The sequence below is a fragment of the Rhodococcus indonesiensis genome (assembly GCF_047782815.1).
In the GTDB taxonomy this organism is placed as follows: domain Bacteria; phylum Actinomycetota; class Actinomycetes; order Mycobacteriales; family Mycobacteriaceae; genus Rhodococcus; species Rhodococcus indonesiensis.
Map to the genome: position 1 here is coordinate 2,097,280 of NZ_CP180630.1, position 55,967 is coordinate 2,153,246.

General features: G+C 69.7%; 53 protein-coding genes, 2 tRNA genes and 2 pseudogenes (2 of these 57 only partly in view). 35 read left to right on the forward strand and 22 right to left on the reverse strand.

The annotated features are described in order from the left end of the window. The 5 genes from ettA to ACM26Y_RS09830 all read left to right on the forward strand — a co-directional run. On the forward strand, window positions 1-889 hold the 3' portion of the coding sequence (gene ettA, locus ACM26Y_RS09810) for an energy-dependent translational throttle protein EttA (protein ID WP_003937117.1). 785 nt of this gene lie to the left of the window's left edge; 889 of the gene's 1,674 nt are visible here — the last part of the coding sequence; its start codon lies off the left edge, out of view; it ends in the stop codon at window positions 887-889. Continuing rightward, window positions 882-1,292, forward strand: a complete 411-nt coding sequence (locus ACM26Y_RS09815; protein ID WP_003937118.1) for an acyl-CoA thioesterase — start codon at window positions 882-884, stop codon at window positions 1,290-1,292. The genes ettA and ACM26Y_RS09815 overlap by 8 nt, the downstream gene beginning before the upstream one ends. Before the next feature lie 108 nt (window positions 1,293-1,400). Beyond that, window positions 1,401-6,218: an NAD-glutamate dehydrogenase gene (locus ACM26Y_RS09820; protein ID WP_371383340.1), complete on the forward strand. Its 4,818-nt coding sequence runs from the start codon at window positions 1,401-1,403 to the stop codon at window positions 6,216-6,218. Between the two features lie 51 nt (window positions 6,219-6,269). Then, window positions 6,270-6,704 (forward strand): acyl-CoA thioesterase, encoded by a 435-nt coding sequence (locus tag ACM26Y_RS09825; RefSeq protein ID WP_003937120.1) that lies wholly within the window; start codon window positions 6,270-6,272, stop codon window positions 6,702-6,704. Continuing rightward, window positions 6,697-7,401: a hypothetical protein gene (locus ACM26Y_RS09830; RefSeq protein ID WP_371383339.1), complete on the forward strand. Its 705-nt coding sequence runs from the start codon at window positions 6,697-6,699 to the stop codon at window positions 7,399-7,401. Before ACM26Y_RS09825 ends, ACM26Y_RS09830 begins: the two co-directional genes overlap by 8 nt. On the opposite strand, the gene ACM26Y_RS09835 is transcribed toward ACM26Y_RS09830, so the two are convergent. The 3 genes from ACM26Y_RS09835 to ACM26Y_RS09845 all read right to left on the reverse strand — a co-directional run bounded on the left by ACM26Y_RS09835 (window position 7,388) and on the right by ACM26Y_RS09845 (window position 10,342). Beyond that, complete coding sequence (locus ACM26Y_RS09835) at window positions 7,388-8,308, reverse strand: EamA family transporter (protein WP_371383338.1); 921 nt, start codon at window positions 8,306-8,308, stop codon at window positions 7,388-7,390. The genes ACM26Y_RS09830 and ACM26Y_RS09835 overlap by 14 nt on opposite strands. Next, window positions 8,296-9,885: a glycoside hydrolase family 13 protein gene (locus ACM26Y_RS09840; RefSeq protein WP_416063336.1), complete on the reverse strand. Its 1,590-nt coding sequence runs from the start codon at window positions 9,883-9,885 to the stop codon at window positions 8,296-8,298. The genes ACM26Y_RS09835 and ACM26Y_RS09840 overlap by 13 nt, the downstream gene beginning before the upstream one ends. A gap of 64 nt (window positions 9,886-9,949) precedes the next feature. Then, window positions 9,950-10,342 (reverse strand): globin, encoded by a 393-nt coding sequence (locus ACM26Y_RS09845; protein WP_003937124.1) that lies wholly within the window; start codon window positions 10,340-10,342, stop codon window positions 9,950-9,952. Between the two features lie 174 nt (window positions 10,343-10,516). Between ACM26Y_RS09845 and ACM26Y_RS09850 the strand changes: the two genes are divergently transcribed. The 3 genes from ACM26Y_RS09850 to ACM26Y_RS09860 all read left to right on the forward strand — a co-directional run bounded on the left by ACM26Y_RS09850 (window position 10,517) and on the right by ACM26Y_RS09860 (window position 11,931). After that, on the forward strand, window positions 10,517-11,140 hold the full coding sequence (locus ACM26Y_RS09850) for an HNH endonuclease (RefSeq protein ID WP_003937125.1): 624 nt from the start codon (window positions 10,517-10,519) through the stop codon (window positions 11,138-11,140). 64 nt (window positions 11,141-11,204) lie between these two features. Further along, complete coding sequence (locus tag ACM26Y_RS09855) at window positions 11,205-11,468, forward strand: hypothetical protein (protein WP_003937126.1); 264 nt, start codon at window positions 11,205-11,207, stop codon at window positions 11,466-11,468. Then, a complete protein-coding gene (locus ACM26Y_RS09860) occupies window positions 11,455-11,931 on the forward strand; it encodes a DUF5130 family protein (RefSeq protein WP_371383336.1) in 477 nt (158 codons plus the stop codon). The genes ACM26Y_RS09855 and ACM26Y_RS09860 overlap by 14 nt, the downstream gene beginning before the upstream one ends. Before the next feature lie 82 nt (window positions 11,932-12,013). On the opposite strand, the gene pepN is transcribed toward ACM26Y_RS09860, so the two are convergent. Then, window positions 12,014-14,596 carry an aminopeptidase N gene (gene pepN, locus ACM26Y_RS09865; RefSeq protein WP_371383335.1) on the reverse strand — a complete coding sequence of 861 codons (2,583 nt, stop codon included), beginning with the start codon at window positions 14,594-14,596 and terminating at the stop codon, window positions 12,014-12,016. 62 nt (window positions 14,597-14,658) lie between these two features. Continuing rightward, window positions 14,659-15,903, reverse strand: coding sequence for an NAD(P)/FAD-dependent oxidoreductase (locus ACM26Y_RS09870; protein ID WP_054375165.1), 1,245 nt, complete (start codon window positions 15,901-15,903; stop codon window positions 14,659-14,661). Window positions 15,904-16,042: 139 nt separating this feature from the next. Between ACM26Y_RS09870 and ACM26Y_RS09875 the strand changes: the two genes are divergently transcribed. Genes ACM26Y_RS09875 through ACM26Y_RS09885 form a run of 3 tightly spaced genes read left to right on the forward strand, consistent with a single transcriptional unit; the run spans window position 16,043 to window position 17,988 of the window. After that, on the forward strand, window positions 16,043-16,663 hold the full coding sequence (locus ACM26Y_RS09875; protein WP_289377761.1) for a DsbA family protein: 621 nt from the start codon (window positions 16,043-16,045) through the stop codon (window positions 16,661-16,663). A gap of 27 nt (window positions 16,664-16,690) precedes the next feature. Continuing rightward, window positions 16,691-17,170: a ribose-5-phosphate isomerase gene (locus ACM26Y_RS09880; RefSeq protein WP_003937131.1), complete on the forward strand. Its 480-nt coding sequence runs from the start codon at window positions 16,691-16,693 to the stop codon at window positions 17,168-17,170. Window positions 17,171-17,190: 20 nt separating this feature from the next. Next, window positions 17,191-17,988, forward strand: a complete 798-nt coding sequence (locus tag ACM26Y_RS09885) for an Fpg/Nei family DNA glycosylase (RefSeq protein ID WP_416063337.1) — start codon at window positions 17,191-17,193, stop codon at window positions 17,986-17,988. On the opposite strand, the gene ACM26Y_RS09890 is transcribed toward ACM26Y_RS09885, so the two are convergent. The 4 genes from ACM26Y_RS09890 to ACM26Y_RS09905 all read right to left on the reverse strand — a co-directional run bounded on the left by ACM26Y_RS09890 (window position 17,985) and on the right by ACM26Y_RS09905 (window position 21,848). Beyond that, window positions 17,985-18,776: a hypothetical protein gene (locus ACM26Y_RS09890; RefSeq protein ID WP_054375160.1), complete on the reverse strand. Its 792-nt coding sequence runs from the start codon at window positions 18,774-18,776 to the stop codon at window positions 17,985-17,987. The genes ACM26Y_RS09885 and ACM26Y_RS09890 overlap by 4 nt on opposite strands. A gap of 51 nt (window positions 18,777-18,827) precedes the next feature. Then, window positions 18,828-20,201, reverse strand: a complete 1,374-nt coding sequence (locus tag ACM26Y_RS09895; protein WP_371383333.1) for a wax ester/triacylglycerol synthase domain-containing protein — start codon at window positions 20,199-20,201, stop codon at window positions 18,828-18,830. 166 nt (window positions 20,202-20,367) lie between these two features. Next, window positions 20,368-21,246: a sulfite exporter TauE/SafE family protein gene (locus ACM26Y_RS09900; RefSeq protein ID WP_289377763.1), complete on the reverse strand. Its 879-nt coding sequence runs from the start codon at window positions 21,244-21,246 to the stop codon at window positions 20,368-20,370. Between the two features lie 2 nt (window positions 21,247-21,248). Continuing rightward, window positions 21,249-21,848 (reverse strand): rhodanese-like domain-containing protein, encoded by a 600-nt coding sequence (locus ACM26Y_RS09905; RefSeq protein ID WP_416063338.1) that lies wholly within the window; start codon window positions 21,846-21,848, stop codon window positions 21,249-21,251. Between the two features lie 255 nt (window positions 21,849-22,103). Here ACM26Y_RS09905 and ACM26Y_RS09910 point away from each other — a divergent pair, with 255 nt between their 5' ends. The 5 genes from ACM26Y_RS09910 to ACM26Y_RS09930 all read left to right on the forward strand — a co-directional run bounded on the left by ACM26Y_RS09910 (window position 22,104) and on the right by ACM26Y_RS09930 (window position 26,071). Then, window positions 22,104-23,483 carry an MBL fold metallo-hydrolase gene (locus ACM26Y_RS09910; protein WP_416063339.1) on the forward strand — a complete coding sequence of 460 codons (1,380 nt, stop codon included), beginning with the start codon at window positions 22,104-22,106 and terminating at the stop codon, window positions 23,481-23,483. 32 nt (window positions 23,484-23,515) lie between these two features. Then, on the forward strand, window positions 23,516-23,890 hold the full coding sequence (gene trxA, locus ACM26Y_RS09915; RefSeq protein WP_003938122.1) for a thioredoxin: 375 nt from the start codon (window positions 23,516-23,518) through the stop codon (window positions 23,888-23,890). Between the two features lie 31 nt (window positions 23,891-23,921). Further along, window positions 23,922-24,092, forward strand: a complete 171-nt coding sequence (locus ACM26Y_RS09920; protein ID WP_371383173.1) for a hypothetical protein — start codon at window positions 23,922-23,924, stop codon at window positions 24,090-24,092. A 159-nt stretch (window positions 24,093-24,251) separates the two neighbouring features. Then, the gene (locus tag ACM26Y_RS09925) at window positions 24,252-25,643 is read left to right on the forward strand and encodes a wax ester/triacylglycerol synthase family O-acyltransferase (protein ID WP_371383159.1); all 1,392 of its coding nucleotides are present in this window, start codon (window positions 24,252-24,254) and stop codon (window positions 25,641-25,643) included. 59 nt (window positions 25,644-25,702) lie between these two features. Beyond that, window positions 25,703-26,071, forward strand: a complete 369-nt coding sequence (locus tag ACM26Y_RS09930) for a carboxymuconolactone decarboxylase family protein (RefSeq protein ID WP_416063340.1) — start codon at window positions 25,703-25,705, stop codon at window positions 26,069-26,071. 8 nt (window positions 26,072-26,079) lie between these two features. Here the strand turns inward: ACM26Y_RS09930 and ACM26Y_RS09935 are convergent. After that, window positions 26,080-26,153: transfer RNA gene (locus tag ACM26Y_RS09935), tRNA-Gly, on the reverse strand. A 137-nt stretch (window positions 26,154-26,290) separates the two neighbouring features. On the opposite strand from ACM26Y_RS09935, the gene ACM26Y_RS09940 reads away from it, so the two are divergent. From ACM26Y_RS09940 to clpX, 5 genes are all read left to right on the forward strand, one after another. Beyond that, a tRNA-Pro gene (locus ACM26Y_RS09940) sits at window positions 26,291-26,367 on the forward strand. 99 nt (window positions 26,368-26,466) lie between these two features. After that, entirely contained in the window at window positions 26,467-27,843 is a 1,377-nt protein-coding gene (gene tig / locus ACM26Y_RS09945; protein WP_416063341.1) for a trigger factor, read from the forward strand. A gap of 181 nt (window positions 27,844-28,024) precedes the next feature. Next, on the forward strand, window positions 28,025-28,651 hold the full coding sequence (locus ACM26Y_RS09950; RefSeq protein ID WP_003938127.1) for an ATP-dependent Clp protease proteolytic subunit: 627 nt from the start codon (window positions 28,025-28,027) through the stop codon (window positions 28,649-28,651). 49 nt (window positions 28,652-28,700) lie between these two features. Continuing rightward, on the forward strand, window positions 28,701-29,387 hold the full coding sequence (locus ACM26Y_RS09955) for an ATP-dependent Clp protease proteolytic subunit (RefSeq protein WP_003938128.1): 687 nt from the start codon (window positions 28,701-28,703) through the stop codon (window positions 29,385-29,387). A gap of 228 nt (window positions 29,388-29,615) precedes the next feature. After that, the gene (clpX, locus tag ACM26Y_RS09960) at window positions 29,616-30,893 is read left to right on the forward strand and encodes an ATP-dependent Clp protease ATP-binding subunit ClpX (RefSeq protein WP_416063342.1); all 1,278 of its coding nucleotides are present in this window, start codon (window positions 29,616-29,618) and stop codon (window positions 30,891-30,893) included. A 128-nt stretch (window positions 30,894-31,021) separates the two neighbouring features. On the opposite strand, the gene ACM26Y_RS09965 is transcribed toward clpX, so the two are convergent. Together ACM26Y_RS09965 and ACM26Y_RS09970 are read right to left on the reverse strand one after the other, a co-directional pair. After that, entirely contained in the window at window positions 31,022-32,365 is a 1,344-nt protein-coding gene (locus tag ACM26Y_RS09965) for an MFS transporter (RefSeq protein ID WP_003938130.1), read from the reverse strand. Between the two features lie 166 nt (window positions 32,366-32,531). Next, window positions 32,532-33,182, reverse strand: a complete 651-nt coding sequence (locus ACM26Y_RS09970) for a TetR family transcriptional regulator (protein WP_416063343.1) — start codon at window positions 33,180-33,182, stop codon at window positions 32,532-32,534. Window positions 33,183-33,282: 100 nt separating this feature from the next. Between ACM26Y_RS09970 and ACM26Y_RS09975 the strand changes: the two genes are divergently transcribed. Beyond that, window positions 33,283-34,155 carry a shikimate dehydrogenase gene (locus ACM26Y_RS09975; protein ID WP_003938132.1) on the forward strand — a complete coding sequence of 291 codons (873 nt, stop codon included), beginning with the start codon at window positions 33,283-33,285 and terminating at the stop codon, window positions 34,153-34,155. A 25-nt stretch (window positions 34,156-34,180) separates the two neighbouring features. On the opposite strand, the gene ACM26Y_RS09980 is transcribed toward ACM26Y_RS09975, so the two are convergent. Beyond that, complete coding sequence (locus ACM26Y_RS09980) at window positions 34,181-34,822, reverse strand: helix-turn-helix domain-containing protein (RefSeq protein WP_235157486.1); 642 nt, start codon at window positions 34,820-34,822, stop codon at window positions 34,181-34,183. Window positions 34,823-34,885: 63 nt separating this feature from the next. Here ACM26Y_RS09980 and ACM26Y_RS09985 point away from each other — a divergent pair, with 63 nt between their 5' ends. Next, window positions 34,886-36,061, forward strand: coding sequence for an alpha/beta hydrolase family protein (locus tag ACM26Y_RS09985; RefSeq protein WP_003938134.1), 1,176 nt, complete (start codon window positions 34,886-34,888; stop codon window positions 36,059-36,061). 16 nt (window positions 36,062-36,077) lie between these two features. Here the strand turns inward: ACM26Y_RS09985 and fdhD are convergent, their stop codons facing one another. Continuing rightward, window positions 36,078-36,890, reverse strand: coding sequence for a formate dehydrogenase accessory sulfurtransferase FdhD (gene fdhD, locus ACM26Y_RS09990; RefSeq protein ID WP_371383153.1), 813 nt, complete (start codon window positions 36,888-36,890; stop codon window positions 36,078-36,080). Between the two features lie 65 nt (window positions 36,891-36,955). Beyond that, window positions 36,956-37,306, reverse strand: a pseudogene (locus ACM26Y_RS09995) (hypothetical protein); the annotation flags it as partial. A 239-nt stretch (window positions 37,307-37,545) separates the two neighbouring features. Between ACM26Y_RS09995 and ACM26Y_RS10000 the strand changes: the two are divergent. Further along, on the forward strand, window positions 37,546-38,898 hold the full coding sequence (locus ACM26Y_RS10000; protein ID WP_003938137.1) for an ammonium transporter: 1,353 nt from the start codon (window positions 37,546-37,548) through the stop codon (window positions 38,896-38,898). A 173-nt stretch (window positions 38,899-39,071) separates the two neighbouring features. On the opposite strand, the gene ACM26Y_RS10005 is transcribed toward ACM26Y_RS10000, so the two are convergent. The 5 genes from ACM26Y_RS10005 to glnT all read right to left on the reverse strand — a co-directional run bounded on the left by ACM26Y_RS10005 (window position 39,072) and on the right by glnT (window position 44,256). Further along, a complete protein-coding gene (locus ACM26Y_RS10005; protein WP_416063344.1) occupies window positions 39,072-39,719 on the reverse strand; it encodes a helix-turn-helix domain-containing protein in 648 nt (215 codons plus the stop codon). A gap of 133 nt (window positions 39,720-39,852) precedes the next feature. Beyond that, window positions 39,853-41,178, reverse strand: coding sequence for an FMN-binding glutamate synthase family protein (locus ACM26Y_RS10010; protein WP_416063345.1), 1,326 nt, complete (start codon window positions 41,176-41,178; stop codon window positions 39,853-39,855). Window positions 41,179-41,202: 24 nt separating this feature from the next. Then, window positions 41,203-41,916, reverse strand: coding sequence for a protein glxC (locus tag ACM26Y_RS10015; RefSeq protein WP_052034015.1), 714 nt, complete (start codon window positions 41,914-41,916; stop codon window positions 41,203-41,205). Window positions 41,917-41,960: 44 nt separating this feature from the next. Beyond that, entirely contained in the window at window positions 41,961-42,848 is an 888-nt protein-coding gene (locus ACM26Y_RS10020; protein WP_416063346.1) for a glutamine amidotransferase, read from the reverse strand. A 46-nt stretch (window positions 42,849-42,894) separates the two neighbouring features. Then, window positions 42,895-44,256, reverse strand: a complete 1,362-nt coding sequence (gene glnT, locus ACM26Y_RS10025) for a type III glutamate--ammonia ligase (protein ID WP_416063347.1) — start codon at window positions 44,254-44,256, stop codon at window positions 42,895-42,897. A gap of 297 nt (window positions 44,257-44,553) precedes the next feature. Here glnT and ACM26Y_RS10030 point away from each other — a divergent pair, with 297 nt between their 5' ends. From ACM26Y_RS10030 to ACM26Y_RS10065, 8 genes are all read left to right on the forward strand, one after another. Then, complete coding sequence (locus ACM26Y_RS10030; protein ID WP_003938143.1) at window positions 44,554-44,931, forward strand: cupin domain-containing protein; 378 nt, start codon at window positions 44,554-44,556, stop codon at window positions 44,929-44,931. A 10-nt stretch (window positions 44,932-44,941) separates the two neighbouring features. After that, on the forward strand, window positions 44,942-45,454 hold the full coding sequence (locus ACM26Y_RS10035) for a dimethylamine monooxygenase subunit DmmA family protein (RefSeq protein ID WP_003938144.1): 513 nt from the start codon (window positions 44,942-44,944) through the stop codon (window positions 45,452-45,454). Next, complete coding sequence (locus tag ACM26Y_RS10040; protein WP_416063348.1) at window positions 45,454-46,449, forward strand: PDR/VanB family oxidoreductase; 996 nt, start codon at window positions 45,454-45,456, stop codon at window positions 46,447-46,449. Before ACM26Y_RS10035 ends, ACM26Y_RS10040 begins: the two co-directional genes overlap by 1 nt. Further along, the gene (locus tag ACM26Y_RS10045) at window positions 46,446-47,453 is read left to right on the forward strand and encodes a heme-dependent oxidative N-demethylase family protein (RefSeq protein WP_416063349.1); all 1,008 of its coding nucleotides are present in this window, start codon (window positions 46,446-46,448) and stop codon (window positions 47,451-47,453) included. Before ACM26Y_RS10040 ends, ACM26Y_RS10045 begins: the two co-directional genes overlap by 4 nt. Beyond that, the gene (locus tag ACM26Y_RS10050) at window positions 47,450-47,926 is read left to right on the forward strand and encodes a dimethylamine monooxygenase subunit DmmA family protein (RefSeq protein ID WP_416063350.1); all 477 of its coding nucleotides are present in this window, start codon (window positions 47,450-47,452) and stop codon (window positions 47,924-47,926) included. Before ACM26Y_RS10045 ends, ACM26Y_RS10050 begins: the two co-directional genes overlap by 4 nt. Before the next feature lie 24 nt (window positions 47,927-47,950). Continuing rightward, on the forward strand, window positions 47,951-48,958 hold the full coding sequence (locus tag ACM26Y_RS10055; protein WP_416063351.1) for a heme-dependent oxidative N-demethylase family protein: 1,008 nt from the start codon (window positions 47,951-47,953) through the stop codon (window positions 48,956-48,958). 71 nt (window positions 48,959-49,029) lie between these two features. Continuing rightward, window positions 49,030-50,196 carry a lycopene cyclase family protein gene (locus ACM26Y_RS10060; RefSeq protein WP_416063352.1) on the forward strand — a complete coding sequence of 389 codons (1,167 nt, stop codon included), beginning with the start codon at window positions 49,030-49,032 and terminating at the stop codon, window positions 50,194-50,196. A 333-nt stretch (window positions 50,197-50,529) separates the two neighbouring features. Further along, window positions 50,530-50,769 (forward strand): WhiB family transcriptional regulator, encoded by a 240-nt coding sequence (locus ACM26Y_RS10065; RefSeq protein WP_017680511.1) that lies wholly within the window; start codon window positions 50,530-50,532, stop codon window positions 50,767-50,769. 41 nt (window positions 50,770-50,810) lie between these two features. Here ACM26Y_RS10065 and ACM26Y_RS10070 read toward each other — a convergent pair. After that, window positions 50,811-52,824: pseudogene (locus tag ACM26Y_RS10070) on the reverse strand (SpoIIE family protein phosphatase). Between the two features lie 97 nt (window positions 52,825-52,921). Beyond that, entirely contained in the window at window positions 52,922-54,112 is a 1,191-nt protein-coding gene (locus ACM26Y_RS10075) for an NAD(P)/FAD-dependent oxidoreductase (protein WP_416063353.1), read from the reverse strand. A gap of 149 nt (window positions 54,113-54,261) precedes the next feature. Between ACM26Y_RS10075 and ACM26Y_RS10080 the strand changes: the two genes are divergently transcribed. The 3 genes from ACM26Y_RS10080 to ACM26Y_RS10090 all read left to right on the forward strand — a co-directional run. Further along, the gene (locus ACM26Y_RS10080) at window positions 54,262-54,876 is read left to right on the forward strand and encodes a GNAT family N-acetyltransferase (protein ID WP_416063354.1); all 615 of its coding nucleotides are present in this window, start codon (window positions 54,262-54,264) and stop codon (window positions 54,874-54,876) included. A 125-nt stretch (window positions 54,877-55,001) separates the two neighbouring features. Then, on the forward strand, window positions 55,002-55,418 hold the full coding sequence (locus ACM26Y_RS10085; RefSeq protein WP_416063355.1) for a toxin-antitoxin system YwqK family antitoxin: 417 nt from the start codon (window positions 55,002-55,004) through the stop codon (window positions 55,416-55,418). Between the two features lie 185 nt (window positions 55,419-55,603). Beyond that, on the forward strand, window positions 55,604-55,967 hold the 5' end (the start) of the coding sequence (locus ACM26Y_RS10090) for a S9 family peptidase (RefSeq protein WP_416063356.1). The gene runs 1,640 nt beyond the window's last position; only the first 364 of its 2,004 coding nucleotides appear in the window; the start codon lies at window positions 55,604-55,606; its stop codon lies off the right edge, out of view.

Sequence of the window (55,967 nt, forward strand, 5' to 3'; positions counted from 1 at the left end):
GCAGAAGCGCCTGCGCGAGGAGCTCGAGTGGGTCCGGTCCGGCGCCAAGGCCCGCCAGACCAAGAACAAGGCCCGCCTGGCCCGCTACGAGGAGATGGCCGCCGAGGCCGAGAAGTTCCGCAAGCTCGACTTCGAGGAGATCCAGATCCCGACGCCGCCGCGCCTGGGCGACGTCGTGGTCGAGGTCGACCACCTCGACAAGGGGTTCGAAGGCCGCGTGCTGATCAAGGACCTGTCCTTCACGCTGCCGCGCAACGGCATCGTCGGCGTGATCGGCCCCAACGGCGTCGGCAAGACCACCCTGTTCAAGACCATCGTCGGCCTCGAGAAGCCGGACTCCGGCACCGTGAGGGTCGGCGAGACCGTCAAGCTGAGCTACGTCGACCAGTCCCGGGCGAACATCGACCCGAACAAGACGGTGTGGCAGGTCGTGTCCGACGGGCTCGACTACATCGAGGTCGGCCAGAACGAGATGCCCTCACGCGCGTACGTCAGCGCATTCGGCTTCAAGGGCCCGGATCAGCAGAAGAAGGCCGAGGTGCTCTCCGGTGGCGAGCGCAACCGCCTGAACCTGGCACTGACCCTCAAGGAGGGCGGCAACCTGATCCTGCTCGACGAGCCGACCAACGACCTCGACGTCGAAACCCTGAGCTCGCTCGAGAACGCGCTGCAGAAGTTCCCCGGCTGTGCCGTCGTGATCTCCCACGACCGCTGGTTCCTCGACCGCACCTGCACCCACATCCTCGCGTGGGAAGGCAACGTCGAGGAGGGCAAGTGGTTCTGGTTCGAGGGCAACTTCGAGTCGTACGAGGCCAACAAGGTCGAGCGGCTCGGGGCGGAGGCGGCGCGTCCGCACCGCGTCACCCACCGGAAGCTCACTCGTGACTGAGCGGAAGACCTTCACCTGCACGCTGGAGGTGCGCTGGGCCGACTCCGATCGCCTCGGGCACGTCAACAACACGAAGTTCGTGGAGTACATGCAGGAAGCCCGGATCAAGTTCCTGCAGAGCGGCCCGTTCGCGCGCGGCGCCGTGGTGGTGCGGAAGATGGACGTGGAGTTCCTGCGTCCGCTCAAGGACGACTCCGGTCCGATCACCGTCGCCATCTCGGTACTGCACGTAGGCAACAGCTCGTACACCCTGCGGCACGTGATCACCGACGTGCAGGGCAATCCCTGCGGCTCCGGGGACGCGGTGCTCGTCGGGTTCGACCCGCACACCGAGACCGCCCGGCCGCTGTCCGCCGACGAGCGGGCGGTTCTCGAGGAGTACGTCGCCGCGCCGGTCGCCTGACCACCCGGCGCGGGATTCCCCCCTCACACCCGGCGCCGCGGATAGGCTCGCACCAGAGCCTGTCCGCGGCGCTGCCGGTTTCCGGCAGCGAATGAGGGAGTGAGCACCATGGCCGAGTCCGCCCCACCCCACGGGGTTTCGTCGAACCGGCAGCTCGCGGCCTCCGCTCTCGAGGACAGCTACCGGCGTTACGCGGACACCGTCGACGCCCCGGAGCGGGCTCTGGCCGCCCACCTGGACCTCGGCAGGGAGCGACGTGACGCCGCGGTCCTGACCCGCGTCTACCGGCCCGGCGACCGATGGGACATCGGCGCCGCCCTGCAGATCGTCACCGACGACATGCCGCTGCTCGTCGAATCCGTCATCGCGCTGCTGACCCGGCTCGGCGTCGCCATCCGCGAACTGGTCCATCCCGTGGTGTCCGTACGGCGCGACGCGGGCGGCGGCCTGCGCGAGATGGTGGCCGACACCACGCCCCCGTCCGGCTTCGTCACCGAGTCGTGGATACACGTCCAGCTGCATCCGGCCACCGCCGAGGCCACCCTCGATGCCGTGGGCACCGAGATCGGGGGTGTGCTCGCCGACGTCCGGCAGGTCGGTGCCGACACCGCCGAGATGCTCGCCCGGGAACGCGATCTCGCCACCGAACTCGACGCGCTCGCCGAGAACCCGCCGCCGCGGCACGCCGCGGAGGATCTTCGGGAGACGTCGGCGCTGCTGCGCTGGCTCGCGCGGGGCAACTACACCGTCCTCGGCTATCGGCGCTACGACGTCGTCGCCGACGCCTCGGGGACGCGCCGTGCCCGCGCCGTGCCGGGCAGCGGACTCGGGGTGCTGCGCTCCGACCTGGCCGCCGACGACGTGATCGACATGTCGGCAACGGTCGAGGCCGCCGACCGTCCGCTGCTGGTGCTCACCCAGGCCTCCCTGCCTGCCACGGTGCACCGCTCGGTGTACCCGTACTTCGTGGGCGTCGCCGTGCTCGACTCCGACGGCCGGGTCGTCGGCGAGCACCGGTTCCTCGGTGTGCTCGCCGTGACCGCGCTGCACGAGAACGTACTCGACATCCCGGTGCTGGCCCGCCGGGTACGGGAGGTGGTGGCCCTCGCCGGCGTGGAACTGTCGTCGTTCACCGGCCAGGCCATGCTCGAGGTGCTGCAGGCACTACCCCGGGTGGAACTGTTCTCCGCCGACACCGAGACCCTCTACGAGACCGTCACCGCCGTGGTCGCGATGCGCCGGCAACTCCGGCTGTTCGTGCGGGTGGACCCCTACGGCCGCTTCGTCTCGTGCCTGATCTACCTGCCCCGCGACCGCTACAACACCCGCGTGCGGGTCGCGATGCAGCAGATCCTGCTGCGCGAGTACGGCGGCGGTGCCATCCACTACACCGCCCGGGTCACCGAGGGCGACCTGGCGTTGCTGCACGTGACCATCCGGACTCCACCGGGGCAGGCACTGCCGCGGATCGACACCTCCGAGGACAATCGGCTGCGCATCCAGGCCCTGCTCGCCGAGGCCAGCCGCAGCTGGGACGACCACCTCGCCGACCTGGCCGCCACCGACCACACCGTCGATCCCGTGCTCGTACAGCGCTACGCGGAGGTGCTGCCCGACGGCTACAAGGAGGACTTCGACGCGAGCCGGGCGCTGGCCGACATCGCCCGTCTCGAGGCGCTGCGGGACGGCAGCATCGACCTGCTCCTGTACCGGCAACCCGGCGCCGATCCGCGCCGGTGGCGTTTCACGCTCTACATCGGCAGCGAGGGCATCACCCTCAGCCAGGTGCTGCCGGTGCTGCAGAGCCTCGGCGTCGAGGTGCTCGACGAGCGCCCGTACCAGATCATCCGCGCCGACCGGATGAGCTGCTGGATCTACGATTTCGGGCTGGTCCTGCCCGTCGACGTCGAACCCGACCCGGGCGTGACCACCCGTTTCACCGCGGCGTTCGCCGCCATGTGGCACGGACTGTCGGAACCGGACCGGTTCAACGAACTCGTCCTGCGGGCCGGAATGGGCTGGCGGCAGGCCATGATGCTGCGCGCCTACGCCAAGTACCTGCGGCAGGCCGGCTTCCCCTACAGCCAGTACCGCATCGAAGGAGTCCTGCTCGCGGACCCGGACACCACCGCGCTGTTCGCCGAACTGTTCGAGGCGATGTTCGACCCGGACGAGGCATCTGCCGACCGCGAGCAGGACGCCGCCGCCGAACTGGTCGGCCGGATCGACGCCGTCGTCGGTCTCGACGCCGACCGGATCCTGCGCGGCCTCTTCGGCCTGATCCGGGCGACGTTGCGCACCAACTACTTCGTATCGAGCGACGACGGGGCCGTCCCGCTCTCGCGCCCCGACGCCGCACCCGCCCGGGCCCTGTCGTTCAAACTCGACCCGACCCGCATCGACGAGTTGCCCCAGCCGCGACCGAAGTTCGAGGTGTTCGTCTACGCCCCCGACGTCGAGGGTGTGCACATGCGTTTCGGCGCGGTCGCCCGCGGTGGCCTGCGCTGGTCGGACCGGCGGGAGGACTTCCGCACCGAGATCCTCGGTCTCGCGAAAGCGCAGGCCGTGAAGAACGCCGTCATCGTTCCCGTCGGCGCCAAGGGCGGCTTCGTCGTCAAACGCCCGGTCGCGCCGACCGGCGATGCGGCCGCCGACCGGCAGGCCGTGCGCGCGCAGGGGGAGGCCTGCTACCGGCGGTTCATCGCCGGTCTGCTCGACGTCACCGACAACCTCGACCGAGCGAGAGGCGTGGCCGTGCCGCCGCCGCGGGTCGTCCGCCGCGACGGCGACGACACGTACCTCGTGGTCGCCGCCGACAAGGGCACCGCGACCTTTTCCGACCTCGCCAACGAGGTCGCCCGCGAGTACGGGTTCTGGCTCGGCGACGCCTTCGCCTCCGGCGGATCCGCCGGCTACGACCACAAGGCCATGGGCATCACCGCCCGCGGAGCCTGGGAGAGCGTCAAGCGGCACTTCCGTGAACTGGGCGTCGACACCCAGAGCGAGGACTTCACCGTCGCCGGCATCGGCGACATGAGCGGCGACGTGTTCGGCAACGGAATGCTCCTGAGCACCCACATCCGGTTGGTGGCCGCGTTCGATCATCGGCACATCTTCCTCGACCCCGACCCGGAGCCCGCCGCCTCGTACGCCGAGCGGCGCCGCCTGTACGAGCTGCCCCGCTCGTCGTGGGCCGACTACGACACGGAGCTGATCAGCACCGGTGGCGGGGTGTGGGAGCGTTCCCTGAAATCCGTTTCCCTCAGCGCCGAGGTGCGGAGCGTGCTCGGACTCGACGACGACGTCACCGAGCTCTCACCCCCCGAACTGATCCGCGCGATCCTGCGGGCCCCGGTGGACCTGCTGTGGAACGGGGGCATCGGCACCTACGTCAAGGCCGTCCCCGAAACCGATGCCGACGTGGGCGACAAGAGCAACGACGCGGTCCGCGTCAACGGCGGCACCCTCCGCGCCCGGGTGGTGGGGGAGGGCGGCAACCTCGGCGTCACCCAGCGCGGCCGCATCGAATACGCCCGCGCCGGCGGCAAGATCAACACCGATGCGATCGACAACTCCGCCGGGGTCGACTGCTCCGACCACGAGGTCAACATCAAGATCCTGCTCGACTCGATGGTCACCGCCGGTGCCCTCGACACCGCCGACCGCAACCCGCTGCTCGAATCCATGACCGACGAGGTCGGTCGAATCGTCCTCGAGGACAACATTTCCCAGAACAACCTGCTCGGCTACTCCCGCACCGGCGCCCCCACCATGCTCGCGGTGCACCAGCGGCTGATCGCCGACCTCGTCGCCGAACGCGGAATCGACCGGTCCCTCGAGGCGCTGCCCGGCGACGCCGAGATCGAGCGGCGTCGCCTCGAAGGAGAGGGACTGACCTCGCCCGAGCTGTCCACCCTGCTCGCCCACGTCAAACTCGCCCTCGCCGACGACCTGCTCGACACCGACCTGCCCGACAGCGAGACCTTCGCCGGACGGCTACCCGGCTACTTCCCGCGGCAACTGCGCGAACCCTTCCGCGCCGGCATCCGCTCCCACCCACTGCGGCGGCAGATCGTAGCGACGATCCTCGCCAACGAAACCGTCGACAACGGCGGGATCAGCTACGTCTACCGGCTCTCCGAGGAGGCCGGAGCATCGAGCACCGACGCCATCCGCGCCTACGCCGCCGTCACCGAGATCTTCGATCTGCCCGGCGTGTGGGCCCGCATCCGCTCTGCCGACACGACCACGGCCGTCGCCGACGACCTGCTGCTCGAATCGCACCGCGTCCTCGACCGGGCGTCGCGGTGGCTGCTGTCGAACCGGCCGCAACCTCTGGCCGTCGGCGCCGAGATCAGCCGGTACCGGGCCATGTTCGCGCGGCTCGCCCCCCGGGTGGGGGAGTGGATGCAGGGTCACCACGTGCAGGACCTGAAGGAACGCGCCGAGCCGCTGCTCGCGCGCGGCGCCCCCGAGGAGCTGACGTGGGACGTGTTCCGTCTCCTCGACCAGTTCCCGCTGCTGGACGTGATCGACATCGCCGACATCGCCGAACGGGACGAGGCCGAGGTCGCCGAGCTGTACTACGCGATGGACGCCCACATGGGAATCGACTGGCTCCTCTCGGCGGTGACGGCCCTCGAACGCGGCGACCGCTGGCACTCGCTGGCGCGGCTCGCCCTGCGCGACGAGCTGTACGGGTCGCTGCGCACGCTCACCCTCGACGTGCTCGCCACGTCCGAACCCGGCGAGAGCACCCGCGAGATGATCGAGGACTGGGAGCTGACCAACGGTTCGCGGCTCGGCCGCGCGAGGTCGGCGCTCGAGGAGATCTTCCTGTCTGGAAACCTGGACCTCGCGACGCTGTCCGTGGCGGCGCGTCAGGTCAGGAGCATGGTGCGCGCCGGCGCACCCGACAGGAGGTAGACCGTTGAAGCACGCCGGGGCCGACCACCGTGGAGCCGTGGGGACCGCGCAGTGAGCGACGCGACCGAGCAGTTCGGGTTCCACACCGCGGTGGAGGTGCGCTGGTCCGACATGGACGCGTTCCAGCACATCAACCACGCGCGCATGGTCACCCTCCTCGAAGAGGCCCGCATCCCGTGGTTGTTCGCCGACGGCCGGCCCACCGTGAACCTGCGGGAAGGCGCCGTGATCGCCGACCTGCACGTGCGGTACCGCGGCCAGTTGCGGCACGAGGACAGCCCCCTGGACGTGCTGATGTGGATCGAGCGGGTGCGGGCGGTCGACTTCACCATCGGCTACGAGGTCCGGCCCGGCGGCGCGCCGGCCGATGCCACGCCCTCCGTCGTCGCCTCGACCCAGATCGCGGCGTTCGACATCGGAACCCAGCGGCTGCGCCGGCTCACCGATCCCGAGCGCGAATACCTGCAACGGTGGCGTCGTGACTGACGCCGTCGGAGCGACCGGGACGACACCCGAACGCTGGTTGCAGATCCCGGACCCGGCCGATCGTGCCGACCTCGTCGCGTTCCTCACCCGTGCGGTCCGCCTCGACGAGGCCGCCGTGGTGCGGCTGCGGCAACGGCGCGACGGCCTCCTCTCGGCATGGGTGAACACCGGGTTCGACGCCCTCGCCGTCCGGGTGCTGCGCGGCACGGTCGCCCCGCCGGACACGACCGTCGCCGCGGACGGGCTGCGCTCCGGCCTGCTCGCCGCCGGCGGCGACGGGGTGGATCCCGGGTGGGCGATGGACTCGGTGTGGCGCGGCGCGCTGCCCCCGGAAACCGGATACGTCCACCTCGACGACGTTCCCGCCCGCATCCTCGTGGACCTCGCGCAGCGCGGCGTCGCGCTCAGTCGCGAGCAGGGACAGGGACCGCCGTCGTCGCTGCTGGCGCAGGAGGTGCTCGAAGTCGCCGGTGGGGGCGAGCGGGCCGGGGTGCCGATGCGGCTGGTGTTCGCGCTCAACGCGATGGGGTTCGTGCCCACGGGCGGTGTCCGCGCGACGGCGGAGATCGACCTGGACCGGATCGATCCGGCCGAGGTGGTGCGCGTGCGGGCGACGGCGACGTGGCTGCGGCTCGACGCCCGCTACGGATCGGTCTACCTCCGTCGCGGGGGTGGTCTCGGCCTCAGCGTGCGCTGACGCCGCCGAGGTTCCGGCCCAGCAGCATCAGCGCCGTGACCACGACCACCGTCCCCGCGAAGGCCACCGGCTCCAGTCGCTCGCCGAGCACCAGCACGCCGAGCACGGCCGCGACCACCGGCTCCGCGAGCGTGAGCGTTGCCGCCGCCGCCGGCGTCAGCCGGCGCAGGCCCCGTGCGAACAGCAGGTAGGCGAGGACCGTGGGGACGAGGGCGAGATAGACGACGGTCGTCGCACCGGCCACGCTGTCGAGCCCGCCCGGCCACCGGGCCGACAGGATCGCCGCCATCGGCACCGCCGCCACCCCGAACATCGCACCCATGGATCCGGCCGGGGTGGCGCCGCGGGCGAGCAGGGCCGCACCCGCGACGGTGTACGTCGCGAAGCCCAGGCCGGCCGCGAGCGCGGGCGGGGCCCCGGCCGCGACGGATCCGGCGCTCCCCGAGGCGCCGTCGCCCGATCCGGCGACGATGAGGACGAGCCCGACGACCGCGATCGCCGTCGACACCGCCCACACGCGGCCGGGGTGGCGCCGGGACACCAGCCACTGCAGCAGCCCGGCGAACGCCGGCCCGGACCCGAGCGCGATCATGGTGCCTGCGGCGACGCCCGCGGTCTGTACCGCGGTGAAGAATCCCAGTTGATACATCACCACGCCGCTGGCGCCGAGCAGCGTCGGCAGCCGACGTCCCGGCGGGAACAGCGGGCCGCGCGGCCACGCGAACAAGGCGAGCACCGTGCCGGCCAGCACGATGCGGCCCGCCCCGACCGCGACGGCGTCCAGCGGGGCGCCGAGCGCACGCGAACCCAGGGCCTGCGCGGTCCCCGTCGTCCCGAACAGCGCGGACGCCGCCAGCACCAGGGCGACTGCGCCCGCCGGCGTGCGGTGGGCCGTCAGATCAGCCACGCCGCGCAGTTGCCGCGCAGCTGTCCGTCCACGAGCGGCGCGCTGGACAGGATCACCGTGCCCGGCGGCATCTCCACCGGATGCTCGGTGGTGTTCAGGGCGCAGATCAGCCCACCGGGCCGGCGGAAGGCCAGGCATCCGGGAGGGCTGCCGTACCACTCCACGTCGGGGCCGTCGAACTCCGGCCGTTGCCGCCGCGCCTCGAGCGCCGCCCGATACAGCGACAGAGTGGACGAGACGTCCTCGAGCTGCGCCTCGACGGTCAGCTCGGACCACGCGTCCGGCTGCGGCAGCCACGTCTGCGCTGCGGTGGTGAAGCCGAACGGCGGCCGGGTGCCCTCCCACGGCATGGGCACCCGGCACCCGTCCCGGCCGCGGTCGGTGTGCCCCGACCGCTCCCACACCGGGTCCTGCAGCACTTCCTCCGGCAGGTCGTCGACGTTGGGCAGACCGAGCTCGGCTCCGTTGTAGAGGAAGGCCGCCCCGGGCAGTGCCAGCTCGACGAGGATCATCGCCCGCGCGCGGTCGCGCCCGAGCGGGCCGCCGCCGTAGCGCGTCACCTCGCGCTCGATGTCGTGATTGGACAGCGTCCACGTCGCAACCCCGCCGATGGGTGCGACCGCGGCGAGCGACGTGTCGATCGCCTCCCGGATCCGGGCGGCGTCCCAGCTCGCGAGCGCCAGATGGAAGTTGAACGCCAGGTGCAGTTCGTCGGGCCGCAGGTACTCGGAGAACAGCACATGGTCGTGCACCCAGATCTCGCCGACGGCCACCGCGTCCGGGTACTCGTCGAGCACCGAGCGGATCCGGCGGTGGATGTCGTGGACCTCCGTGTTGTTGAACCGGGGATCGTCGTCGAAGTGCCGCAGCAGCCGGTTCTGTTCCCAGTGGTCGAAGTCGGGGAGCCCGCCGGGTTTGGCCATGCCGTGGGCGACGTCGATGCGGAAGCCGTCGACGCCGCGGTCGAGCCAGAAGCGCAGGGTCTTCTCCAGGTCCTCGAACACCTCGTCGTTGTGCCAGTTCAGGTCCGGCTGCTCCGGCGCGAACAGGTGCAGGTACCACTGGCCGGGGGTGCCGTCGGGCTCGGTCACGCGGGACCACGCGGGGCCGCCGAACACACTCGGCCAGTTGTTCGGCGGCAGGTCCCCGTTCGGACCGCGTCCGTCCCGGAAGTGATATCGGGCCCGCGCGGGGCTGCCGGACGCGGCGGCCAGGGCCTCCCGGAACCAGGGATGTTCGGAGCTCGTGTGGTTGGGCACCAGATCCATCACGACCCGGATCCGGCGTGCGTGGGCGGCCTCGATCAGGGCGTCGAGGGCGGCCAGGTCGCCGAACAGGGGGTCGACGTCGCGTGGATCGGACACGTCGTAGCCGTGGTCGGCCATCGGTGAGCGCATCACCGGGTTCAGCCAGAGCGCGTCGACTCCCAGCAGCTCCAGGTATCCGAGCTTGTCGCGGATCCCGTCGAGGTCGCCGACGCCGTCTCCGTCGGAGTCGGCGAACGAGCGGGGGTACACCTGGTAGAAGACGGCGTCCGCCCACCAGCGTTGTTCGGGGGTGCCGGAGGGAGTGCTCACAGCCACCCATAGTGCCAAACCGACAGGTGGGCCACGACTCGAACGTCGCCGCCCCGGTCCGTCGTCAGATCGGCGAGTTCATCATCGAGTCCGCCGCCATCTCCATGTACGCGATCAACTGGCGGCGGTGCGCGTCGTCGAGCGTCTGCGAATCGATCGAGGCGATGGCGGTATGCATGCAGCGCAACCAGGCGTCGCGTTCGAGCGGACCGATCCGGAACGGGTGGTGACGCATCCGCAGCCGCGGGTGCCCGCGCTCGTCCGAGTAGGTGCGTGGTCCGCCCCAGTACTGCTCGAGGAACATCCGCATGCGACGTTCCGCCGGGCCGAGGTCCTCCTCGGGGTACAGCGGGCGGACGATCTCGTCCTTGGCCACTTCCTCGTAGAACCGCGCCGTGAGCTTGTGGAAGGTCTCGGCGCCGCCGACCGCGTCGTAGAAGGTCTGCTCGTCACTCATAGGTTCTGCTCACCGTTCCTCTCGCTCGTCCATTGTGCCGGTTCGGTGGGGACGCGCCGGAACCGCACGTCGCCGGTACCGGATGTTCACCTCCGCGACCCGGAAAGTCCGCAGAATCGGGGTGCGACGTGCGTAGATCCGTGGTCCACTTGTGAGCAGTCTTCCGGAGGTCGTATGAAGCACCGACGCAGCGCACATCGACAACTCCCGCCCGCCGACGCCCTTGTCGGGGCGCCGGGGGCCAACTCCCTGTGTGTCGTACGCGACGACGCCGTCCCCGATTGGGTCAAACGCCGCGTACTTCTGCTCAATGCCACCTACGAACCGCTCACCGCGTTGCCCGCCCGTCGTGCGGTGGTGCTCATGGCCGGCGGTAAGGCCGACACCGTGCACGACGATCCGCTCGGCCCGCTGGTGCGGTCCGCGGAGTGGGCCGTGCAGATCCCGTGGGTGATCCGCCTGCGAACCTTCGTGCACGTGCCGTACCACGCGCGGGTACCGATGACGCGTGCCGCGCTCATGCACCGCGACCGGAATCGGTGCGCCTACTGCGGCGCCAAGGCCGAGACGATCGACCATGTGGTGCCGCGCAGCCGCGGAGGGGACCACTCGTGGGAGAACTGCGTCGCGTGCTGCGCGTCGTGCAACCACCGCAAGGCCGACAAGCTGCTCAGCGAACTCGGCTGGACGCTGCGGGCTGCGCTCGTGCCCCCCAAGGGCCGGCACTGGCGGCTGCTGGCGACGCTGCCGGAGCTGCATCCGACCTGGTTGCCGTACCTCGGTGAGGGCGCGGCCTGACGGACGTCGCCGCAAGTCGGGGCAAGCGCGCCGGGATCGGACATGCTGGGCTACCGTTTGCGGTGTGAGCATTCTCGAGACAACCCTCATATTCGTTGCCATCCCGGTGGCGATCATCGTGATATTCGGGGTCTTCTCCGTCTTCACGAAGCCGATCCCGGGCACGCGGCCCGCCGAGTACAAGCTCGGGGAGAAGTGGGACCACGAGCCGATGCTGTGGAGCGCGGTCGACGAGGTCACCACGCACGGCCACCACGGTGGGCATCATGAACTCGTCGCCGGCGCGCCGGTCGACCCGATCGGAGGTAGGGCAAGTGGCAAGTGGTGACGTGATGCACAGCCAGACGGCTGTCGCTCCCGCGGAGCTGCCGTACGGTGCGGCCCTGACGTCGAGTGGCCGGATCTCCCGGACCCGCGTCCTCGACGGCCTGTTCGAGGGTCCGCCGTTCAGCGACCGCGACATGATCGATCTCGACGATGCGCTCACCGAGGCCACCCGGGCGACCAAGGTGCGCTTCAACGTGTACGTCGCGGACGCCGCAGATCCGGCGGTCACGACCGACGCGGTGTTCCCGACCACGCCGGAATCGTCGAACTCGGTGCTCGTCGCCGTGTACCCGAACCAGCGCGCCATCGAGATCCGCAGCGGACGCGGCGTCGCGGACCGCGTCGACAACCGGATCGCGCAGCTCGGCGTGACCGCGGCGATCTCGTCCTTCGGGCAGGGCGACCTGATCGACGGCATCATCAGCGCGATCCGCGTCATGGCGAACGCGATCACCGCGCCGTAGAGCCCTCCCTCGCTGTGGCCGAATGTCACACCGGATCGATTCCATCGACCGAATGTGACATTCGGCCACACGCGTACGGCGGCTAGGACGCGTCGAACGCCCGGGCCTTCAGCGACCGGACGATCCCCGCGCGACCCTCGCTGATCAGCCGGCGCAGGGCCGGCGGGTGATCACCGGCGAGGAACTCGTCGGCCGCCGCCACCGACGACTCGCTGATCGACCACGACGGGTACAGCCCCACGACGACGGTCTGCGCGACCTCGCTGGAGCGACGCTCCCACACGCCCGGCACGTCGGCGAAGTACCGCGCGACGTATCGTTCGAGCAGCTCACCCTGCCCGGCCGGCGCGAAGCCGCCGATGATCGCGCGGGCGGTGATGTTCGGGATCGAATCGTCGCCCACCACCGCGTCCCACACCTGCTCCTTGACGGCCTCCTGCGGCCGCGCCGCCCGCGCGGTGGCAGCCTGGCGCGCACCGGCCGCCGTCGGATCGCGCTCGGCCTCGGCATCGATGAACGGCGACTCGACCCCCTCGGCGTCGATCTCCCCGGCCGCGGCCAGCGCCTGCACGATCCGCCACCGCAGATCCGTGTCGACGACCAGCCCGCCCAGCCCGACGTTCGCCGGATCGGCACCGAGCAGCTCGCCGAGCACTTCGGTGTGCCACGGCGCGAGCCGGGCCGTGGTCAGCGCGTTGACGAACGCGAGCTGATGGTCCGAGCCGGGCTGCGCCTCGCGGGCCAGTTCCAGCAGCCGGTTCGCGTAGTCGTTCCAGCCCCGCTCGGTCGCCCAGCCCGGGTCGGCGTAGCTGCCGAGCGCGGTGTGCGCCTGCATCAACAGGCGCTGCACCACGCCGACCTCCGTCTCGGTCGCGATACCGCGCTGCACCAGCGCCACGAAGTCGCGGGCCTTCATCTCCGCCTGCCGGGTCATCTCCCATGCGGCGGACCATGCCAGGGTGCGCGGCAGCGGCTCGGCGATGTCGCCGATCCGGTCCGTCAGCACCTCGAGCGACCGGGGATCGAGGCGCACCGAGCAGTAGGTGAGGTCGTCGTCGTTGACGAGCACGAGCCGGCCGCGGTCCACTCCGACGAGCTCCGGCACCTCGGTGCGCTCGGTGGCGTCGAGATCGATCTCGACGCGGTGCGTGCGGAGCAGCTTGCCCGAGCCGTCGTCGTCGTAGACCCCGATCGCGAGCCGGTGCACCCGGTGTTCCCCGGCGCCCGGCTCGGCCCCCTCCTGGATCACCGCGAAGCGGGTGAACCGCCCGTCGTCGTCGACGTCGAAGTCGGGGCGCAGGATGTTCAGGCCGGTGGTCTTGAGCCACTGGGCACCCCATCCCGACAGGTCCCGGCCGGACGACTTCTCCAGCGCCGCCAGCAGGTCGTCGAACGTGGCATTGGCGAACGCGTGCTCACGGAAGTACTCCCGCAGGCCCGCCAGGAACGGTTCCTCGCCGACGTAGGCGACGAGCTGCTTGAGCACGGACGCGCCCTTGGCGTAGGTGATGCCGTCGAAGTTGACCTCCACCGCCGCGAGGTCGGGGATGTCCGCGGCGATCGGATGGGTCGAGGGCAGCTGGTCCTGGCGGTAGGCCCACGACTTCTCGACGTTCGCGAACGTGGTCCACGCGTTCGTGTACTCGGTGGCCCGCGACTGGCACAGCACCGACGCGAAGGTCGCGAACGACTCGTTGAGCCACAGGTCGTCCCACCAGCGCATGGTCACCAGGTCGCCGAACCACATGTGCGCCATCTCGTGCAGCACCGTCTCGGCGCGGCGTTCGTACGAGTAGCGGGTGACCTTGGAACGGAAGACGTAGTCCTCGAGGAACGTCACCGCGCCGGCGTTCTCCATCGCGCCGGCGTTGAACTCGGGGACGAACAGCTGGTCGTACTTGCCGAACGCGTAGGGCAGGCCGAAGTTCTCGTGGTAGAACGCGAAGCCCTGCTTGGTTTCGGTGAACAGCCGGTCGGCGTCCATGAACTCCGCCAGCGAGGCGCGGCAGTAGATGCCGAGGGGGATGGTGCCGTGTTCGTCGGTGTAGATGTCGGTCCACTGCGCGTACGGCCCGGCGATCAGCGCGACGAGGTAGGTGCTCATCCGCGGGGTGGTACGGAAGACGTGCCGGCCCGGCTCCGCGGCGACGTTGTGCACGGTCTCGGAATTGGAGATCACCGACCAGTCCGCAGGGGCCGTGACCGCGATGTCGAACGTGGCTTTGAGGTCCGGCTGGTCGAAGCACGCGAACATCCGCTTGGCGTCGGCCGTCTCGAACTGCGAGTACAGGTAGACCGCGCCGTCGGTGGGGTCGACGAACCGGTGCAGGCCCTCGCCGGTGTTCGTGTAGAGGCAATCCGCCTCGACGACGAGCTCGTTGCGCGCGGCCAGTCCGCTCAGCGCGATCCCGTTCTCCTCGGTGTATCCGGAGACGTCGACGGGCGTGCCGTTGAGGGTGGCCGAGTGCACGGACTGCGCGATCAGGTCGACGAAGGTCGACGCGCCGTCCGTGGCGTCGAATGTGACGGTGGTGGTCGAACGGAACGTGGTCGTTCCCGGAGCGCCCGCGCCGTCGGTCAGGTCCAGCTCGATGCGGTAGTTGTCGACGGTCAGGACCGCGGACCGCTCGGCCGCCTGCTCGCGGGTCAGATTCGGTGGTGCCACGGAAAACTCCTTCTCACGACGGGATGCGACTCGGGTGCCATCCCATCATGTGAGGGACCGGTTCACCCGGCGACCTCCGCGAGCGGCACCTGCGGATCGGAGAGCCGGTGCGGGTCGACGGATTCGCCGGAGGAGATCAGCGCGCGGATGTCGTCGCCCGCGTCCCAGATGTTGACGTTCATCCCGGCGCAGACCCGGCCCGCCGCGTCGAGCCAGAACGCGAGGAACTGCCGGGAGCCGACGTCGCCGCGGGTGATCACCCGCGCCTCGGCGGGTGCGTGTCCGACGTACTCCATGCCGAGGTCGTACTGGTCGGTGAAGAAGTAGGGCAGGCGGTCGTAGGAGGCGGGCCGGCCCAGCATGGTGGCGGCCGCGACGTCGGGCTGGTTGAGCGCGTTGGCCCAGTGTTCGACCCGGATCCGGGTCCGCAGCAGCGGATGCTCGGCGGCGGCGATGTCGCCGACCGCGACGATGTCGGGATCGCTCGTCGCAAGGGATGCATCGACCGCCACGCCGTCGTTCGCCACGGTCAGTCCCGCATCGCGGGCGAGTTCGACGTTGGGCTGCGCCCCCACGGCGACGAGGACCGCGTCGGCCCGGATGTCGGTGCCGTCGCCGAGGCGCAGCCCGGTGGCGCGGCCGTCGACGGTGAGAATCTCCGACACCGTCGTCGAGAGACGCAGGTCCACCCCGTGGCTCCGGTGCAGGTCCGCGAACACCGCGCCCATCTGCTCGCCGAGTGCGCCGGACAGCGGCTGGGCGGCACTCTCGACGACGGTCACGTCGGCGCCGTGTCCGCGCGCCCCGGCCGCGATCTCGAGTCCGATCCAGCCGGCGCCGACGATCGCCAGGTGCGGCGCCGGACCCGCGTCGCGACGGATCGCGGCGAGCAGCGCGTCGGACTGCTCGACGGTGCGCAACAGGTGCACGCCCGCGGCGTCGATGCCCGGCAGCGGGATATGCCGCGGGCGCGAGCCGGTCGCGAGGGCGAGCTTGTCGTAGCGCACGGTGGAACCGTCGGGCAGGGTGACGGTGTGGGCGCCCGGGTCGAGGGCGGTGACGGTCACACCGAGTTCGACCTCGACCCGGTGGTCGCGATACCAGTCACCGTGCTGCACGGTGAACTCCTCGAGCCGCTTCGTGCCGGCGAAGTACTCCTTCGACAGCGGAGGCCGCTCGTAGGGGAGGTGCTCCTCCTCACCCAGGAGAAGGATCCGGCCGGGGAAGTCGCGGGCGCGCAGCTGCTCGGCCGTCTTGGCTCCGGCGAGCCCGCCTCCGACGATGACGAAGAGCTTCTCGTTGGACATCGCGCATCCCCGTTCCGTGCGGCACCGGTCCTTCGACGGTACGTCGGTGGGGGCGCGGGAACCGGCGGTTCGGGAAGAATTCGGCAAGGGCCGGTGTTGAATCGGACCGTAGTCCGAATTTCTGCAGCGAGGAGACCCCGTGAGCGACCCGATCTCGAAGGACACCGCCGACTTCTGGTTCGACCCGTTGTGCCCGTGGTGCTGGATCACCTCGCGCTGGATCCTCGAGGTGGCGCAGGTCCGCGACATCGAGGCGAAGTTCCACGTCATGAGTCTGGCCGTGCTCAACGAGGGCAAGGACGACCTGCCTGAGAACTACCGCGAGCTGATGACGCGGGCCTGGGGTCCGGTGCGCGTGGCGATCGCCGCGGCGCAGAAGTACGGCGACGCGGTCCTCGAACCGCTGTACACCGCGATGGGCACGCAGATCCACAACGAGGGCAACAAGGATCTCCCGGCGGTGATCGCCAAGTCCCTCGCCGACCTGGGCCTGGATCCGGACCTCGCGCGCGCGGCCGACACCGACGCCTACGACGAGGCGCTGCGCGCCAGCCACGCCGCCGGCATGGACGCGGTCGGTCCGGATGTCGGCACGCCGACCATCCATGTCAACGGCGTGGCGTTCTTCGGCCCGGTCCTCTCGCGGATCCCGCGCGGCGAGGAGGCCGGCCGGATGTGGGACGGGGTGGTGGCCATGGCGTCGTACCCGCACTTCTTCGAACTCAAGCGCACTCGCACCGAGGACCCGAGCTTCGAATAGGCGCCTCCGCCGCCTATTCTCGACGCCATGCGCGTTTACCTGGGTGCCGACCACGCCGGCTTCGAACGTAAGAACCAGATCATGGAACACCTCACCGCCAACGGCCACGAGGCCGTCGACTGCGGCGCGTACGAGTACGACGCCGTCGACGACTACCCGGCGTTCTGCATCGAAGCCGCCCGCCGCGTCGTCGCCGACGAAGGCAGCCTCGGCATCGTCCTCGGCGGCAGCGGCAACGGCGAGCAGATCGCGGCGAACAAGGTGCCGGGAGCCCGCTGTGCCCTCGCGTGGAGCGTGGAGACCGCCCAGTTGGCCCGCGAGCACAACAACGCGCAGCTCATCGGCATCGGTGGGCGCATGCACAGCCTCGAGGAGGCGCTGGCCATCGTCGACGCGTTCGTCGCCACCCCGTGGTCGGGGGAGGAACGGCACCAGCGGCGCATCGACATCCTGAGCGAGTACGAGAAGACCGGGCAGGCCCCCGAAGTTCCCGGGGCGCCGTCCTGACGAACGGAGCCTGATCGACCGTGCCGGAGGGACCATCCCTGCACCGGCTCGCCCGGTTGCACCAGCGGCGTTTCGCGGGTGCGCCCCTGCGGGTGTCGAGCCCGCAGGGGCGCTTCGCCGACGATGCGGCGCTCGTCGACGGCCGGGTGCTGCTCCGCGCCGAGGCGCTCGGCAAGCATCTGTGGCACCACTACGACAACGGCCTGACGGTGCACGTGCACCTGGGTCTGTACGGCTCGTTCACGGAGGCGCCGGTCCCGCTGCCGGACCCGGTCGGGCAGGTACGGATGCGCATGGTCGGCGCCGAGTACGGCACCGACCTGCGCGGCCCCACCGCATGCGAGGTCCTCACCCCGGACGAGGTGGCGGCGATCGCCGCGCGGATCGGCCCCGACCCGTTGTGGCGGGATGCCGACCCCGAGCGGGCGTGGGCGCGAATCTGCAAGTCCCGCAGCGCCATCGGCTCGCTGCTCATGGATCAGTCGGTGATCTCTGGGGTGGGTAACATCTACCGGGCGGAAGTCCTGTTCCGGCACGGCATCCATCCGCAGCGCCCGGGCCGTGATCTCACCCGAGCCGAATTCGACGGCATCTGGGACGATCTCGTCGTTCTGATGCGGACGGGGGTGCGACGCGGCGCGATCCACGTCGTGCGACGCGAACACGACCACGGGGCACCGGCCTACGCGAAGGGCCGTCCGCGGACCTACGTCTACCGTCGTGCCGGTGAGCCCTGCCGGTTGTGCACCACACCCGTGCTGCACTCGATCATGCAGGGCCGCAACCTGTTCTGGTGCCCCGCCTGCCAGACGGGCTAGAAGTCGAAACCGCCGAAGTCGCCGCCGGCCCCGAAGTCGCTCCCGCCGTAGTCGCCACCGCCGTAGTCCCCACCGGCGTCGCCGTAGTCGCCACCGCCGTAGTCCCCGCCGTCCTGACCGGCCTCGAGCCCCTGGTCGTATCCGGAGTCGAAGCCCTGCTCGAACGCTTGCGCGTCGTACGGCACCCCGGCCATGCCGGAGAACAACGCCGAGAACAGCAGCATCGATCCGACACCCCACGCCCCCGCGACGAGGGCGGGCTTCCACCAAGGCTCCGAGTACCAGCCCGCCGGTACGGGCCGGCCCGCGACGCGACCGCCCGGAAAGTAGTTCGGGGTACGCGACGACGGGGCGGGGGAGGCCGCCACCTTGCGTCCCTCGAAATCGATCTCGCGATTCTCGGTCACGCGGCCGGCCGTCTGCTGGCCGTCGAGGGTGGGGATTTCGGGACCGGGGTCCATTCCCATCGCGAGGCGAGCGGCGCGGATGTAGTACAGCCCCTCGAGAGCGGTCTGCTTGGCCAGCCGCGCCTGCACCGGCGTTCGGGCCTGCTCGATCTGCGATCCGGCGGCGGTGTAGCGCTCGGACGCATCGGCGAGCGCCTGCTTGGACGCGGCGTCCGTGCCGGTGAGGTTGTAGATCTGTCCGCCGAGCCGCTCGATGGCCTGGCGGGCGTCGGCCTTCGCGTCGTCGAGTTGGTGGGCACCGCGCCCCGACTTGTTCCGCTGCGCCGCGGACACCAGGAACACGACGGCGACGAGGACGGCGACGATCAGCAGGAGTTCCACGGCGGTCCCTTCCGGCGGACTGGACGGTCACCGTCCAGCGTACCGGCGGGCTCAGGCGTCGAGGACGGCGTGGAATCCGTCGCGCATGCAGTCGTCGAACACCTCGAGGTCCGGAACCGCCCCGGTGTCGAGAGTGAACCCGACGCAGCACGTGTGCAGATACGACATCAGGGTGACGTTGAACGCGGAGCCGAGGGTGGGACCGAACGCGTAGTACCGTTCCACCTTCGCGCCGGCCATGTACAGCGGCACCGGCGACCCTGGCACGTTCGAGGCGAGGAAGTCGACGTGCTTGAGCATCTCGCCGACGACAGCCGGGGGGAGCAGATTCAGTGGGGTGGCGAGGGCCTGTGCCATCGGCACCGCGGGCTCGTGCCGCCAGCCTTCGACGATCTTGTTCACCTCCTGCATGAGGGTGAGGGGATCGTCGGAGCGCACGGGCAGCGGGAAACGCGCGAGGTTGATCCGGTTGCCGCCGAGAGTGTCGTGCTCGGTGCGGATGCTCAGCGGCATCGTCACCCGCAGCTCGTCGACGTCGGACCCGTGGCGATGGTGGTACTCGGCGAGGCCCACGAGGACGGCAGTGAGGAAGGCGCTGTTGAGGGTGGCGCCGCCGCGGTGAGCGGCATCGCGCAACCGGTCGAGCGGCACGTCGATCACGTGGAGCCGGCGGCTGAGCGTGCGCTGCGTCATGACGGGGGATTCGAGTCGCAGGATCGGGCGCAGGTAGCGGGCGACGGACGCCGCGACCCCCGCGGCACTACGAGCGGACCCGATCGGGTTCGTCACCACCGCCCGGGTGGTCGGCCAGATCGAGGCCAGCCCGCGTCCCGCCAGACCACGGAGCTGAGACCAGTCCCAGCCGATCGCCTCGGCGGCGAGATCCAGGCTGTCCGGCGATTCCGCGGCGGGCGGTTCCGGCGCCGGCTCGTGGGGCGTGCCGTCGCGGTCGAAGTCGACCAGCCGCGCAGTGATCTGCATACCGCCGATTCCGTCGGTGAGGGCGTGGTGCACCTTGATCAGCAGCGCAGCCTGGCCGCCGGCGAGTCCGTCGACCACCGTCATCTCCCACAGCGGCCGGTCCTTGTCGAACGCGGCCATGGCCGTGGTGCGGGCGAACTCGAGGACGTCGTCGAAGTTCGCCGGCCCGGGCAGGGAGACCCGGCGCATATGCCAGGACAGGTCGAAGTTCGCGTCCGCGACCCATCGTGGCGGCGCGAGACCGAAAGGCACCTCGACCACGCGACGGCGGAAGCTGGGCACCTCGCGGGTACCGCGGTCCATCATCTCGCACAGACGGTCCCAGTCGGGCGAGGCGTCGAGCAGCACCACGGCCACGATCGTCGAGCGCAGCGCGGGATCGCGTTCCATGCTCCAGGTGAGGTAGTCCGTCTGCTGCATGTGACGGTCGGCTGCGTTGCTCATCTCGGTAACTTCTCACACGGGCCGCCGGAACAGTCGGGTTTCGCTCCGGCCGCACCTCGGACCGGGACGGCATCACGGCCCGGCGCGGGAATCCGGAGCGGATACTCCGAACTCTAGGCGCCGGGCCGTGATGCCGATAGTGACTTTCGTCCGGATCGTGAGGCCGTCAGGCGGCCGAGGTGGCGGCTTCCGTCCGTCGTCCGAGCCGCTGCAGGGGGCAGCGGTCGCTGCGGCTGCACGCGAACGTGGTACCGGCGGCGACGAGGGTCAGTGCCGCCGCGGTGATGCCGACGAGGGGGTGGATCTCCTGGGCGAGGATGACCGAGGACATGATCAGGACGAACCAGCCGAAGGCCTTGCGCAGCGAGTCCGGGTCGACCATGGAGGTCAGGCGCCCGCCGATGAGGCTGCCGACGACGGCGGCGCCGGTGACCATCGCCGCCAGACGCCAGTCGATCTGCACGGTGGACAGGTAGCCGCCGAGCCCGGCGAAGGACTTCATGGCGATCACGATCAGTGAGGTGCCGACGGCGATGGGCATGGGCAGGCCGCCGAGCAGGGCGAGGGCCGGGACGACGAGGAAGCCGCCGCCGGCGCCGACGAGGCCGGTGACCAGGCCCACGACCACGCCGTCGAGGAGGATCTTGCCGACCGGCATCGAGTGCGTGCCGTCCGGAGCTGCGGTCTTGTTCTTGCGGCCGCGGAGCATTGCGATGGCGGTGGCGATCATCATCGCGGCGAAGGCGAGCAGCAGGATGCTGCCGGGAATGAAGCGCGAGAGCAGGCCGCCGGCGTAGGCACCGGCCATGCCGGCCAGGCCGAACAGGATGCCGGTGCGCCACTGGACGCGGCCTGCCCGCGCGTGGGAGATCGCGCCGACCGCGCTGGTGACGCCTACGACGAGCAGCGAGGTGGCGATGGCCTCCTTGGCGTCCATACCGGCGACGTACGCCAACAGCGGGACGGTGAGGATCGATCCACCGCCGCCGAGCAGTCCGAGGGTGACGCCGACGAGAACCGCCAGTGCAACGGTCAGCGCGATCATGATCAGTTCCTTTCGGCCGGAGCGGTCTTCGAATCGACCAGCTGGGCGACGATGGTCTGCGGATCACACGAGGCGCCGCGGTTGTAGGGCAGCTTGGACAGCAGCATGCCCATCGCGCAGGTGTTGGAGAGCGCGGCGAACGTGAGGCCGCCACCGACACCGGCGGCGAGCCACTTGAGCTTGGGGACCGCGATGCTGCCCAGGACGGAGCTCAGCACGAGGGAGCCGGCGACGAGGCGGACCTGCCGTTCGAGGTCCCAGCGCTCGACGCCGCGGTTGACGGAGAAACCGTTGGCTTCCCAGCCCGTCATGCCGCCCTCGAGGATGTGCACGTTGAACAGCCCGGAGGTGCGGAGGGTCTCTTCGGCCTGGGTGGCGCGCTGGCCCGACCGGCACACGAGGACGACGTTCTCGTCGAGGTGGGCGAGGAACTCGTCGCGGTGTTCGCGCAGCAGGTCCAGGGGGACGTTGTAGGCGCCGGGAATGTGCACGGACTCGAACTCACCGGGCGTGCGGACGTCCACGACGCGGACGTTCTTGCCGGAGTCGAGGAGCTCGCGCAGGGCGGTGGGATCGAGGGTGGCGGGACTCGGCTCGGTCATGGGGACCTTTCGGATCGGTGGCGGGAACGCAGTGGGCGATCGCCGTGGGCAATAAACCCCGGGGGGTATCTCGACGACCATGATAAGCATACGGGAGGGGGTATGTGCAAGGCGTGGGGATGCCCTGGGCCGCCCACATCCCGCGGTCGAGCCGGATACCCCCCGGGGTACTTGACATACCCATGGGGGTATGTGTCAGGATGGGGCCAACGCAGAACGCGACCGGTCTTCGTGACCGAGGAGAGGGAGAACCGAATGATTCTCGAGCAGTACTACATCGAGTGCCTGTCGCACGCGTCGTACCTGATCGGTGACGAGGGCACCGGCCGGGCGGTCGTGGTCGATCCGCGCCGCGATGTCGGCGAGTACCTCGACGACGCGCGTAAGCACGGGCTGACCATCGAGGGTGTGATCAACACCCACTTCCACGCCGATTTCGTCTCCGGGCACCTCGAACTGGTGGAGGCGACCGGCGCGTGGATCGGGTTCGGTGAGGCCGCCGAGACCGACTACCCGATCCGCCGGCTGGGCGACGGGGAGCACCTCTCGCTCGGGGAGGTGGACCTCGAGATCCTGGCCACCCCGGGGCACACCTGGGAGTCGATCTCGGTGCTGGTGCGTGAGCATCCGGGCGCCACGCCGACGGCGGTGCTGACCGGCGATTCGCTGTTCATCGGGGACGTGGGCCGGCCCGATCTGGTCAACCTGGGGGAGTCGTCGACCGAGGATCTGGCCCGGGCGATGTACCACACGGTGCACGAGAAGCTGCTGACCCTGCCCGATGCGGTCACCGTGATGCCCGCGCACGGCGCCGGCTCGTCGTGCGGGAAGAACCTGTCGGCGGAGCTGACCTCGACGATCGGGGAGCAGCGGGTGAGCAACCCGTCGGTGCAGCCGATGAGCGAGGACGCGTTCGTCGCGCTGGTCACCGAGGGTCAGCCCGCGGCCCCGTCCTACTTCTCGGTCGACGCCGCGATGAACAAGCGGATACACCCGCTTTTGGTGCAGGATCGCGCGATTCCCGAGTTGAGCCCGGAACGGGTCGAGGCCGAGCTCGCCGCCGGGACGCGGGTGCTCGATGCGCGTAGTGTCGACGACTTCGCCGCGGGGCATCTGGCCGGGTCGGTCAACGTCGGGTTCGACGGGCGGTTCGCCGAGACCGGGGGGATGGTCGCCGAGGTGGGGGAGCCGATCGTGTTGATCACCTACCCTGGGCAGGAGCAGGACGCGGCGGTGCGGCTGGCCCGGATCGGGTCGGACAATGCGTTGGGGTATCTGACGGTCGGGTCCGACGGGGTGTTCCCGGCGGAGCTGGCGGAGCTGGTGGTCCCGGCGCCGCGGACCACCGTCGAGCAGCTCGAGGCGTTGCTCGCCGCGGACGCGGTGACGCTGGTCGACATCCGTAATCCCGGGGAGCGGGAGTTCGGGACGATTCCGGGGGCGGTGCCGATTCCGTTGGCGCAGCTGCGGGTGCGGCTCGAGCAGGTGCCCACGGGTAAGCCGATCGTGGTGCACTGTGCCGGGGGGTGGCGGTCGAGTGTGGCCGCGTCGCTGCTGCGGGCGCAGGGCTTCGAGAACGTGTCGGACCTGCTCGGCGGGTACAACGCCTGGGCCGACGCCCACGTCCCCGCCTGACCGGCGCCGAAGAGAACGAAAGGAACTCTCCGATGGCAACGAAGAATCTCACCCTCGCGGACTTCGAGTCCACGATCCTCGGCAACGACATCGTCCTCGTCGACTTCTGGGCCTCGTGGTGCGGTCCGTGCCGAGCCTTCGCCCCGGTGTTCGAGAAGTCGTCGCAGGGGCACCCGGACATCGTGCACGCCAAGGTCGACACCGAGACCGAGCAGCAGCTCGCCGCGATGGCCGACATCCGCTCGATTCCGACGATCATGGCGTTCCGAGAGGGCGTCCTGGTCTTCGCCCAGCCCGGCGCCCTGCCCGCAGCCGCCCTCGAAGACCTCATCGGGCAGATCGAAGCGCTGGACATGACCGAGGTCCATGCTCGGATCGCCGACCAGAAGGCCGCCGCCGGCGCCTGACCGCCAACCCTTTCACCCCCAGGAGGACCCCATGTGTTACCCCGTCACCTGCCCGAACTGCGGAAAGACCGGCTGGGACGGCTGCGGCCAGCATGTCGACGCCGTCATGCGTGCCGTGCCCGCACCCGAGCGCTGCACCTGCGGCCAGGACACCACCCCCGGTGCGCAGGCGCACACCCTCGGTGGGCTCTTCCGCCGCTGACCGCACCTCGACGAGACTGCGCCTCCGCCGCGGCGACACCCCGCCCTGCTCGAGCAGGGCGGGGTGTCGCCGCGGCGCGCTCCGAGGGCCAATGACCCTTCCGCGGTCCGCGTGCCGATGAAAAACTCGTAGACGCCCACTCGAGAAGGGACATCCGTGGTGAACAGAGTGATGGGGCCGGTGGACACCATCTGGCTCAACATGGACCGGCCCGAGAACCTCATGATCATCGACTCGCTGATGTTCTTCGAGGGGCCTGTGGACTGGTCGCGCGTGGTGTCCCTCGTGCAGCGCCGATTCGTCGACGCCTACCCCGCATTCCGGCAACGCCCGGTGCAGCCGCGCACCCACATCGGGTCGCCGCACTGGGAGGACGACCCGGCGTTCGAACTCGACAACCACCTGATCCGGACGACCCTGCCCCGCAGTGACGACGCGACCCTGCAGCAGTACATCGAGCAGCGGATGCCGGTGCCGTTCGATCGTCACCGCCCCCTGTGGGAGATGCACCTCATCGACGGATACCGGCACGGAGCCGTGGTCTACACCCGGCTCCACCACTGCATCGCCGACGGCATCGCGCTCAACCAGGTGATGCTCTCGATGACCGGCGAGACTCCGGACAGTGACCTCGACGCCCCCGCGGACGCTGAGCCCGAGCACCGTGCCGGCCTTCTCGAGGGCGCGGCCAAACTGGCCGGCACCGCGATATCGACCACCGCCGGTGCCGCATCCGGCGTCGCCCACATGCTGTGGGACCTGCCCAAACTGTTCGATCCGCATGTCCTCGGCGACGCCTTCACCCAGGTCGAACGCACCGGCGAGATCGCGGACAAGCTCGTGCTCGGACCCAAACCGCACACGCCGCTCAGCGGCCGACCCGGAACGGCCAAGCGCGCGGTGTGGTGCGAGCCCTTTCCGCTCGACGACATCAAGCACATCGGTCACGGGACCGGCACCACCGTCAACGACGTGCTCATGGGTGCCGTCGCCGGCGCACTCGCGACGTACATCCGTGAGCACGGCGGCGAGCCGCAGGACGTACCCACGATGGTGCCCGTCAACGTGCGCCCCCTCGACCAGCCCCTCCCGAAGGAACTCGGGAACCAGTTCGCTCTGGTGCTCTTCAAATACCCGTCGGGGCTGGCGACTCCGCTCGAACGCATCGTCGAGACCCATCGGCGTATGGAGGTCATCAAGCACTCACCCGAGGTGACACTCACCTTCGGCTTGATCAAGGCGATAGGGCGGACCGGCCCGGAACTGGAGAGGTTCTTCGTGGACTTCTTCTCCGACAAGGCCATCGGAGTCACCACCAACGTTCCCGGCCCGACGAGCGACCGATACCTGGGAGGGGCGAAGATCCGCGGTGTGCTCGCCTGGGTGCCCGGCGCAGGTGAGCAGACCCTGGGCGTCTCGATCTTCAGCTACAGCGGCAAGGTCCGGGTCGGATTCAAGGCGGACGCGGACCGGGTGCCCGATCCCGAGAATCTCGTCCGCGCCTTCACCGACGAGATCGACGGGCTGCTGCGGCTCTCGCATGCTGTGTGACGCGCCCTGAATCCGCCGATTCGGCGCCCGCGCCGGGTGTGGATGTCTACCGTCGGCTCATGGGCGAGCACGGGCACTACCGGGAAATCCTCAACGAATTGAATCCGCAGCACCGCGCGCTGCGCGCCGCGATCCCCGAGGTCTATCAGGGTTTCAACGCACTGAGCAAGGCCGCCTTCGCCCCCGGAGCCCTCGATACCAAGACCAAGGAACTGATCGCGCTCGCCATCGGCGTCGTCGACGAATGCGACGGCTGCATCGCCTCCCATGCGCGCAGCGCCGTCCGTGCCGGGGCGAGCAGACAGGAGGCGGCCGAGGCGATCGGCGTCGCATTCCTCATGCAGGGAGGTCCCGCGACGATCTACGGTTCGCGGGCGTACACCGCGTTCTGCGAATTCGCCGACGCCGAGGAACAGCGAGACCGGTGACGGTCCGGTGGAGGGGATGACGGGAATCGAACCCGCGTAGCCAGTTTGGAAGACTGGGGCTCTACCATTGAGCTACATCCCCATGCATGCGATCGACCCGGGTTTCCGGGTCCGCCGCGTGCAGGAACAGACTGTACCCAACCTCGCTTTGGATTTCATAATCGGGGGGCCGTAGGATTCTCCCGCGGGTCCCCGGAAGGTTCCGGGTGCCGGTGTCGACGGGATGTGGCGCAGCTTGGTAGCGCATCCGCTTTGGGAGCGGAGGGTCGCAGGTTCGAATCCTGTCATCCCGACCAGGAGGAACCGGGTGGGACCGCGCACCCGGCGACAGCTTGATCGAACGACACACGAGCACGAACAGAACGACACACGAGCACGACAGAAGGAGCATGTCCGTGAAGAGCACCGTCGAGCAGCTCAGCCCGACGCGAGTCCGTATCAACGTTGAGGTGCCCTTCGAGGAGCTCCAGCCTGATTTCGACCGCGCGTTCAAGGCTCTCGCCAGCCAGGTCCGACTTCCCGGCTTCCGGCCGGGCAAGGCTCCGCGCAAGCTGCTCGAGGCCCGCGTCGGGCGTGGCGCCGTGCTCGAGCAGGTCGTCAACGACGCCATCCCGGCCCGCTACAGCGAGGCCGTGACCGCCAACGAGGTCAAGGTCCTCGGCCAGCCCGAGGTCGACATCACCAAGCTCGAGGACAACGTCGAGCTCGTCTTCACCGCCGAGGTGGACGTCCGGCCGGAGATCACCCTGCCCGACTTCTCCTCCATCGAGGTCACCGTCGATCCCGTGGAGATCACCGACGAGGCCGTCGAGGAGCAGCTGCTGTCCCTGCGTCAGCGCTTCGGCACCCTCACCGGTGTCGAGCGGCCGGTGCAGGACGGTGACTTCGTGTCCATCGATCTGTCCGCGACCGTCGGCGGCGAGGAGGTCCCCGAGGCCTCCACCACCGGTCTGTCCCACGAGGTGGGTTCGGGTCAGCTCATCGACGGCCTCGACGAGGCGCTCGTCGGCATGTCCGCGGGCGAGTCGAAGGAGTTCACCACGACGCTGGTCGCCGGTGACCACGCCGGCGACGAGGCCGTCGTCACCGTCACCGTGAACAGCGTCAAGGAGCGCGAGCTGCCCGCCGAGGACGACGAGTTCGCCCAGCTCGCGAGCGAGTTCGACACCCTCGACGAGCTCAAGGCGGATCTGCGCGAGCGGGTCTCCCGGGTCAAGAAGGTCGAGCAGGCCGGTCAGATCCGCGACAAGGTTCTCGACGTGCTGCTCGAGACCGTCGAGGTGCCGCTGCCCGAGGCTGTCGTCCAGGCCGAGATCGACGGCGCCCTGCACGACGCCATCCACGCGCTCGATCACGACGAGACCAAGCTGAACGAGCTCCTCGAGGAACAGGGCTCGAGCCGCGAGGAGTTCGACAAGGACACCCGTGAGTCGGCCGAGCGTGCCGTGAAGGTGCAGCTGCTGCTCGACGCGATCGCCGAGGCCGAAGGCACCACCGTCGAGCAGGAAGAGCTCACCGAGCGCATCTTCTTCCAGGCGCAGCGCTACGGGATCCCGCCGGAGCAGTTCATCCAGCAGATCGGCCAGGCGAACCAGCTCGGCGCCGTCTACGCAGACGTCCGTCGCGGCAAGGCCCTCGGCAGCGTCGTGGACCGCGCCACCGTCACCGACACCAGTGGCGCCACGGTCGACACCTCCGAGCTGTTCGGCACGAAGAGCAACGACGAGTCCGAGGACGCCGAGGCTTCGGCCGGCGAGGGCGAATCCGAGTAGCCGGTCGAGATCCGTTGCCGCACCGCGCGATTGCACGCGGGGCGTGGCGACGGTCCGCCACCGGGTACACCGAGTGGAAATTTCCGCTTTGAGCGAAGTGGGGCGGCACCGGGCATCCGGTGCCGCCCCACTTCGTTACTGTCAGTGTCAGCAATCCACGATTGACGAGAAGGCAGGTACCGTGACTCCTCAGAATCCGGCGACATCCATCGGTCCCACGATGACCTCGGCCACCGCTGGGCTCAACCTCAGCGACTCGGTCTACGAGCGGCTGCTGCGCGAGCGGATCATCTTCCTCGGTACCCAGGTCGACGACGACATCGCGAACAAGCTCTGCGCGCAGATCCTGCTGCTGTCCGCGGAGGATCCGACTCGCGACATCTCGCTCTACATCAACTCCCCGGGTGGATCCGTCACAGCAGGCATGGCGATCTACGACACCATGAAGTTCGTCGAGTGCGACGTGGCGACCTTCGCAATGGGTCTGGCTGCCTCCATGGGGCAGTTCCTGCTCTCGGCCGGCACGCGGGGCAAGCGGTACGCGCTGCCGCACGCGCGGATCATGATGCACCAGCCGTCCGCCGGCATCGGCGGTACCGCCAGCGACATCGCGATCATGGCGGAACAGTTCGCGCACACCAAGCGGGAGATGGCGGAACTGATCGCCGAGCACACCGGCCAGACCGTCGAGCAGATCACGAAGGACTCGGACCGCGACCGCTGGTTCACCGCCAAGGAAGCGCTCGAGTACGGCTTCGTCGATCACGTCGTCTCGCGGGCGCAGCAGGCCGGCGGCACCGGCAACTAGTTCCGAGCCCCCCGATCCGCTCTACGCCCCACGAATTCCTGGAGAAGCGATGACCAACCTGTTCGATCCGCGCCAGCTCGGCGGCCAAGCTGCTGCCGCCCCGGGGGGCACCGCCCCCGCATCCCCGGCGAGCCGCTACATCCTGCCTTCGTTCATCGAGCATTCGAGTTACGGAGTCAAGGAGTCCAACCCGTACAACAAGCTCTTCGAGGAACGGATCATCTTCCTCGGCGTGCAGGTGGACGACGCGTCCGCAAACGACGTCATGGCTCAGCTGCTGGTGCTCGAGTCGCTGGACCCCGACCGCGACATCACGATGTACATCAACTCGCCCGGCGGCTCCTTCACGTCGCTGATGGCGATCTACGACACCATGCAGTACGTGCGTGCCGACATCACCACCGTCTGCCTCGGCCAGGCCGCATCGGCGGCGGCGGTGCTGCTCGCTGCCGGTACCCCCGGTAAGCGGCTCGCCCTGCCCAACGCCCGCGTGCTCATCCACCAGCCCGCCACCGGCGGCATCCAGGGCCAGGTGTCCGACCTGGAGATCCAGGCAGCGGAGATCGAGCGCATGCGCCGCCTGATGGAGACGACGCTGGCCAAGCACACCGGCAAGGATCCCGATCAGATCCGCAAGGACACCGACCGCGACAAGATCCTCACCGCCGCGGAGGCCGTCGACTACGGTCTGATCGACAACGTGCTCGAGTACCGCAAGCTCTCGGCCCAGAAGTAACCGCCTCGGCCCGGCCCGGAGTGCGCCCCGCGCGCCTTCGTGGCCGGGCCGGTGTGCTCGCGCGGCATTGCCGCTGCGCCGCACAAATAATGGCCCGAATCGCCCGGAACCGGTCGACCGCCGTCGCTGTCTCCGGGTACGGTCGTTCCAAGGGCCCGCTCCCCGGACCGGCGCTGTCGGCGGTCGCGGGATCGGTTGCACGCTCACGAGGAAGTAGGGACCTGACAGATGGCACGTATCGGTGACGGGGGCGACCTGCTCAAATGTTCTTTCTGCGGAAAGAGCCAGAAGCAGGTCAAGAAGCTCATTGCGGGCCCAGGGGTCTACATCTGCGACGAGTGCATCGACCTGTGCAACGAGATCATCGAGGAAGAGCTGGCCGAGTCCAACGAGGTCAAGCTCGACGAGTTGCCCAAGCCGGCCGAGATCCGCGAGTTCCTCGACAACTACGTCATCGGGCAGGACTCCGCGAAGCGGACCCTCGCGGTGGCGGTCTACAACCACTACAAGCGCATCCAGGCGGGCGAGAAGGCGCGCGACACGCGTGGCGAGTCGGTCGAGCTGGCCAAGTCGAACATCCTGCTGCTCGGACCCACCGGCTGCGGCAAGACGTATCTGGCGCAGACCCTCGCGAAGATGCTGAACGTGCCTTTCGCAATCGCCGACGCCACCGCGCTGACCGAGGCCGGCTATGTCGGTGAGGACGTCGAGAACATTCTCCTCAAACTCATCCAGGCGGCCGACTACGACGTCAAGCGCGCCGAGACCGGGATCATCTACATCGACGAGGTCGACAAGATCGCCCGCAAGAGCGAGAACCCGTCCATCACCCGCGACGTGTCCGGTGAGGGCGTCCAGCAGGCGCTGCTGAAGATTCTCGAGGGCACCCAGGCGTCGGTGCCGCCGCAGGGCGGGCGCAAGCACCCGCACCAGGAGTTCATCCAGATCGACACCACCAACGTGCTGTTCATCGTCGCCGGTGCCTTCGCCGGACTCGAGCGGATCGTCTCGGACCGGGTGGGCAAGCGCGGAATCGGCTTCGGCGCCGAGGTGAAGTCGAAGGCCGAGATCGATACCACCGATCACTTCGCCGAGGTCATGCCCGAAGACCTGATCAAGTTCGGGCTCATCCCCGAGTTCATCGGTCGCCTGCCCGTCGTCGCCTCGGTGACGAACCTCGACAAGGATTCGCTCGTGCAGATCCTGTCGGAGCCGAAGAACGCACTCGTCAAGCAGTACGTCCGGCTCTTCGAAATGGACGGGGTGGAACTCGAGTTCACCCAGGACGGCCTGGAAGCGGTCGCCGACCAGGCGATTCTGCGTGGTACCGGTGCCCGCGGTCTGCGCGCCATCATGGAAGAGGTCCTGCTGCCGGTGATGTACGACATCCCGAGCCGCGACGACGTCGCCAAGGTGGTCGTCACCGCCGGAACCGTCAACGACAACGTGCTTCCCACGATCGTGCCGCGCAAGCCCGAGCGCGAGCGTCGCGACAAGACCGCCTGATCGCGGAATACGAGTAGGCCTCGGCACATGTGCCGGGGCCTACTCGTATTCGCGGAACCTGTACGACCGAATGTCACATCGCATCGATGTCATCGACGCGATGTGACATTCGGTCCCGACGGGAAGGGTCAGATCCGGTTGCCGAGCTCGCGCAGCGGGGTCCGGAAGGTCTCCTTCGCGGACAGTGCGGAGACCGCACACACCAGGCAGGCGCCGGAGGTCAGGATCGCGACGGGCAGCCAGTTCGTCGGGTCGCCGCCCATGAGCGCGGTGCCGATGGCGGGTGCGAAACCGGCGATGGCGAAGCCGAGCTGGGTTCCGATCGCCATACCGGAGTAGCGGACCTTCGTGTTGAACATCTCGGCGTAGAACGACGGCCAGATCGCGTTGGGTGCGGCGTAGAGCAGACCCATCAGGACGATGCCGGCGGCGAAGATCAGCGCGACGTTGCCGGTCGAGATGGCCTGGAAGTACACGAAGACGAACACCGCCGAGCCGAGGACGCCGGTGACGAAGACGGGCTTACGGCCGACCCGATCCGACAGAGCGGCGAGGGCGGGCTGGCTGAACAGGGCGACGGCGTTGGCGGCGATCGCGACTGCGAGCATCGTCGACTTGGCGATGCCCACTTCGTCGCTGGTCGCGAACGCCAGGCCGAAGACGGCGAAGATCGTGCTCACGACGGCGACGAAGGCGCAGAAGACCACGCGGGCCAGGTTGGCGGGGTGGGTTCGCAGCAGGTCGGCCACCGGCAGCTTGGCGACGTCGTCGGCCTTCTTGGTCTCCGCGAACTCCTCCGGCTCCTCGAGCTTGAGGCGCATGACGTACGCGGCGACGAGCACGAGCAGGCTGCCCCAGAACGGGACGCGCCAGCCCCAGCTGTAGAGGATGTCGTCGGGCATGGCCGCGACGGGCAGGAACACCAGGCTGGCGAGGATGAAGCCGGCCTGGGTGCCGTTGAGGGTCCAGCTCGCGAAGAACGCGCGACGGTTCTGCGGGGCGTGCTCGAGGGTCAGCGAGCTGGCGCCGGACTGCTCGCCGGCGGCGGAGATGCCTTGGAAGATGCGCATCAGGACGAGCAGTGCGGGCGCCAGTACGCCGATCGACTCGGCGCTGGGGATCAGGCCGATGCCGAAGGTGGCGACACCCATCAGGATGAGGGTGAACAGCATGACGTTCTTGCGTCCGACCCGGTCACCGAAGTGACCGAGGACCACGGCGCCGAGGGGCCGCGCGACGTAGGCGACGCCGAAGGTCGACAGGGAGAGCAGTGCCGCGTGCCCGCTGTCGGGGAAGAACACCGTCGGGAAGATCAGGGCAGCGGCGGAGGCGTAGATGTAGAAGTCGTAGTACTCGAGCATGCTGCCGAGAAAGGCCGACGACGCCGCGCGCTTGACCTTGGTGGTGTCGTGCGGGCGGGCAGCGGTCGTCATACCGGAATTCTCCGGTGTGTCGAGGGTGTGCGCGGTCATCGCGTCTCCTGTGCGGAAAAGATGGGGGATGTTCGAGATACGAACCCGGGTTCGTTCTGCGTCGTTCCGAATGTAGGCGCCATCACACGCCCACCGCAAGATGTATGAACTAGATAGTTCATAAATTTTCAGGAAGCGCGCCGACACGCTGCGGCGCAGGGGCCCGTCAGTCGGGCGCGGTCGTCAGGTAGGCGACCACGAGATCGCCCAGCATCCGCCGGTGCCGGGTCCGCAGTTCGTCCGTGGCGAGGTCCTGGTCGAACAGTGCCTGCCAGGTGTACCGGTTGGCGGTGCGGAAGACGCAGAAGCTGCTGATCACGAGGTGGATGTCGAGAGCGTCCACGCCGTCGCGGAAGATTCCGTCGTCCCGGCCGCGTTCGAGGATGCCGGTGAGCACGTCGACGGCGGGCGCTCCCAGGCCGGCGAGCCGGGTCGACCGTCGGATGTGCTCACCGCGGAGCATGTTCTCGTTGGCGACGATGCGAATGAAGTCGGGATGATGGTCGTGATGGTCGAACGTGGCCTCGGCCAGCGTGCGGATGGCTTCCACGGGGCCGAGGTCTGCGAGGTCCAGCTCGCGTTCCTGGGCGCGGATCGTTCCGTACGAGTTCTCGAGGACGGCCCGGTAGAGGCCCTCCTTGTCGCCGAAGTAGTAGTAGATCATCCGCTTGGTGGTCTGCGTGCGCTCGGCGATCTCATCGACCCGGGCTCCGGACAGCCCCTTGTCCGCGAACTCCGCCGTGGCCACCTCGAGGATGTTCTCCCTGGTGAGGTCGCTGTTGCGACGGCGTCGGCCGGTGGTCTGCTCGGTTGCCATGGCGCCACCTTAGCGACCGGGTGTTGTGTCGGCCCCGCCCTGGCCGTACGCTACATCTTGTAACTCACTAGTTCGTACATTGCGCTGGGAAGGGCCCGCCATGACCGACTCCATCCTCTGCGGCCTCATCGGAACCGGCATCGGTGCGTCGCTGACCCCGCCCATGCACGAGGTGGAGGGTGCGCGGCAGGGGTTGCGCTACGTCTACAAGATCATCGACCTCGACGTGCTGGGTCTGGCGGTGGCCGATCTGCCGCGGCTGCTCCGCTCCGCGCACGACCTCGGCTTCCGCGGTCTGAACATCACCCATCCGTGCAAGCAGGCGGTCATCGAGCACCTCGACGACCTCTCCCCGGAGGCGAGCCGGCTCGGTGCCGTCAACACCGTCCTCTTCGACGGAGGCCGGGCGATCGGGCACAACACCGACTGGTCCGGATTCGGTCGCAACTTCGACCGGGGCCTGGGCGGTGTCGCCCTCGACAGAGTGGTCCAGCTCGGCGCCGGGGGAGCCGGTGCGGCGGTCGCCTACGCGGTGCTCACCCGCGGGGCGCGCGAGTTCACCGTCGTCGACCCCGACCTCGCACGAGCCACCGCCCTGCGTGACAAGCTGACCGTGTTGTTCCCGGGCGCCGACGTCGGTTCGGCGACGCCGGACGAGCTGCCCCGGCTGCTGGCCGCCGCCGACGGCCTCGTCCACGCGACGCCCGTCGGCATGGCCGCCCACCCCGGGACGGCCTTCGATCCGGCGCTGCTGCGTCCCGACCTGTGGGTCGCCGAGGTCGTCTACCGGCCCATCGAGACCGAACTCGTCCTGCGCGCCCGGGCGCTCGGCGCCCCGACGCTGACCGGGGCGGGCATGGCGGTCTTCCAGGCCGTCGATGCATTCCGCATCTTCACCGGCGTGGAACCCGATGCCGATCGGATGCTCGCGCACATGACCTCGCTGATCGAAGCGGAGAAGGTCGCCGTCTGACCCGCACCTCCCGGGGACGCCCCGGTCACCGTCCGGGCACGCGGAGCATCGCACATGCCAGGTCGACGATCTCCGACTCGAACGCCCCCAATTCCGGCGCTTCCCCCACGTCGTGGGCGCGTTCCCAGGCGGCGTAGGAGCCGATGACGAACCGCACCGTCAGGCCGACCCGGCGCTGGGCCTCGGCCTCTGCCAGCTCGAGACTGTGCACGATCGCCTCGAACAGGGACGTGAGCACTGCGAGCGACTCGTCGGTCGGGTAGTAGTCCGCACGGGACGCGTTCGCGGCGGGGACTGTCAGGAACTCCAGTGGCGCCACGGCGAGCCACTGCTCGTTGAACCGTGCCCAGTAGCTGGGGCGGCCGCGGGCGACCTCGGTCGTGAGCGGGTGGACGTAGGCGAAGACCAGTCGTTCCAAGTGTGGCGGTGTGTCGAGGCGGGCAGCGTCCACGAGGGCGGCCCGTTCCGCGTTGACCCGCGGTGCATGCCGGGTCCACACCGCATCGAGCAGTCCGTGCCACGATCCGAAGTGGTACGCGACGGCCGAATTGTTGCGTTGGCCCGCAGCTTTGACGACCTCCCGCGCCGAGACGCCGTGGATGCCGCGGTGCGCGATCAGTTCCTCCGCGGCGTCGAGTAGAGCGAGACGACCCGTTGACACGACCATGACGTCCACTGTACTAAGAAGCTCAACTTTCCATTTAATACGAGCATCTTAACGGAGGAACTCGTGGCTGGTCTTTCCGGTAGGCGCGTCGTCGTCGCGCTCGCTCTGTCCTCGATGCTGGCTGCAACGGCGTGTTCGGAGGCGGAGCAGCCGCCGTCCGAGCGCGCGCCCGGTGCACTCGTCAGCTCCCGTCCCCTGACCACCGCTGCGGCACTGCCCAGTGCGGCGCGTACCGAACTGATCACCTACCTGTCCGAGGATGCGGCCGGCCGCACCATCCTCGTATCCGGGACGGTCGCCGTCCCCCGCGGCGATGCTCCCGACGGCGGGTGGCCGGTGATCAGCTGGGCCCACGGCACCACCGGTGTCGGGGACGCGTGCGCCCCGTCCGCCGACACGGTCGGCGGACCCGCACACGGCTACCTGTCCCGCACCACCGCCATGCTCGATCGGTGGGTCGCGGACGGCTACGTCGTCGTGCAGACGGACTACGAGGGTCTCGGCACACCTGGCGGCCATCCGTACATGAACGGCGACAGCGCCGCGAACACCGTCGTCGACATCGTGCGTGCGGCCCGCGAAGCCGACCCCGCCATCGGCACCCGATGGACGGCGATGGGGCACAGCCAGGGCGGGCACGCCGCGCTGTTCACCGCCGCGCACGGCGCCGAACGCGCCCCCGAACTCGAACTGCAGGGAGCGGTCGCCTACGCCCCGGGCAGCCGCACCAGCGAGACGGCCGCCTACTTCGAAACCGGCGGTCCGGGCATCGCACAGGCTCTGAGCTTCCTGCCCGTTCTCCTGCTCGGCGCCGAGGCCGCGGACCCGGACATCTCCGCCGACGCGATGCTCACCGACGCCTCCCGCCCGCTGCTCGCGGCGGCACGCACCGGATGCATGGACGACGTGCGCGCCGCGGCCGCGACCGTGCCGGTGGACCAGGTGTTCGCACCCGGCGCCGACGTCGGTCGCTTGACCGAGTACTTCGCCACGCAGGAGCCCGAGGCCTTGACGCTGACCGTGCCGACCCTCGTCGTGCAGGGGACGACCGACGTGCTCGTGTCCCGCCAGGTCACCGACGAGGTCACGAAGTCCCTGTGCGGCAACGGATCCTCGCTCTCGTACGAGGTCTACGACGGTGCCGACCACCGCGGCGTGCTCGAGGCCGCCCACGACGACGTGCGCTCGTTCGTCGAGAAGGTGAGCTCCGGCGAGGCGCCGGCGGCGGTCTGCAGCTGACGGGCGTGCCGTCGATTCACGCGACGGTGCCGGTGTAGACGTTCATCGAGTCGCCGCGGAGGAAGCCGACCAGTGTCAGGCCCGCCTCCGCGGCGAGATCGACCGCGAGCGACGACGGGGCCGACACCGCGCCGAGCGCCGGCACCCCCGCCATCACGGCCTTCTGCACCAGCTCGAAGGACGCCCGGCCGCTGACGACGAGCACACTGTCCGACAACGGGATCCGGTTCTCGGTCAGTGCCCAGCCGAGCACCTTGTCGACCGCGTTGTGCCGGCCCACGTCCTCCCGCAGCGCCAGCAGAGCGCCGTCGGGGGTGAACAGCGCTGCCGCGTGCAGGCCCCCGGTGCTCTGGAAAACCTTCTGCCGCTGCCGCATCCGGGGAGGCATGCCGACCAGGGCGCGGGCGGAGATCGTGAAGCCGTCGGTCAGCGGGAACCGGGTACGGGTGCGCACCTGATCGAGGGACTCCTTCCCGCACACTCCGCACGCGGAACTCGTGACGAAGTTGCGTGCGCCCGCCCCGTCCGGCACCGCGACGCCGGGCGCGAGCTGCACGTCGAGCACGTTGTACGTGTTGGCGCCGGTGTCGTCGACCCCGTCGCAGTAGCGCACCACGGCGACGTCCTCTCGGCCCCCGATGATGCCCTCCGCGAGCAGGAAGCCGTGGATGAGTTCCACGTCGTGTCCCGGGGTCCGCATCGTCACCGTGAGGGCGCGGCCGTCCAGGCGGATCTCGAGCGGTTCCTCCACCGCGAGGCTGTCCGGCCGGCGTGCCTGCCCGTCCGCGGTGATCCGCAGGACGGCCCGGCGGGTGGTGACGCGTCCCATCAGTCGGTCCCGGCCGGTTCGAGCCGCGCGACAACGGCTTCGGAGACCGCGGTGTCGGGCTTCGCGGGCATGTTGTCGGTGCCGTAGCTGCGGATCGGCAGGTGGTAGAGGAACGCGGCCTCCTTGCTGGTGCGACCGGAGGTGTAGAATACGGCGTGGTCCGGGGTGGTGCCGTTCTCGCAGAACTCCGCGGGTTTGCGATGGTCGGGGGTCTCGGGCCGTGCACTGCCCGGGCAGTCGAAGCCATGACGCTGGTTCGGACGCGGCAGCGTCGCGGCGGTGCGGGCGACGCCCCTCCGTTCGCGGGCGTGCTTCAGTGACACCAGGACCGCCGGGACGCCGGCGGCATGGTCCTTCGGCTCGGTGAGGTCGAGGTCGGATTCCACGATGTCGTGCAGCGAACCGTGTCGCGTCATGTGTCCATCCTCACCCGCGGGAGATGCGTATACCGGTTCGAACGCTACCGGGCGTGGCCGAGCGAGCGCTGGGCGGTCGCGGTTCCCGAGGGCGAGCCGCCGTTACACGAAGTTCACCGGCGACTCCCACGCTCATTACACAGCAGGTTCACTCTCAGGTGACGGTGATTAACAACATAAGACAGTCACCGCGACACGTACGAGGGGCGATCCCTCGGGACTGAACAAGGTGGACACCTATGGAAGAGGCAATCGCTGCCGCCGACACCGCCTGGATTCTCGCGGCCTTCACGGCGGTCTCGCTGATGGTTCCCGGGCTCGCGCTGTTCTACGGCGGCATGGTGAGCGTCCGCAGCACGCTCAACATGATCATGATGACATTTGCAGGATTCGCGCTGGTCGGAGTCCTGTGGGTGCTGTTCGGCTACTCGGCCGTGCTCGGAAACTCGCTCGGCGGTGCCGGACTGCTCGGCAACCCCCTCGAGTATCTCGGGCTCGGCCAGCTGCTCGAGGCGCCGGCCGAACCGGGACTGCCCCCGGCCCTGATAGCAGGATTCCAGCTGCTGTTCGCAGGCATCACCGTCGCGCTCGTGTGTGGCGCCCTCGCCGACCGCATGAAGTTCTCGGCCTGGATGGTGTTCGCCGGGCTGTGGGCGGTGCTGGTGTACTTCCCCGTCGCGCACTGGGTGTTCGCGTTCGACTCGGAGGACGGGTCGATCGTCGGCGGTTGGATCGCCAACACCCTCGGTGCGGTCGACTTCGCCGGCGGCACCGCCGTGCACATCAACGCCGGCATCGCGGCGCTCGCCGTGATCCTCGTCCTCGGCAAGCGCCGCTCGTTCCTCAATCCGCCTCGGCCGCACAGCCTTCCACTGACCGTTCTCGGCGCCGGCATCCTGTTCTTCGGCTGGTTCGGCTTCAACGGTGGTTCCGCGCTCGCCGCGAACAACAGTGCCTCCGTCGTGGTGCTCAACACCCTCGCCGCGGCGTGCGCCGGCATCTGTGGCTGGCTGATCGTCGAGAAGCTGCGGGAGGGCCACGCCACCACCCTCGGTGCGGCGTCCGGCCTCATCGCCGCCCTCGTCGCGATCACCCCGGCCTGCGGTGCGGTCTCGCCGATCGGCGCGCTCGTCGTCGGTGCCCTGGCCGGCGCGCTGTGCTGCTTCGCGATCTCGCTGAAGTTCCGCCTGGGCTACGACGACGCGCTCGACGTCGTGGGCATCCACCTCGTCGGCGGCGTCCTGGGCACGATTCTCATCGGATTGCTGGCCGTACCGGCGGCGCCGAGCGGTGCGACCGGGCTCTTCTACGGCGGCGGATTCGGCCTGCTGGGCACCCAGACCGTCGCCGTGCTCGCGGTGCTGACCTATTCCTTCGCGGTCACCTGGATCATCGCCAAGGGTCTCGACCTGGCCATGGGCCTGCGCGTCGACCCGGAGACCGAATACGAAGGCCTCGACGTCGTCGTGCACGGCGAAACTGCGTACGTCCTCGACGCGGTGGGATTCTCCGGCACGTCCCGCCCGGAGGCGGCGTCGGTGGCCGAGGCCGCGACGGCCCTCACGTCGAAGGCCGCCGCCGAGAAGATCTGAGCGAAAGAGCCGGCCGAGCGAGGCCCCCGCTCCGGCGGGGGTCTCGTCGGCGTGAGCGGGAGGTTCTCCCGACGAGCGGGCGGTGGTGGCGGTCGGCACCCGCGAAACGCCGCGACCTCCTCCCGCTCGGGGCGAAAACCTCCCGCTCGCCGTTCTCCCGATCGCCGCGGCGGTCAGTCCTGGTGTTTGTCGGGATACGCGGTGACGGCGAGGAACCGGATCGGCAGGGTGACGAGTTCGTTCGGTCCGTGGATGCCCTCACCGTCGAGCAGCAGGGCGTCGCCCGGCTGGAGCCGGTACTCGGATTCGCCATGCCCGTAGACCATCTCGCCCTCGAGCATGTAGAGCAGCTCGGTTCCCGGGTGCTGGAACAGGGGGAAGACCTCGCTCCCGTCGGTGAGCGTCACCAGTACCGGCTCGAGCCGCTTGTGCTGACCCCGCAGCGTGCCGAGGAGTTCGTAGTGGTGCCCGACGCGGGTACCGCGGCCGACGATCTCCGCGCCCTGCCCGGCCTTGACGAACACCGCCTCGCGTTGCGCGTCGGCGCCCCGGAACAGCGACGTCACCGGGACGTCGAGACCTGCCGCCAGGCGAGCGAGAGTCGACAGGCTGCACGATGTCTGGGCATTCTCGATCTTCGACAGCATCGCCTTGGAGATGCCCACCTTCGCGGCCATGTCGCCCACGGAGAGCCCGCTGGCGATCCGCAGCTTGCGGACCTCGCGGGCGATGGCGCGTTCCAGGTCCACCCCGGTCGGGGTGTCGCGTGGGACCTCCCGGCCCGGCGCATCGTGCAGTACGGGGCGCTCGGGACTGCTCATGTCCTCACTGTACGTGTTGTTTCCCGGCAGTGGACGGTCGTGCGGGGGTGCACATGCGAAAGCGAGCGAATGTGCCTTGCCGTCGGACAGGCCGACAGTAAGGCACATTCGCTCGGTGGAAGGCGGGAGCGGCTCAGGAGCCTCGGCCGGGAATCCAGTCGGTGCCGGCCAGCGGCACGCGCGCCATGGCGGCCGACTCGAGCGTCAGGGCCACGAGGTCCTGGGGCTCGAGGTTGCGCAGGTGGGACTTGCCGCAGGCACGCGCGATGGTCTGTGCCTCCATGGTCAGCACGCGCAGGTAGTTCGCGAGGCGGCGGCCGCCCTCGACCGGATCGAACCGGGCCTGCAGCTCCGGATCCTGCGTGGTGATGCCCGCCGGGTCCTTGCCGTCCTGGAAGTCGTCGTAGAACCCGGCGGCGGAGCCGAGTTTCTCGTACTCCGAATGGAATCGGGGGTCGTTGTCGCCCAACGCGATCAACGCGGCGGTGCCGATCGCGACGGCGTCCGCGCCGAGGGCCATGGCCTTGGCGACGTCCGCACCCGAGCGGATGCCGCCGGAGACGACGAGCTGCACGCCGCCCGGGGTGCGGTGCATCCCCAGCTCCTGCAGCGCCTGCACGGCCTGCGGGATCGCGGCGAGCGTCGGGATCCCGACGTGTTCGATGAACACGTCCTGCGTGGCCGCCGTGCCGCCCTGCATGCCGTCGACGACGACGACGTCGGCGCCGGCCTTCGCGGCGAGCTTGACGTCGTAGTAGGTACGGGTCGCGCCCACCTTCACATAGATCGGCTTCTCCCATCCGGTGATCTCCCGCAGCTCGATGATCTTGATCGCGAGGTCGTCCGGACCGGTCCAGTCGGGGTGCCGGCACGCGCTGCGCTGATCGATCCCGACCGGCAGGGTGCGCATTCCGGCGACGCGCTCGGTGATCTTCTGACCGAGCAGCATGCCGCCGCCCCCGGGCTTGGCTCCCTGGCCGAGGACGACCTCGATCGCATCGGCCTTGCGCAGGTCGTCGGGGTTCATCCCGTAGCGCGACGGCAGGTACTGGTAGACGAGGTGCTTGGACTGGCCGCGTTCCTCCGGCGTCATCCCACCGTCGCCGGTGGTGGTGGAGGTGCCGACCTCGCTCGCGCCGCGCCCGAGCGCCTCCTTCGCCCGGCCGGACAGCGCCCCGAAGCTCATCCCGGCGATGGTCACCGGGATGTCCAGGTGCAGTGGGTACTTCGCGTGCCGGTCGCCGAGGACCACGTCGGTCTCACACTTCTCGCGATAACCCTCGAGGGGGTATCGCGACATCGACGCGCCGAGGAACAGCAGGTCGTCGAAGTGCGGAAGCTTGCGCTTGGCGCCCCATCCACGGATGTCGTAGATGCCGGTGTCGGCGGCACGCTGGATCTCGTGGATGACGTTGCGGTCGAAGGTGGCCGACTCACGAAGTCCGGGCTGGAAGGTCATGGGAGTCTCCTGGATACGGTGCGATCAGTACGCCGAGGCGTTGTCGACGTGGAAGTGGTAGAGCCCGCGGGCCGAGCCGTAGCGGGTGAACTCGGCCGGGTCGGCGTCGAAGCCGGCCGCCCGGAGGAGGTCGCGCAGTTCCTCGAGGTGCTCGGGCCGCATCTCCTTCTTCACGCAGTCCGCGCCGAGGGAGGCGACGGTGCCGCGCACGTAGATGCGTGTCTCGTACAACGAATCTCCGAGGGCCTCACCGGCATCGCCGAGGACGACGAGCCGCCCGGCCTGTCCCATGAAGGCGCTCATGTGGCCGATGCTGCCGCCGACGACGATGTCCACGCCCTTCATGGAGATGCCGCAGCGGGCGGCGGCGTTGCCCTCGATCACCAGCAACCCGCCGTGGGCCGTGGCGCCGGCGGACTGAGAGGCGTCCCCGGTGACGCGCACCGTGCCCGACATCATGTTCTCGGCGACCCCGACCCCGGCGTTGCCCGCCACGGTGACGGTCGCGTGCTTGTTCATTCCGGCGGCGTAGTAGCCGACGTGGCCTTCGATGCGCACGTCGATCGGCCGGTCGAGCCCGCACGCGAGGGCGTGCTTGCCCTGGGGATTGGTGACGGTCACCGACGCGGGCGCCTCGGTGGCCTGCAGTGCGGCGTTCAGTTCGCGCGTGGTGGTGACGTCGAGGTCGTACGTCGTGGTGGCGGCAGGGGTGTCGGCAGGCAGGGTCTCGGCAGGCATGGTCGTCTCCGGCGTCGAAGCGGTGGGGGAAGCGTCGGTGCTGGTCAGCGGTGCCATACGTAGACCCGCTCCGGCTCGGGTTCGAAGATGTGGGCGTCCGCGATGCCGGGCAGACCGGCGAGGGCCCGGAACTCGGAGGCCATCGCGACGTACGCGTCGGTCTCGGCGACGATCGCGGGCTTGCACGCGATCGGGTCACGCACGACGGCGAAGGAGTCGGACGTCGACACGAGCAGGGTGTAGAACCCGTCGAAGCGGTCTCCGAGCAGCCGCAGGGCCTTCTCGAGGTCGGCGCCTTCGGCGAGGTGCTTGGCGACGAATCGCGCCCCGACCTCGGTGTCGTTCGCGCTGTCGAACGCCACCCCCTCGGCCTCGAGTTCCCGCTTGACCGACAGGTGGTTGGAGAACGAGCCGTTGTGCACCAGGCACTGATCCGGGCCGACGGCGAACGGGTGCGAGCCGGCGGCGGTGACGGCCGATTCGGTGGCCATGCGGGTGTGGCCGACGCCCTGCCATCCGGAGGCGACGGGGATCCCGAAGCCCTCGGCCAGCGCCACCGGGTCACCCATGCCCTTGAGGACGGTGACGTCGTCGCCGAAGCCGATGAGCGTGGCGCCGGGATCGACAGCGCGGACGGTGTCGGCGAGCAGCTGCGCCGGAACCGGCGCGTGCAGCACCGTGGTGGGTGCCAGGTCGATGCCGGTCACGCTCACCCCGAGTGCGGCACCCACGGTGGCGGCGAGGTCCGGGGCGGCGCCGAGCAGGGACACCGAGGTGTGGCCGGCGGGGGAGAAGGTGGGGTCGCCGTAGAGGGCGACCCCGGCCGAATCCGGCCCCCGGTCGACCATCTGGCCGAGCATGCCGGTCAGCAGGCTGCCCAGGCGGGGGGCGAGGGCGGCGTCACGCAGGTGAAGCCCGACGATTCCGCACATGGGTCGTCTCTCCTTTTCGATCGTCGTTCGCGGTGACCCGAACGGGTCAGAAGGCGGTCAGGTAGCTGTCGATCTCCCACGCGGTCACGGTGTTGTGCCAGTGGAAGAACTCCTCGCGCTTGAGGGCGGCGAAGTACTCGGCGACACCCGGGCCGGCGGCATCGAGGGCGCCGGTCACGACGGGGTCGGCGGTGAGGGCGTCCATCGCGTGCAGCAGGGTCATCGGCAGCGTCTCCGGATTCGGGGTGCCGCCGGGTGCACCGGGATCGAGCCTGCGGTCGATGCCGTCGAGGCCCGCCGCGACGGCTGCGGCGGCAGCGAGGTAGGGGTTGGCCGAGCCGTCCCCACCGCGCAGCTCGACGCGGTTGCCGTCCGGAACACGCAGGTAGTGGGTGCGGTCGTTGCCGCCGTAGGTGGCGTGCCGCGGCGACCACGTCGCGCCGGAGCTGGTGGCGGTGGCTCCGGTTCGCTTGTAGGAGTTGACGGTCGGGGCGATCACACCCTGCAGGGCGCAGGCATGGTCGAGGATGCCGGCGATGAACGCGTACGCGGTCTCGGACAGCCCGAGTCCGCGGGGGTCGTCGGCATCGGGGAACGCGGCCCCGTCCGCCCGCCACAGCGACAGGTGCATGTGCATGCCCGAGCCGGTGCGGTCGGCGAACGGCTTGGGCATGAAGGTCGCGGTCATGCCGCGCTGCTCGGCGAGCACCGAGATCAGGTAGCGCAGCGTGACTACGCGGTCGGCGGTGGTCATCGCGTCGGCGTAGTGGAAGTTCTGCTCGAACTGTCCGTTGCCGTCCTCGTGGTCGTTGGCGTAGTTGCCCCAGCCGAGGGAGTTCATCGCCGCGGAGATCGAGGTCAGGTGTTCGTACATGCGGGTGACGTCCCGGGCGTCGTAGCAGGGCTGCCGCGAGGTGTCGAGCACGTCGGCGGTGCGCAGCGTCCCGTCCTCGTCCCGCTGGACGAGGAAGTACTCGATCTCGGCACCGACCTTGACGGAGAGGCCACGCTCGGCGGCCTTGCCCAGGACCTGCTTCAGGATCACCCGAGGGGCGTAGGGCCAGGGCTTGCCCTCGACGTGGGGGTCGCAGTGCACCAGCGCGAGGCCCTGACGCACGAACGGGATCGGCGTGAAGGAAGTGGGGTCCGGGAGTGCGACGAGGTCGGGATCCTTCGGGACCTGACCCATCGCTCCGGCGGCGTAGCCGGCGAAACCGACCCCGTCGGACTGGAGCTCGTCGACCGCCTCGACCGGGACGAGCTTGGCGCAGGGCTTTCCGGCGAGATTGGTGAACACCGCGAGGACGAAGCGGGTGTCGGTGGCGCGGGCGAGAGCGGCGAGATCGGCGGCGGGGGCGTCCGTGGAGGGCAGACGCATCACGGGGAGATCGGTGGCTTCGAGCGTCATGGGTGCTCCTGAGGTCCGGCGGCGAGGTTTCATAAGGTGAATCGCTGTCGAATGAAATGAAACATAGCATGCATGACGACCGTGTTACGTGGTCGTGAGTTTGTGGTGACGGTCCGGCCCGGTCCGCCGGAGTTCCGCCGAATCGCGAATTTCCCTCGGGCCGAGAGGATTCGGTTACATGCGTTAACGCGACGGCAACCGCCCGGGGTGTTTCATCTCATTACTGTCTGTTTCACGTCAGCGATCGACGTTCTTCTCACCCCGCCGGTGCAACCGGCCTCGAACCCAGGAGCCTCCATGGCAGAGACCACCACCGTCCCCGCGTTCCGCGTCACCGCCGACTTCTGGAAGAGCCTGCCCCAGATGTCCACCGACGAATTCCCGGGCACCGAAGGCTTCATCGACGACGTCTACCCCAACCCCGAGGGGTCGGAGATGGCCGCCGGATACTTCAAGCTCGAGCACACCGACGCCCCCCTGGACTACCTGTACGAATACGACGAGATGAAGGTCGTCCTCGAAGGCGAGTTCCGCCTCGAGAACCTCGACACCGGCCAGGTCGCGATCGCCCGCGCCAAGGACGCGATCTTCTTCCCCAAGGGCTCACGCATCCGCTTCACCACGCCCGACGGTGCGCTGGCGTTCTACGTCGGCCAGCGCACGTTCGCGCCGTGAGGACCCGGACATGAGTGTCTGTACGGAGACGACCAGCGTCCCGCGCTGGGACGAGGAGCGCGTCGTCGCCGACGGCGGCAGGGCGGTCACCGTCCTGTCGTTCGGCGACGCCGCCACCGACCACGCCCGCCGCCTGGTGACCTCTTTCGAAGGCCGGCGGGTGAGCTGGCTACGGGCGCCCGCCACCTGGGGCGACGCGGCCGCGGAGGTCCTGCAGCGACAGCTCTCCGCGGCCCGCGTCGGCTGGCGGCTCGTCCTGGTGGGCGACGAGGCCGCCGTCCTCGCCGCCCGGGCCGTGGCCGTCGCCGCGGGGGCGCTCGACGACGAGATCCTGCCCGAGGTGCTGACCACGGACACCCGCACGGTGTACTGCGCGCACTGCCGGCACACCCACGACACCGCCGCCGCGATCGGGCAGACGAGCACGTGCCCGGGATGCGCGGCGAACCTCGTCGTCTACCACCATGTTTCGCGCCACCACGGCGCATATCTCGGCTACCAGCTCGACGCGGAGGAATGCTGATGACACTCGTATCCGACGCCGGAGCGGCCGTCCGGCGCAACGACGCGACCCTGACCCTCGCCGTCGCCGAGGTGACCACCGTCGCCACCGGTGTGCGGCACGTGCGGTTCGTCGACCCCACCGGTGCGCCACTGCCGTCGTTCACCCCGGGCAGCCACGTCGTGCTCTCCTGCGGCCCCCACGACGACGGCCGGCCCCGCCGCAATTCCTACTCCCTGACCGGTCCGGAGCTCGAACCGCAGAGCTACTCGATCTCCGTGCGGCTCGACGAGACCGGCCGGGGCGGCTCCCGCTGGGTCCACAATCTCGAGGTCGGCGACGTCGTGGAGGTCAGCCGGCCCCGGAGTGCCTTCGCGCCGATTCTCACCGCGCGCCATCACCTGCTGGTGGCCGGTGGTATCGGCGTCACACCCATCCTCTCGCACGCCCGCGCCGCCGCGCAGTGGGGCCGCTCCTTCGAGGTCCACTACACCTTCCGCCAGGGCGACGGCCCGCACCTGGGCGAGCTGCGCGAACTGTGCGGCGACCGCCTGCACACCTACCACACACCCGCGCAGCTCTGGGCCGCGCTCGGCCCGGCCCTGCTCGATCAGCCGCTCGGCACGCACCTGTACGTGTGCGGACCCGCCGGTCTGATCGACGAACTCACCGCCCGCGCCCGCGGGGCGGGGTGGCCGGACGCCCGCGTCCACTACGAGCACTTCGGTGTCGGCGACCTCGACCCCGGAGCCCCGTTCACCGCGCATCTGAACCGCACCGGGATCGACATCGCCGTGAACTCCGGCGTGAGCCTGCTCGACGCGCTCGAAACGAACGGGATTGCGGTGCCGAACCTGTGCCGGCAGGGAGTGTGCGGCGAATGCCGGATCCCGGTGACCGGCGGCGCGATCGAGCACCGCGACCTCTACCTGACCGACGCGGAGAAGCTCGCCGGCGACTGCGTGATGCCCTGCGTCTCCCGCGCCGGCGGCGACCGATTGGAGCTGGACCTGTGACTGCCGCAACCGAATTCGAGGTACTCCCGGACCGCGTCGCGCGGTTCCCGTTTCCGTTCCCCCGCGACACCTACCGCTACAGCACCAATGTCGAACCCGCCGGGACCCCCGCCGACACGGCCGCCGGCGGGTGGGGTGAGCACCCGGTCGACGTGGACGGCTTCCTCCTCGACGAACTCGCCGAACGACGGCGCGTGCTCGACGCCGACCCGGGCCGCTTCCAGGCGCTCGGGCACATGGAGGTCGCCCAGTGGGACGCGATGCTCACCCTGATGACCATGCTGGCCGAGGCGTACCCGCAGACCTTCGCGCTCGACCGCGACGGCACCGCCCGGCGGTGGAGCAACCGCGCCCTCGACCTCGAGCACGTGTTCGTCTACGGGCAGTCCGCCACCCTGCCCGAGCCACCCCTGCTGTACATCGGCCGGCAGATCCAGGAGGACGTCGTGTTGCTGGACCAGCGCGACGGTGCCCTGTGGGGCGACGCGGGCCTGGTGACGTTCGCGGCGGACTGGTCGCTGCGCTTCGACGTCGGGATGAGCTTCCTGCAGATCCACGGTCCCGTGCCCCGCATCCACACCGAGGGGGTGATCACCCGCGCCCAGTCCTTCCTCATGGGACTGCAACCCGGGCAACGGTACCGGCGCACCAACTGGACTTTGACCGTGGACCGCCGGCTCGACACGGCCACCGAGACGTATCCCGAGTGGGGACGCGACCGGCGCCTGCTCGCCGAGGGGCCTCTCGAGGACGTCGGCCGTCGCCTGCACCTGCGGGTCGAGGTGCAGCACCTGATCCGGCTCGGCGCGTCCGGCGCGATCATGTTCCTCGTCCGTACCTACCTGCTGCCCTTCGAGGAGATCGCGCTGGTGCCGGAATGGGCCGACCGGCTCTACCGGGTCCTCGAGGAACTCCCCGAGGACATGGCCGACTACAAGGGCCTCACCCGCACCCGCGAGCCGGGCCTGAAGTGGTTGCGCGAGTTCGGGGGTGTGCGGCCGTGAAGAACTCCGGTTTCGTCACCGGTGCGGTGCCCCCGCTCGATCCGAGTGGGCGCATCCATCTCATGTTCTGCCTCGGTGGCTGCGCCGACGCGCGGGCCGCGGTGACGGCCTGGGCGGCGGAGGCGCTCGCCGCCGGCCGCATCGCCACCGTGGTCCGGGATGCGAGCGCTGCGGAGGTGGCGCGGCTCGTGCGCGAGGCCCGCGCCGGTACCCGCGTGCTGATCGCCGGTCCGCGGCGGGAAGCGATGGCGGCGACGGCCGCCGCGCGCGCCGCCGGCCTGCTGCCGTGCGAGACGACCACCTACGTCACGGCCGTCGACGGAGTACCGGTGTTCTGCCCGCACTGCGGCACGACCGGGTCCGTCGATGCCGGACCCGGGGATGTCGTCGCCTGCGGTTCGTGCGACCTCGACCTCGAGATCCGCCCCCATCTGTCGGGGCACCACGGTGCCTACCTCGGCGCCGTGGCCTGACCCGCCATCCGGAAAGGACTCTCAATGACCGACTCCGTCACCAGCGACCTGTCCTGTCTGCCGTGGCCCTTCCCCCAGGGCGACAAAGTCTTTCGTTACGCCGTCAACGTCGAACCGGCACCGCGCCGCACCGAGACCGCCGCCGGGGTCTGGGGCGAGCACATCGTCGACCTGGGCAAGAGCCCCGAGGAGTACCTCGAGATGATGCGGTTGCGCCGCGCGATCCTCGAGGCAGACCCCGGGCGCGTGCAGATGCTGCCCCACATGACGCCGGCGTGCTGGGATCTGATGCTCTACTACATGCGTGACATGGCGACCTCTTTCCCCGACGTCATGCATCTCGACGTCGAGAACGGCGGGTACCGCTGGCGCAACGACCTTCTCGGGATCGATCAGCGGTTCGTCCTCGGCGATCTGTCCACCCTGCCGGAACACCCGCTGGTCTTCATCGGATGTCAGCTGCCCGAGGACGTGCTGCTGGTGACCGAGCGCGACGGGCACCTGTGGTTCGACGCGGCGCTGGTCACGTCGTCCGCCGACTGGTCCGTCAAGTTCGACATCGGTATGAGCCTGCACGAGATCCACCGGCCCGTACCCGGCCTGACCGCGACCGGAGTGACCGACCGCGCCGAGCAGTTCATGCGTCGTCTCACCACCGAGCGGCCGTACCGGCGGGTGAACTGGACCTTCTCCGCCGTCGGCTCGCGGCGGCGGGACACCAGCCTCGAGACGATGCCCGAATGGATGGACGACATGCCACGGCTGGTCGCCGACCGCGACTGGGGCCGCATCCAGCTGCGTATCGAACTGGAGCACCTGATCCGGCTGCCCATGACAGGGACACTCGTGTTCGACATCCGCACCTACATGGCGCCGCTCGAGGAGATCGTGCAGGTCCCGGTGTGGGCCGAACAGCTCGCCGACATCGTCGAGGAGCTGCCCGGTGAGATCGCCGCGTACAAGGGCATCGACTCCTACCGCATGCCGGCGATGGCCTGGTTGCGGGAACGGACACGCGCCCACGCCGCATAGGACCGCACGACCGTCCCCGCCGGCCGGTACGGTGGCGAAGGAGAGGGCTCCGGCGACGGGGAGGGGCGAGCGTGCGAGCCTGGAACGAACCGGTCGACGGCGGCATCGCCGTCCTGGGGGCGGGCCTGAGCGGCCTGTCCCTGGCGGCCCATCTCGCCACCGTCCCGGCGCGGCCCGGTCCGGTGGTGCTCGTCGACGACGGCGCCCGCGACATCCGAGAAGCCGGATGGGCTTTCTGGTCCCGCCGGCCCGGACTGCTCGACACCGCCGTCTCCGCGCGGTTCGCCCGGGTCCGGGTCCACGCCGGCGGGCGGTCCCGCACCCTCGGTCTCGGCCGGTACCGGTACGACGTCGTCCGTGGCGCCGATCTGGTGTCGGTGGTCGACGAGATCACGGACGCAGTCGACGACATCGGGCTCCGCGCCGGCCGCGTGACGCGCGTGCACGACGGAGCCCGTCCGCGGGTCGGCCTGTCCGACGGGACGGAACTGCACCCCGAGTGGGTCTTCGACGGCCGCGGCCCCGACAGCGCCGACCCGGGCGACGGGACGAGCCCCGATGCCTGGCTGGACTTCCGGGGGTGGCGGATCCGCGCCGAAGCGCCCCTGTTCGATCCCGATGTCCCCACCCTGTTCGACTTCCGCACCGATCAGGGCCGGGCCGCCTCCTTCGTGTACGTGCTGCCCACCGACGACCGTCGCGCCCTCGTCGAGCACACGAGTTTCGCGCACCCCGCCGCCGGGCCCGTCGGCGCCGCCGGCCACGACGACGCACTCCGGGAGTACCTGGCGGCGGTGCTCGGCGCCGACGAGGGCACCTACGTCGTGGAGGCGGACGAGTCCGCGCGGCTCCCGCTGGCGTCGCAGCCACCGGCGCGGCGCCGCGGCAACATCGTGCGGATCGGCGCCGCGGGCGGGATGCTCAAGGGCAGCAGCGGATATGCCTATCAGCGGATCCAACGCGACAGTGAGGCGCTCGCGCGCTCGCTCGCCCGGCACGGACATCCATTCGACGTGCGCCCGGCCCCGTCCCGGTTCGCCCGGTACGACCAGGGGCTGTTGCGGGCCGTCGTCGAGCGGCCCGCGGTGCTCGAGCGCGCGTTCGCGGGCCTGTTCGACCGGTCCTCCGCGGAGCCGATCCTGCGGTTCCTCGACGAGGAGTCGTCGTGGCGCGACGAGGCGGCGCTGTTCGCGTCGCTGCCCGCGGCCCCATTGCTCAGGGCGATGGCCGGCCGCTGACCGTCCGCGGCGGTTCCGGGGCATCGCGAACAGGGGATATGTGCGTCGCGGACCGGGTCGGCCGGGGTTCCACCCCCAGTTTCGTGGATCTTCGACAAATCTCACTTTCTGTTGGCATGAATTCCGGTGGCGTGGGGTACTCCCCGGTCCATGAGATCGACGAACCGAGATGCGGCCCCTCGCGGGGGTCTCGGCGCGTGGATCGAAGTGAGCGAAAGGTCGCAGACTTTCGTTTGGTCCGCTCGCACTGCGTGTGAGCCTGCTGTCAAGGAGAGCCCCGTGCCATTGTCACCCCACCCCCTCCGGCCGACCGTCGATGTCTGGAACTGGCAGATGCAGGGCTTGTGCCGCGGTGTCGACTCGTCGGTGTTCTTCTCGCCCGACGGTGAACGGGGCCGAGCGCGGTACCAGCGGGAGTCGAAGGCCAAGGAGATGTGCCATCGGTGCCCGGTCATCGAGCAGTGCCGTGAGCACGCGCTCACGATGGGCGAACCCTACGGGGTGTGGGGTGGTATGTCGGTCGCCGAGCGGGAGAAGTACGTGCAGTCCCGGAGACGAAAGATCGCGAGCTGATCCGGGTCTTCTTCCGGCACCGACATTTCGTCGGTGCCGGTTCACGTCTGCGGGTCCCCGGCGGACTCGGCACTGCCGCCCGCACGGGGTTCGGCCCGGGCGTGGAGTCCGACCAGACTGAGCACATGATGGGCGGTGGTGCCCGGTGGGGCCACCAGGGTGACCGCGGTGTGTTGCCTGGCCGCGCGGTCCCGGGCCGTCGAGAGCAACGAGACCCCGGCGGAGCCGAGATGGGTGACCTCGCTCAGATCCACTGTCACCGAGAGTGTTCCGCCGCGTGATGCCGTGTCGAGGTACCCCTTCAGGATGGGGGCGGTGTCGATGTCGACATCCCCCCCGCACCGCGAGGCGGCCGGGTGTGGTCTCGTCGACGGCGAAGTCGCGCGGAGGATCGGGACGACCGACGATCGCGCCGTCGGTGAATTCGGTGACGACGCGGGCGCTGCGCGTGAGCCGGAACGTCACCGTCGCAGTCGTGCCCGTGTCGTCGCGGTCGATGCGGAGATCGTCGGCGAAGAGCCGGACCATCGTCAGCCCGCGGCCGCGGCTGCCCGGCAACCGGTGGGACTCCGGGTTTTTCGCGGGGGCCTTCCAGCGCCCCCGGTCCCGCACCCGGATCCGGAGGCAGCCGTCGGCGTCGAGAATGCCGCCGATCTCGACCGGGGTGTGCCCGGCGGCGGTGCCGGGATAGGCGTGCTCGACGACGTTGGACACGAGTTCGGAGACCGCGTGCTCGACGGCCACGGTTCCCGCATCGTCGGCCCCGATGCGCACGAGCCACCACCGCAGCGACGCCCGCGCGGCCTTCGGCGCCTCCCGGTCGGCGCGCAGGTGAAGATGCAGGGGATCCGGCATCACCGTCCGCTGAGCGGCGACGATGGTCACGTCGTCGCTGTATCCGGTTTCCCGGAGCAGGAATTCGAGGATTTCCCCGCACACCCGATCCACCGTCCGGGCGCGCGTGTCCGGGATCGGGAACGAGCGGCCGGTCACGCTCAGGGCCGCCCGCTCCGCGAGTTCGGCGGTGCTTACCGGGGGCGGCCGGCCGGGACGCTCGATCAACCCGTCCGTGTAGAGCAGCACGACGTCGCCGGTAGCAAGGATGTCGGTGGCGACGGGGAACGTCGAGCCGGTACCGATCGGCGTCGCGCCCGAGGGGGACAGGTAGCGCACCGCCCCCGCCGGGCTCGCCACCAGCGGCGGGGGATGCCCGCCGGTGCAGTAGCAGACTCGGCCGGTGGCGGTGTCGAGCACGACGACACAGACCGTCGCGGTGCGGGCGCCGGGGACGTGCGCCGAGAAGGCGTCGAGAGTGGACAGGGCGCCGGTGACGTCTGCACCCGCGAGGATCTGCTGGCGCAGCACCGCCCGGAGTTGTCCCATCACGGCGGCGGCCTCGACGCCGTGCCCGACGACGTCCCCGGTGATGAGCGCGAGCTCGCCGTTCGGGAGGGCCAGCGCGTCGAACCAGTCGCCGCCGGCGGCAGTGTCCTCCGCGGCGACCAGGTAGGCCGCCGCCACCTCGGCTCCCGGCACGACCGGAACGGACGGCGCCAGCAGGGCGTGCTGCATCACCGTCACCGCGTCGCGGGCCTGCTCGTACTTCTCCGACATCAGCTGGGCCCGGGCCTCGGCGACGTGCCTGGCCAGGACGCTCTCGGTCACGTCGGAGGCGAAGAAGAGCAGCCCGGCGACGCCACAGCCGGGGTCGCGGCAGGGAGCGATGGTGAAGTCGAAGTAGCGCTCGCGCACTACCCCGCTACCGTCGGTGTCGATCTGCATGCGCCATTCCTTGGCGGTCTCGGCGACGCCGGTCGCCGCCACCCGGTCGAGCAGCTCGAAGAACTGCTGACCCTCGAGTTCGGGGACGACCTCGCGCACCGGCCGGCCGAGGAGATCGTCCCGGCCGAGGAGCGCACGGTAGGCGGCATTGGTCGCGACGTACACATGATCGTGTCCCTGCCACGCCCCGAGAGCGAACGGCAGCGCCTCGAACACGCGGAGAACCGTGTCCGGCTCTCCGGTGGCCGAGAACAGGTCCTCGTCGTCCGGCATGACGTGTACCTTCTCCGGTCCCCGCGGTGCGGCGTCACCTTCAGTTCTATACCCCGCCGGGGCTTCGGTACAGCGGCGTGCCCGCCGGTGCGGTTCGTCAGCGCATCTCTCCGGCGCCGACGTACGGGTTCAGGCTGGCGAGCGGTTTGCCTTCGGCGAAACGCGAATACCGGAAGTCGGTGCCGTCGACAGCGGGGTCGCTGCTGATGCCGTCGAGCAGGAGGTCGGCGGCGAGCCGGCCGACGGCAGGGGAGATCTTGTAACCGTGGCCGCTGAAGCCCACGAGCAGGAACAGTCCCGGCGCCGGGGACGGGCCGATGATCGGGTTGTAGTCGGGTGTGGTGTCGTAGCATCCCGCATACGACGAGGCGAGTCGCGGATCGGGCATGACGGGCAGCAGCCGGTCGAGCTTCGCGACGGCGGATTCCACGAACGGGTCGTCGGCGCGATTGACGTAGTCGTCCGGGTCCGCCCATTCCGGCGCGGAGTGGTCGCTGTTACCCACCAGCAGGTCCCCGTTGGGCTCGCGGCGGATGTACTGGAGATTCACCAGGTCGGAGAAGGTGGGTATGTCGGGAGTGGGTTCGCCCTGGTCGACGAGCAGCAGTTGTTCCCGCTGGGCCCGGATCGGGAGGTCCACGCCGGCGGTCGCGCCGAGTGCCGGTGACCACACGCCGGTCGCGAGCACGACGGTGCCCGCGTGGATCTCGGAGCCGTCCGCGAGCTGCACCCCGTAGACCTCGCCGCCCTCGCGCTGCAGGAGGGAGGCGACGGGGGTGCTCTGGCGCACTCGCACGCCGAGGCTTCGGGCGCGGGTGCCGTAGGCCATTCCGGTCATGTAGGCGTCGCCGTGGCCGCCGAGGGGCTCGTACGCGAAGGCCGCGAAGGGATCGAGAGCGATCCCCTGTAGCAGGCGGCGGACCTCGTCGGCGTCGATCGTCTCGACGGGCACCCCGAGAGCGCGGTGCATCTCGACGTTGGCGGCGAGCGGGGCGGTGTTCTCGGGTCCGACGCCGACGACGTATCCGGTCTGCCGGAAGCCGATGTCGGCGCCGAAGATCTCCTCGGCTTCGGAGAACACCTGCACGCCGTGCCAGGCCATCGCGGCCAGCGACGGAACGCCGTAGTGGCAGCGGACGATGCCGCTGGACTTGCCGGTCATGCCGGAGCACATCGTCCCGCGTTCCAGCACCAGGACGTCCGTTTCGCCGCGCTCGGCGAGAGACCAGGCCGCAGCCAGGCCCTCGAGTCCGCCGCCGACGATGACGATGTTCGCGGTTTCGGTCATCGTGTTTCCTCACAGCTCGCACTTCGGTGGTTTCTTACAGAGAAACATTGTTGCATCAAATGAAACCCCGGTCACCCGCTCGGTGTGACAACGACGTAAAACCTGCTGGGCGGCAACGATGCTCCTTCGAGGCCGGTAGCCTCGTCCGCATGACCCCTGTCGTCCGCCCGGTCACCCGACGGGACATACCGGTCTTCGCCCGCACCCTCGCCGACGCGTTCTTCGACGATCCGGTGATGATGTGGATGTGGCCCGACGACGAGCGCCGGCGGCGAGGTCTGCCCCGCATGTTCGCCGTCGAGGCGAGGCATCACCTGCTGTCGCACGGCGGACTCGAGATCGCCGAGGGGCCGGACGGGTCCGCCGGGGGCGCGACCATGTGGGCGCCGCCGGGTCGCTGGAAAGCCACGGGGTGGCGGTCCGTGCTGGTCACGGCGGGGATGATCCGTGCGCTCGGGAGCCGGGCCCGCGTCGGCGCCGAGGTCGACGGCGCGCTCGACGATGCGCACCCGGCCGAGCCGCACTGGTACCTCTCCGCCATCGGAACCGGAAATGCCGCGCGTGGCGGGGGTTTCGGAAAGGCGCTGCTGCGTTCGCGGCTGGACCGCTGTGACGCCGACGGGATGCCCGCGTATCTCGAGTCGAGCAAGGAGAAGAACATCTCCTACTACGAGCGGTTCGGGTTCCGGGTCACCGGCGAGATCGCCGTCCCGAACGGTGGGCCGACCCTGTGGAAGATGTGGCGCGAATCCGTGACGCCGTGACCCGGCGGATCCCTTGATATGCAAGCAGTCGCTTGCATATCGTCGGTGTCTGTGAGTGATGTCTCGCGGATCGCCGCAGGACCGAGCGGCGCATGCGAAGCCCCGGCCCGGCTCGGGGGTACGAGGTGAGCGCGCCCCTCGAGCGTCCGAACGCGGTGGACGGTCACGGCCGTAGGACCGGCGAATGGGCGGAGCCCGACCCGCACGGCGGGCTGATGGTGGGCACCTACGTCGACGGCGAGCGTCACGGGACGTGGCGGCACTTCTCCGCCGGTGGGGCGCTACGTTCCGAGGGTGGTTACGACCGCGGCGTCCTGCACGGTCCCTGGACCTGGTACCGCGCCACCGGCGGTCTGCTGCAGCGCGGTGCATTCGCCCACGGTGACAAGCACGGCCACTGGGAACGCTGGACGGCGGCGGGGACACTCGTCGACAGCGGACACTGGGAGCACGGCAGGAAGACCGGCGAATGGACCTACTACGACACCGACGGGAGCATCAGGAAGACGACCACCCACCGGCCGAGGCCGCCGCGCGGGTGACCGCCCGGATGGCTCTCGGGAAGGAAGTAGAAGATGGATCGGCAGGAGGTCGACCGTGGGGCCGGCGCACATGCGGCGCCGGCGACGGTGCAGACCGCAGTGCCGGTCGGCAGGGGCATTCGCCGTCCGAAACGGCAGTGCCGGATCCACGGTGACACCCCCGGCGCGCACTACCCTCGGGCACCATGACCGCATTCGACGACCTCGACGACTATCTGGCTCTCCCGCGCGTCACCACGCTCGCGCTGTCGCCGGACGGGAACCGTGTCGTGATCGCCCAGTCCACCCCGGACGAGGAGGGGACGGGGTACGTCGGGGCGTTGTGGGAGGTCGACCCGCACGGACAGGAGCCCGCCCGGCGGCTCACGTGGGGCGCGAAGGGCGAGTCGGGCCCCGTCTTCACCGCCACCGGTGACCTGCTGTTCACCGCCGCCCGGGCCGACGGGACGGACAGCGACGGCGCGCCGGCCGCACTGTGGCGGCTGCCGGCAGCCGGTGGCGAAGCGCAGCGCGTGGTCTCCCGCAAGGGCGGGGTACGCGCAGTGCACG

What these genes read in the sequence shown, in the direction of transcription:
- ACM26Y_RS09820 (WP_371383340.1), top strand. Translation starts at nt 1,401, where the DNA reads ATGGCCGAGTCCGCCCCACCCCACGGGGTTTCGTCGAACCGGCAGCTC.
- ACM26Y_RS09845 (WP_003937124.1), bottom strand. Translation starts at nt 10,342, where the DNA reads ATGAGTGACGAGCAGACCTTCTACGACGCGGTCGGCGGCGCCGAGACC.
- ACM26Y_RS09850 (WP_003937125.1), top strand. Translation starts at nt 10,517, where the DNA reads ATGAAGCACCGACGCAGCGCACATCGACAACTCCCGCCCGCCGACGCC.
- ACM26Y_RS09870 (WP_054375165.1), bottom strand. Translation starts at nt 15,903, where the DNA reads ATGTCCAACGAGAAGCTCTTCGTCATCGTCGGAGGCGGGCTCGCCGGA.
- ACM26Y_RS09880 (WP_003937131.1), top strand. Translation starts at nt 16,691, where the DNA reads ATGCGCGTTTACCTGGGTGCCGACCACGCCGGCTTCGAACGTAAGAAC.
- ACM26Y_RS09895 (WP_371383333.1), bottom strand. Translation starts at nt 20,201, where the DNA reads ATGAGCAACGCAGCCGACCGTCACATGCAGCAGACGGACTACCTCACC.
- ACM26Y_RS09900 (WP_289377763.1), bottom strand. Translation starts at nt 21,246, where the DNA reads ATGATCGCGCTGACCGTTGCACTGGCGGTTCTCGTCGGCGTCACCCTC.
- ACM26Y_RS09905 (WP_416063338.1), bottom strand. Translation starts at nt 21,848, where the DNA reads ATGACCGAGCCGAGTCCCGCCACCCTCGATCCCACCGCCCTGCGCGAG.
- ACM26Y_RS09910 (WP_416063339.1), top strand. Translation starts at nt 22,104, where the DNA reads ATGATTCTCGAGCAGTACTACATCGAGTGCCTGTCGCACGCGTCGTAC.
- trxA (WP_003938122.1), top strand. Translation starts at nt 23,516, where the DNA reads ATGGCAACGAAGAATCTCACCCTCGCGGACTTCGAGTCCACGATCCTC.
- ACM26Y_RS09920 (WP_371383173.1), top strand. Translation starts at nt 23,922, where the DNA reads ATGTGTTACCCCGTCACCTGCCCGAACTGCGGAAAGACCGGCTGGGAC.
- ACM26Y_RS09930 (WP_416063340.1), top strand. Translation starts at nt 25,703, where the DNA reads ATGGGCGAGCACGGGCACTACCGGGAAATCCTCAACGAATTGAATCCG.
- ACM26Y_RS09955 (WP_003938128.1), top strand. Translation starts at nt 28,701, where the DNA reads ATGACCAACCTGTTCGATCCGCGCCAGCTCGGCGGCCAAGCTGCTGCC.
- clpX (WP_416063342.1), top strand. Translation starts at nt 29,616, where the DNA reads ATGGCACGTATCGGTGACGGGGGCGACCTGCTCAAATGTTCTTTCTGC.
- ACM26Y_RS09965 (WP_003938130.1), bottom strand. Translation starts at nt 32,365, where the DNA reads ATGACCGCGCACACCCTCGACACACCGGAGAATTCCGGTATGACGACC.
- ACM26Y_RS09970 (WP_416063343.1), bottom strand. Translation starts at nt 33,182, where the DNA reads ATGGCAACCGAGCAGACCACCGGCCGACGCCGTCGCAACAGCGACCTC.
- ACM26Y_RS09975 (WP_003938132.1), top strand. Translation starts at nt 33,283, where the DNA reads ATGACCGACTCCATCCTCTGCGGCCTCATCGGAACCGGCATCGGTGCG.
- ACM26Y_RS09980 (WP_235157486.1), bottom strand. Translation starts at nt 34,822, where the DNA reads ATGGTCGTGTCAACGGGTCGTCTCGCTCTACTCGACGCCGCGGAGGAA.
- fdhD (WP_371383153.1), bottom strand. Translation starts at nt 36,890, where the DNA reads ATGGGACGCGTCACCACCCGCCGGGCCGTCCTGCGGATCACCGCGGAC.
- ACM26Y_RS10000 (WP_003938137.1), top strand. Translation starts at nt 37,546, where the DNA reads ATGGAAGAGGCAATCGCTGCCGCCGACACCGCCTGGATTCTCGCGGCC.
- ACM26Y_RS10005 (WP_416063344.1), bottom strand. Translation starts at nt 39,719, where the DNA reads ATGAGCAGTCCCGAGCGCCCCGTACTGCACGATGCGCCGGGCCGGGAG.
- ACM26Y_RS10010 (WP_416063345.1), bottom strand. Translation starts at nt 41,178, where the DNA reads ATGACCTTCCAGCCCGGACTTCGTGAGTCGGCCACCTTCGACCGCAAC.
- ACM26Y_RS10015 (WP_052034015.1), bottom strand. Translation starts at nt 41,916, where the DNA reads ATGCCTGCCGAGACCCTGCCTGCCGACACCCCTGCCGCCACCACGACG.
- ACM26Y_RS10020 (WP_416063346.1), bottom strand. Translation starts at nt 42,848, where the DNA reads ATGTGCGGAATCGTCGGGCTTCACCTGCGTGACGCCGCCCTCGCCCCC.
- glnT (WP_416063347.1), bottom strand. Translation starts at nt 44,256, where the DNA reads ATGACGCTCGAAGCCACCGATCTCCCCGTGATGCGTCTGCCCTCCACG.
- ACM26Y_RS10030 (WP_003938143.1), top strand. Translation starts at nt 44,554, where the DNA reads ATGGCAGAGACCACCACCGTCCCCGCGTTCCGCGTCACCGCCGACTTC.
- ACM26Y_RS10035 (WP_003938144.1), top strand. Translation starts at nt 44,942, where the DNA reads ATGAGTGTCTGTACGGAGACGACCAGCGTCCCGCGCTGGGACGAGGAG.
- ACM26Y_RS10040 (WP_416063348.1), top strand. Translation starts at nt 45,454, where the DNA reads ATGACACTCGTATCCGACGCCGGAGCGGCCGTCCGGCGCAACGACGCG.
- ACM26Y_RS10055 (WP_416063351.1), top strand. Translation starts at nt 47,951, where the DNA reads ATGACCGACTCCGTCACCAGCGACCTGTCCTGTCTGCCGTGGCCCTTC.
- ACM26Y_RS10065 (WP_017680511.1), top strand. Translation starts at nt 50,530, where the DNA reads ATGCAGGGCTTGTGCCGCGGTGTCGACTCGTCGGTGTTCTTCTCGCCC.
- ACM26Y_RS10075 (WP_416063353.1), bottom strand. Translation starts at nt 54,112, where the DNA reads ATGACCGAAACCGCGAACATCGTCATCGTCGGCGGCGGACTCGAGGGC.
- ACM26Y_RS10080 (WP_416063354.1), top strand. Translation starts at nt 54,262, where the DNA reads ATGACCCCTGTCGTCCGCCCGGTCACCCGACGGGACATACCGGTCTTC.